Genomic DNA, 57,671 nt, shown 5'->3' with positions numbered 1-57,671 from the left:
GGACTTGATTAATTATAAAAATTATATAATATAAAATTATATATTGTAAAGGTGTTGAGCAATGCACGATTTTCTCCTTGCTTTTATCGGTGGGGCAATACTCGGTCTAGCTGTCGTGGGCTATCTGTATGTTCATGGCAGAATTGCCGGGATTAGTGGTTTGATTGCCCAGGTCATGAATCCTCAGACGCTTTTTAAAACACCAGCGTTATGGTTCCTGCTCGGGCTGTTTGTTGTGCCGTTCTTTTATGGTTTTGTAACTACACCTAATATTGAACTCAGTGCCAGTCCGTGGATGATGGTTGTAGCGGGTTTATTGGTAGGTTTCGGTACGCGCTTAGGCTCGGGTTGTACCAGTGGTCATGGTATTTGCGGGATCAGCCGTCTATCTAAACGTTCGATTGTTGCAACCTTAAGCTTTATGTTTGCCGGGTTTGTGACTGTCTATGTCATTCGCCATCTATTGGGAGGCTTGTCATGAAAAATTTATTGGCCTTTATCTTTGGTGGATTGTTTTCTGTCGGCTTGATCGTATCGGGGATGTCCAATCCGGAAAAAGTCCTAGATTTCCTGGATGTGTTTGGTGACTGGGATGCGAGTCTGGCTTTTGTGATGGGTGGTGCCATTATGGTGGCATTTATTCCTTTCCAAAAAGCTATGCGTAGTCCAAAACCGCAAACCGTATTTCATGAACCGATTGATTTACCGAATAACACACAAATTGATGCCAAATTGGTGATTGGTGGGTTATTGTTCGGTATAGGTTGGGGAATTGCAGGCATCTGTCCTGCACCAAGTTTGACTCTGATTGGTTTGGGTCATTATGAAGCCCTGTATTTTATCCTTGCGATGTTTGCCGGGGTCATGATTCACCGTCAATTGTTAGGAGGCCGTTCATGACGCAGTTAAAACCGATCGTACAAGATTTTTTTGATGATGCCACCAACACCTTTAGCTATGTGGTGAGTGATCCAACAAGCAAAAAATGTGCGATTATCGACAGTGTGCTGGACTATGATCCGGCCTCTGCCACCACCACCACTACGCATGCAGACCAGATTATTGAGTATGTGCAGCATGAATGCTTGAGCGTACAGTGGATTCTTGAAACGCATGTGCATGCTGATCACATGACAGCATCGCAGTATCTCAAGGAGCAACTAGGTGGCCAGATCGCGATGAGCAACAAAATTGCTGTCGTGCAGGAAACCTTTAGTGCGATTTATAATCTGGACATCAAATATTTTAATTCGCACCAATCCTTTGATTATCTGTTTGATGACTATGAGCATTTCCAGATTGGTGAGCTGCAAGCCTATAACATTCCGACACCGGGGCATACACCGGCCTGTCTGAGCTATGTGATCGGTGATGCGGTGTTTGTTGGTGATACCCTGTTTATGCCGGACTATGGAACAGCACGTTGTGACTTCCCGAAAGGCAGTGCATCGATCTTGTTTGATTCGGTACAACGTTTGTATGAATTGCCAGAGCACACGCGTGTTTTTCTGTGCCATGACTACAAGCCGGAAGGACGTGACCATTACGTTTGTGAAACTGATATCAAAACGCAAAAGACCAGCAATATCCATCTGAAGCAGGACACACCTAAACAGCAATTTGTGGAAATGCGTCAGCAGCGTGATGCCACATTGGCGATGCCGAAACTGATTTTACCGTCGATTCAGGTCAATATGGATGGGGGTAAATTCCCTGAGCCGGAAGCCAATGGTATACGTTATCTGAAGTTGCCTTTTAACTATTTTAACAAGGCATAAAAGGGTCATTCAAAAGCACAATAGGCTTCTGGATGGTCTTAGGTTATCACTCAAGTGCTTGGTGTAGGATTAATCTTGGAACGACTGAGTCAATCGATTGGCTCAGTCGTTTTATTTTAAGATCATGTATTGCTCAGACAGTGTTTGCAGCAGAGTATTCCCAACGTCATTTCAAGATTGAGTTAAAAAATACTGAATTCATTCAGTTCCACTATTCGTACCTGCAGGATGTGTGAGTTGAATTTCAGAGCAATTTTTTCTTTGCCTCTACACAAAGTGCTGCATTGCGGTATGATGAGTGCGCAGCAGGAGTAAGACAATGAAAAAATTCTTGGTTTTAGGTGTAATGGTGGCATTGGTCGGTTGTGCTGAGAAAAAGCCGCTTACCCCGGAAGAGCAATGGAAGGGCTACTGTAAAAGTATTGGCAATGCAGCACGCTCTATTATGCTGGATCGCCAAAATATTATTCCAAAAGATCAGGCAGTCACACATGCCAATCAGGTTCAGGATCCAATCATCAAAAAAATGGTGATGCAGTTGATTGATGAGGCCTATCAGTATTCTGATGCTGAAGTGAAACAGGATAAAGATACTTTCCGTGAGCAATTTAAGGAAAAAGCGTATCAGCGCTGTTTAAAAACCGCTCACGACAAGATGCCAAATTATAAGCCGTTCTAAGAACGGTTTATTTTTGCGAGCAATAAAATAGCCTAAGCAGATATTGCACATAAATTGTCACATTTAGCTCGATACTAAAAGGTGAAAGTGTCTGATAAATCATCAATAATGAACTAAATTTTAATGATCATAAGGAGCGAACAATGAAAGTGGTAGGTTATCTGCATAATTCAGATTTGCTCTTGGAAGATGAGAAAGGCGTTATGGTCATTGGAGGCAGCCATTACGTTTTAAGCTTGGGGGATCAGGTCGAAATTGATAGTGTGATTGATGAACAGGCCAAGTTGTATCAAGTTAAAATTTCTTTCGCCAGTGCAGACCATAGTATGTGGCATGAGGATGAGATTCAGGTGAGATTTTGTGGTGATCGAGAAGCCTTGAAAAGCTATCTTGACGCAACCACGGTTCACTAAAGTGGTATATGGTTTAAAACGAAAACAAGGCAACATGTGTTGCCTTTTTTATGTGTGAAATCCAGTACAAAGGGTAAATGTTGCAAGGTAAAGTGCAAGATTTGAGTATGACCGCTTATTCCATCATCAATATGAACATCATTTAGATATAAAATAACGGGCATAACAAAGAAACACGCTGCTTGCATTAACTTTTAACTGGAATTTTAGTAGAATTTTGCAGTCCATATTGCTTGTGAAGCTTATACAAAGCTGGAATTTACAAGTAATTTTTTAAAAAGAGGAATAAACCGTGCTAGAAGCTTACCGCCAACACGTTGCAGAACGTGCCGCACTCGGAGTCCCACCGAAGCCACTTGATGATGCTCAAACTGCTGAGTTGGTCCAATTATTAAAAAATCCACCAGCGGGTGAAGAAGCATTCTTAGTAGATTTGCTTGAAAACCGTGTTCCTGCAGGTGTTGACCAAGCTGCTTATGTAAAAGCTGCTTTCTTGGCTGCTGTTGCAAAAGGTGAAGCTGTTTCTCCACTTGTTTCTAAAGAACGTGCAGTTTACTTACTTGGCACTATGCTTGGTGGTTACAACGTAGCACCTCTTGTTGAATTGCTAGACAATGCAGAATTGGCTGGCCTAGCTGCTGAAGCATTGAAAAAAACGCTTCTAGTATTTGATGCATTCCATGACGTTGCTGATAAAGCAAAAGCTGGCAATGCAAATGCACAAGCTGTACTTCAGTCTTGGGCTGATGCTGAATGGTTTACAAACCGTGCAGACGTTCCAGAAGAAATCAAACTGACCGTTTTCAAAGTGACTGGCGAAACTAACACTGACGACTTGTCACCTGCACAAGACGCATGGAGCCGTCCAGACATTCCATTGCACGCAAATGCAATGTTGAAAAACGAACGTGATGGTATCAACCCTGAAAAACCAGGTGAAGTTGGTCCATTGAGCCAAATCAAAGAATTGATCGCGAAAGGCAACCAAGTTGCTTACGTGGGCGACGTTGTTGGTACAGGTTCTTCTCGTAAGTCTGCAACTAACTCAGTGCTTTGGTTCTTCGGTGACGAAATCGCGCACATTCCAAACAAAAAAGAAGGTGGTTACTGCCTAGGTGGTAAAATTGCGCCGATCTTCTTCAACACCATGGAAGATGCGGGTGCATTGCCAGTTGAGATCGATGTTTCTAACATGAACATGGGTGATGAAATTACCCTTAAAATCGATCGTGCTGCAGCTAAAGTTACTGCGTTCAAAAACGGCGAGCAAATTGCTGAAGCTGAATTGAAAACTCCAGTACTTCTAGACGAAGTACGTGCAGGTGGTCGTATTAACTTGATCATCGGCCGTGGCTTGACTGCTAAAGCGCGTGAAGCTTTGGGTCTAGCACCATCTACATTGTTCCGTACTCCAGTACAACCTGCTGACTCTGGTAAAGGCTTCACTCAAGCTCAGAAGATGGTAGGTCGCGCATGTGGACTTCCTGAAGGTCAAGGTGTTCGTCCAGGTACTTACTGCGAACCGAAAATGACAACTGTAGGTTCTCAAGATACGACTGGTCCAATGACTCGTGATGAGTTAAAAGACTTGGCTTGCTTGGGCTTCTCTGCTGACCTCGTAATGCAATCTTTCTGTCACACTGCTGCGTATCCAAAACCAGTTGACGTAACAATGCATCACACACTACCAGACTTCATCATGAACCGTGGTGGTGTTTCTCTTCGTCCAGGCGACGGTATTATCCACTCTTGGTTAAACCGTATGTTGCTTCCTGATACCGTAGGTACTGGTGGTGACTCACATACTCGTTTCCCAATCGGTATTTCATTCCCAGCAGGTTCTGGTCTAGTTGCATTCGCAGCTGCAACGGGTGTTATGCCTCTTGACATGCCTGAGTCTGTACTTGTGAAGTTCAAGGGTAAAATGCAGCCTGGTATCACACTACGTGACCTTGTACATGCAATTCCTTACTACGCAATCAAAGCGGGTGACTTGACTGTAGAGAAAAAAGGTAAGAAGAACATCTTCTCTGGTCGTATCCTTGAGATCGACTTGTCTGAAATGGAAACTGACCTAACTGTTGAGCAAGCATTCGAACTTTCTGATGCTTCTGCTGAACGTTCTGCTGCAGGCTGTTCAATCACACTTTCTGAAGAGAAAGTTGCTGAATACCTACGTTCTAACATCACCATGTTGAAGTGGATGATCGCAGAAGGTTATGGCGATGCGCGTACTATGGCACGCCGTGTTGAAAACATGGAAAAATGGTTGGCGAATCCAAGCCTGATCAAAGCAGATGCTGACGCTGAATACACCAAAGTGTATGAAATCGATCTTGCTGACATCAAAGAACCAATCCTTTGCTGCCCGAACGATCCAGACGATGCAAAACTTCTTTCTGAAGTTCAAGGCGACAAGATTGATGAAGTGTTCATCGGTTCTTGTATGACTAACATCGGTCACTTCCGTGCAGCGGGTAAACTTCTAGATAAAGTTCCAAGCGGTTCATTGTCTACTCGTTTATGGTTGGCTCCTCCGACACGTATGGACCAACACCAGTTGATGGAAGAAGGTTTCTACAACATCTACGGTAAAGCTGGCGCACGTACTGAAATGCCAGGCTGTTCATTGTGTATGGGTAACCAGGCGCGTGTAGCACCGAACACAACTGTTGTTTCGACTTCTACCCGTAACTTCCCGAACCGTTTAGGTCAAGGTTCTAACGTATACTTGGCGTCTGCTGAGCTTGCATCTGTTGCTGCGGTATTGGGTAAACTTCCTACTCCGGAAGAATATCAGCAATATGCTGCGCAAATCGACAGCATGGCTTCAGACATCTACAAGTATTTGAACTTCGACAAAATGGAAGAATATACTTCTGAAGCTGGCGAAGTAGATACTAAGAAAATTGCTGCGGCTCAATTGTCTTAATTTATTGAAAAGTAAATTAAATTGAGTGAAGATAAGGGCTGATTAATCAGCCCTTATTTTTTATGAAAGAAAGTAAATATTTAAATATAATGTTAAGAAAATATTTTTCTATTTTAAAAATAGAATTAATATTAAAAATAAAACAAAAAGATTTCTCAAAGCAAGAAATCAAAGAAAATATTTTAAAAGAAATTGATAATTATATAAGGGATAATGATGTTGACTTATTTTATAAAGCATTTCGTGAATATTTGAATTATTGGAATGTTAGGCATTTGTATTCAATTAGTGCTGCTGATGATTATAGAAAATACAAAGGTGAGATATTTGCTGCTGCTCTAAAAACTAAATTTTTAAAATATAAACTTTTGGCTCTGCTTTTCTGTGCTTCTAATATTTTTAATGATAATTTTGTTAATTTTAATACGCGTGGAAAAGATTTCAAGTTGGAAAAAAGAAGATTAAGATTTGAATATTTTTTAATAGATTTTTATTTGAAATTTGATAAATTTGATATAGATGAAGGGTATTTTGATAAAGATTTTGAACTTGTGGAAAAGGCTAGATTGCATATACCAATTATATCAATTTGCATCATATTAAAAATTTTGATCAAAGATAATCTTAAGATTAGATTTAATAATAAATATGAGCGTAAAGTCGCACATTATACAAATTTATATGTTTTTGATCAGTTAATAAATAAAAAATCTACTTTTAGACTTAATGCACCTGATTATATGAATGATCCTACTGAAGGAAAGATGCTCTTTAATTTTTTATTAATAGAAAACAATAACATCCAGGTTGATTTTGAAAGAATACCATATATATCATGTTTTACATTTAATCATAACTCCTTGAATCAATTTAGATTGTATGGTAGGACAAATGATGTAGAGTGTTCGGGTGTAAGTTTAACTGTGGATAAGGGATTTTTTTTAAATAGTCGTAAGAAAACAAAGAATTTATTCTCATTATATAGATGTATATATTTAGATGAGAAAACTGGGTATTTGGAATTGGCGGGTAGAAATAGATTGTCATTTATCCAAGAATACCATGAGTATGGGTTTGATTATATTAATCAAAGATGGTTTCTCTATAACAAATCCTTGGATTTTAAAAACAACTATGTAATGTATTTATTAAGAACAATGAGGGAGTTGTGTTATGAGTTTGATTCATATAGTAATCTGATACATGAGGTTTTAGCGGAAATTAATTATTTGTTTAAAAGCTTTTCATTTAGGGAGGAGCAAGAGTGTAGGATGGTTAAATATGAAAAAAAAGAGCATATGAAAATTTGGAATTTTAAGTTTAGATATATTAATTATGGTGGGAATATTTTTAAAAGCTTGTGTAATGTTTATATAGGGGTGGCAAGCAAGAATGCTTTTAATTATATTTCATATTCCATCTACAAAAATAATATGTTTAAAAAAATGCCTAAGATAAAAGTGTCAGAACATCCATATAATCCAATTCAATATATTGAACCTGAAAAAATATTCTCAAATGAGTAATATTGGCATCTTTTGGCACTTCCAAAAAAAATCATCGGCAGCGCCTATGATTTTTATCAATCAGATCAAGATTCGCTTTGTCTAATTGATAGCCCTTATACCCATGTGGAATATTGGGAGGTTTTGAAGTCTAATTCTCCTGAATTACAAAATTTACAGTATGAAGAAATTCCAAGAAGGCGCGTGATTTATAATGCTAGATTGAATAAGCCTTTTGTGTATATGGATGCCAAGCTGCTAAAAACCAATATTGCCAAATAGGTGGCTGAATTTTTTGAATTGGATTTTGATTAGGTAGTCTGGAAAAAGATCTACACTACAAAGCATACAGACATTAAAAAGCCCCATGGTTAGGGGCTAGTCGTATATAAGTCTGAGCTTATATACTGTAAGAGGCTCATCTCAAACTGAGGCCATTAGAACATAAAAATAGACAAATAGCGAATCTCTAAGCGATTTTTTATTGTGTTGAGGTAGGGAACGCGATTACTATTTTCTGCAAGCAATCATCCCTAATAATCAATGAAACTTTTTGCTTGGTCATCTTTTCGTCGTTGGGTCTATAACCATTTAGAAAATGAACAATACGATTCATTTTTCAGTCGTGTCTTAAACTATTTTTTGATTGGTCTGATTGTAACCAATGTGGCGGCTGTCATCTTTGAATCGGTTAATCAATTTTATCTAGCTTATCAATGGTATTTTGATCATTTTGAATTGATGTCGATCGGAATCTTTTCGATTGAATTTTTGTTGAGACTGTGGAGCATTTCAGAACAGGATGCTGAACAACCTGCTTGGAAGCAACGCCTGCAATGGTTGATGAGCTGGGGTGCAATAATTGATCTCATCGCCATTTTACCGGCATTTATTAATTATTTCGTCCCTTTTGATTTGCGTTTCTTGCGTGTATTGCGATTACTGCGTTTACTCAAACTGACGCGTTATTTTATTTCACTGCAGATTTTACTTGCGGTGATCAAACGAGAAAAAGGCTCCTTCCAGGCGGTGCTTTTTATCCTTTCTATCCTGATTATTATGGCGGCAGGGGTATTGTACTTTGTTGAGCATAAAGCTCAACCTGAACATTTTGGATCTATACCACAAGCCATGTGGTGGTCTGTGGTGACGCTTACAACGGTTGGTTATGGTGATGTAACTCCAGTCACCGATCTGGGTAAAATACTCGGTGCCATCATTACTATTTTGGGGGTGGGGATTGCTGCTTTGCCGGCAGGTATTTTGGCGACTGGTCTGGCGAATGAGCTAAATTTAAGAAATCAATTATTAGAACAACAATTCAGGGAAGCCTTGTTAAGCCAGAAGGTAGACTTGGTGCGCGATCAAGCTACGATTGAACAGATCCGTCGGCAAATTGGTTTACCTTATCATCAAACCCATGAAATCATTGTGTATTTGATGCGTGAGCATTTAATTGAATCGAATCAAAAATTGAAAAATTTTTCTTATCAGTACTGTCCCAACTGTGGTGAAAAGGTAACGAAAGACACGGATATAGATTCCTGTATGGGATAAACCTGAATGCTCAAGTGATGAACTCATTTGCATCTTCAATTCCTTATTATCAGATCGTGATTTTTTAATCTATTTAAAAACAGGGGGAGTTTTATTTTTGATCATTTCATGAATATTTATTCATTATTTAACTATTTAAGCGATTCAAAATTAAAGAATAATAGCTCATTCACTTTGTATCAGTTTTTCTCAATTATTTTTGAGATATCCCTCACGCTTTTTAAGATTCGTTTAAGATTGGCGGATTTAAATGGCTTCCTTGGTAATCGATAATAGGCTCGTTGTGAGCGAGTACGATCTATGAATTTCCCCTTGCTTAAAAAAACAATGCTTGCCCTGGGTATTACATGCTTTGCCTTCGGTGCCAATGCACAGACTACCCCACAAAAACCATCTAGCACTTCCGATCAGCTGATTGTCATCAGTTATCATGAAGTGGTGAGTCATGCAGATCGACCACTCATTCCGAGCTATGCCGTTTCGGTGGAGCAACTCACGCAGCACCTCAATACACTGAAACAACACGGCTATCATTTTATTAGTGTCGATCAGGTACTGGCAGCACATAAAGGAAAACAACCATTACCTGAACATGCGGTGATGCTTACCTTTGATGATGGTTACAAAACATTTTATAAAAATGCTTTTCCAGTGCTGAAAAGCATGAAAATTCCCGCCGTGATTGCTGTGGTGGGTAAATGGGTTGAACCAAAAGACCCCCAGCCTGTTGATTTCGCTGGAGAGCAACAAGCGCGTGACCAGTTCTTGTCCTGGCAGGAAATGAAGACCATGCAGGATTCCGGGCTGATTGAGGTCGCGAGCCATAGTTATGATCTGCATAAAGGCATTAACGCCAATCCACAACATGATTCGGAGGCTGCGGCCATCGTCCATGCCTATCATGCTCATACCCATAGTTATGAGAGTGATGCGCAATATAACCAGCGGATTTTCAAAGACCTGAAAACCAATAATCAGTTACTGCGTCAACATGGCTTAAAAAGCCCGCGCGTCATGGTGTGGCCGTATGGCCGTTATAACAGCTTTGTGGTGAAAACTGCAGCTCAATTAGGCATGCCTATTACCATGACGCTGGATGATGGGATCAATCATGTGCAGAGTTCACTCGGTGCCTTAACCCGTGTACTGGTTGACAGAGACATGGATGCCAAGGCGCTACAAACTGAAATTCAAAGCCGCCAGTTGAACCAGACGGATAACAACCGACCACAGAAAATCATGCATGTTGATCTGGATTATATCTACGACAAAGATCCGGCACAGCAAGAACGAAATTTGGGTGTGTTACTCGACCGCATTAATGCCATGAAGGTCAATACCGTCTATTTGCAGGCGTTTTCGGATCCGGATGGTAATGGCTCGGCAGATCTGGTGTATTTCCCAAATCGTCATATTCCGTTACGTGCTGACTTGTTCAATCATGTGGCCTGGTCTATTCAGACGCGTACAGCAGTCCGCCGCGTCTATGCCTGGATGCCGATTATGGCTTGGGAGTTTCCTCAGAATGAGCCTGCTGCACAGGATCGGGTCGAAACTGAGCAGGGACCACAGCAAGACCGTTTGAATATGGGTTATTTGCGTGTCAGCCCATTTTCACCACGAGTGCGCCGTGTGGTCACAGAGATTTATCAGGATCTCGCGAAATCTACCCCATTCAACGGCTTGCTGTTCCATGATGACATGACCTTGTCAGACTATGAGGACGTCAGCCCGATTGCGAAAACGGTGTATGCACAAAACGGCATGTCGACTGATTTTGCACAAGTGCGACAGGATGACCAGCAATTACAGAAATGGACGGCATTTAAAACCAGTTATCTGGATAATTTTGCGAAAAGTCTGGTGACTGAAGTACGCCGTTACCAGCCATTTTTAATGACAGCACGTAATCTCTATGCACAAGTAGCACTTAAGCCCTATGCGGAGAACTGGTACTCGCAATCCTTGGAAGAATCCCTCAAAAACTATGACTTTACTGCCATCATGGCCATGCCGTATATGGAAAATGTCACGCAGCCTGATCAGTTTTACGCAGAAATGCTAGACCGGGTGAAACAGTATCCTGAAGGTTTGAAAAAAACCGTATTTGAATTACAGACGGTGGACTGGCGCAACCAGCAAAAAATTCCATCGACTGAAATCGCCAACACGATCAACAGCCTGTATCAGCAGGGAGCAATTCATGTGGCCTATTATCCGGATGATCCCATTCAGGAACATCCAGATCCGGCGATCGTGAGTAAGGCTTTTGATCAGAAAAGTAACAGCATGGTGCCATAAAGGATATTCTCATGTTTTTAACCTCGCTGTGGAAAACCATTCTTGGTTTCAGTTTTTATTACCCCATGCTCATGGCCTATTTATGGATGATTGGCGCCTTGAGCTTTTACCGTACCGAACGCAAACAGCCGGATTATGATCAGCCGCCTGCACTTACAGAAACCCCGAAGGTTGCAGTGCTGATCCCGTGTTTTAATGAAGAAGATAATGCTGAGGAAACGCTATTATACGCGTTGGCACTGGATTATCCCGACTTTGAAGTGATCGCAATTAATGATGGTAGTTCGGACAATACCGCAGCGGTTTTGGATCGCCTCTGTCTGGAACATGAACGTTTAAGGGTGGTGCATCTGGCAGAAAACCAGGGTAAGGCGATGGCGCTACAGGCTGGTGCCTTGGTGACCGATGCAGAGTACTTAATCGGTATTGATGGTGATGCCTTGCTGGATCCGCACGTTGCGACCTGGATGGTTCGTCATTTTATCGCGGATAAACGGATTGCAGCCGTGACGGGTAATCCACGTATCCGAACCCGCTCAACGCTGATTGGCCGTATTCAAGTTGGTGAGTTCTCCTCGATTGTAGGCATGATCAAGCGTGCCCAGCGCAGTTTTGGTCGACTTTTCACTGTTTCCGGCGTAATTACTGCTTTCCGTAAAACCGCTTTGCACGAGGTGGACTATTGGTCAAGCGATATGCTGACAGAAGACATTGATATTAGCTGGAAATTGCAACGCGCCGGTTGGGACATTGAGTTTGAACCGAATGCTTTGGTGTGGATTTTGATGCCTGAAACTTTACAAGGCTTATGGAAGCAACGCTTGCGTTGGGCGATGGGGGGTGCACAGGTTCTGGTTAAAAATATTGATGCCTTGTTTCAACCCAAGCTGAATTTTTTATGGCCGTTACTTATTGAAATGTGCTGTACGCTGCTGTGGGCTTATTCACTTTGTTTGATTGTCCTGATATGGCTGTTACAGCTGATTTTACCGGCACATAGTTTGGATCTGGTGGCAAGTTCACCCGTGTTACCTGCCGGAAGTGGTCTGTTTTTAGGCTTGACCTGTCTGGTGCAGTTTGTGATCAGTAAATGGATGGACAGTCGTTATGAGCCATACTTGCTGCGCAATATTTACTGGATGATCTGGTATCCGTTTATTTTCTGGATCATTACATTGTTCGCTTCGATTGTGGCATTTCCGAAAGTTCTGCTGTTGGGTACTGGCCAGCGTGCACGCTGGGTCAGTCCAGACCGTGGTATCCGTGTCTCAACTCCGGATGAGAAGGTGGCAAGATGAGTGCAAAATTGATTATTAATCTACGTCATCAGTTGCCTTGGTATCGTAGATATCTTTCCAATACCACGACAGCCTTGTTGTGGATGGGCTGGATTGGGTTGTGGAAGCCACTGTTGGTGGTCGCGATGGGCTTTATCGCGATTCATCGGCCCCATTTATTTGAACAGGTATTGGGTGCGATTAGTATTCAGCATTATCTGGTGATTCTGTTTGCTTGTGCAATCAGCTTGTGGATGTGGGCAACTTACATACCGGCAAAGCGTGTGCAACATTTGAACCGCTATAACAGCCAGGACTATGCCAATTTTTATCAGCTTGATCATGGCGTGCTGACCCAGGCGCAGGATGCAAAAAATCTGACCGTTTTTCATAATCAGACAGGAAAAATTGTGGATCTACGTGCCAATGTCACCGTCAGTAAAGATGGTGAACCCCATTAAGCTAAGTAAGAGATGAAGTCAAAGCTCTGCCATAGGCAGGGCTTTTTTTATATCAATTTATTTCTTTAGTTTTGAAGCTGAGGGAATGTTCAGGGTGAGGAGTTGTTCTTACCAGTATAAGATGTCAATTGATGCGACTATTGAGTCTTTCATGTTGCTGTCGTTGCGGATTAGAGGAGCTTTACGATTTTTAGCAGAAAAAACAGTTTTAAATTTTTGAGCTGAATTTAATTCAAGAATTAAGTAATGATCATTTTCAAAAGACTATTTGATTATTTCCAGTGCATCGACGTCTGGGCAGCAGGCTGTACGACCACGTGTCAGATAGAATTTCGGATCTATGGATTTTAATTTCTCAGCATCTTTAAAACAGCAGAGATGGTGCTTACGCATACTGAATACATTAAGATGCTGTCATAACATACAGAATTTCTAAAAATTAATAAGTGTAGACCTGCATCAATCGGGTCTATTTAGTTCTATTATTCGGCCTGTTGTTCCTGTTGCAAGAATTGGGCTAGTCAGATTTCTCCTTATCAGTAGGTTTCAGTAGAACGTTTCAGTTCGCTTTTGGCTGCAATACTGGGATCACCTCTGATATTGGTATTAAAGCCATGACAAGAACCGATTCTGCTTATGCATTGTTGGGCATAGGATGCATGAGAAATTAAAGTGAAACTGACTAATTAAAGCTGTGGTATATTGAGTTAAATTCATTTTTATTATGCTGTTATGTTGGAACTTCGACATCTTAAAACACTTTTGGCTTTACGAGAGCATGGTTCGCTGGTGGCAGCGGCAAATGATTTATGCCTGACGCCCTCTGCCATTTCTCATCAGTTGAAAGAGCTTGATCATTGGTATGGGGTAGAAGTGGTAAACCGCAGAACCCGTCCGGTGACTTTTTCCAATGTGGGGCAGCGTTTGCTGAAACTGGCAGACGATGTCTTACCGCAAATCCAGATTGCACAAACTGATATTGCCCGTATTGTGCATGGGCAAACCGGTCGTATTATTTTTTCTTCCGAGTGTCACAGCTGTTTTGACTGGTTGATGCCTTTGCTGAACCAATATCGCCAACAATACCCGGATGTAGATCTGGATTTTGCTTCTGGTTTTGAATCGAATCCGCACGAACTGTTGCAAAATGGCGAATTTGATCTGCTGATTACGGCTGATCCAATTGCCCTGAAAGGCATCGAATATTTCCCGATTTTTGAATATGAATCGCGTTTGGTGCTTTCCAATACACATCCCTTGGTGCGTACTGAGCGGATTACCGTACAGGAGCTGGCAGAAGAAACGCTCATTACCTATCCGGTGGACAAGCATCGACTTGACATTATGGCTCGTTTATTTTTGCCAGCAAATATCCAACCTAAACAGATCCGCACCACAGATTTAACCCAAATGTTGATTCAACTGGTAGCGAGTGGCCGGGGGATTGCAGCCTTGCCGGATTGGGTCGTCAATGAGTATGAGCAAAAAGGATGGGTGACCAGTCGCCGTCTGGATTGTGTGTCACCTCAAGGTTTGCGACGTACCTTATATGCAGGTTATCGCAGCGAAGATCAGGACAAAAGTTACTTTGAAGGTTTTTTAAAGCAACTGGATAAGTTCTCGCAGAAACGTCATCAATACTATCCGGCTTAGTGATGCATTTGGTATTTTTGGGTTTACGTGATCATTACATTAAAATTGAGATTAGGTTATGAGCTCAAGATTTTGTTATTCATCGTAAAAAACAATTTAATGATCAGAATAATGACTAAAAAAATACTGGGTCTTTGTTAAGCTGAGAGGCATCACCAACAAGGAAAAGTGACGTGTCTCAGTCTAAATGGATGAGTAAGGATCTCTGGATTATTGTGGCGGGTTTCGTGGCCGCCATGCACATTGGTAAATTGCCTCCCGCAGTCCCGGTACTGCAGGCTGAGTTGGGGATTTCGCTGGTTCAGGCGGGATTCCTGTTATCGTTGGTTCAAGGGGCTGGAATGCTGTTTGCCCTGACACTTGGCAGTTATACGGAAAAAATCGGCCTGAAACGTTGTATTGTGCTGGGCTTGCTGTTGCTCAGCATAGGCAGTTATCTGGGCAGCCGCTCGCACAGTATCAATTTGATGCTAATGTTACGTGTTATAGAAGGTTTCGGTTTTTTAATCGTGACCCTGAGTGCACCTGCTTTGATCCGTAAACTGGTACCGATGGAAAAACTACATGTCCGTATGGGGCTATGGAGTGCCTATATGGGCGGCGGGATGGGGATTTCACTTTTTATCACTCCATTTTTATTGCCGTATTGGGGCTGGCAGGGTGTCTGGAGCGGGTTAGCAGTGTTAAGTGCCGTACTTGCGATCATTATTGTCAAAGTCATCCCACATTTGCCTACCCAGCAGCATGAACAGGTTCCGGTTGCTGAATTGATTAAAATGACCTTGCAGCATCCACCTGCTTGGATCTTGGCCGGGATTTTTGGGGTCTATGCGGGCCAGTGGTTAAGTCTGGTGGGTTTCTTGCCTACCATTTATCAGCAAAATCAGCTCAGTTTGCAGCTTGCGGGCGCACTCACTGCCTGTGTCACCATCGCCAATGCGGTTGGAACTTTTATCTGTGGCCTGTTACTGCAACAGGGTTTATTGCCTAAAACTTTAGTGCAAAGTGGTTTTGTCGTTATGATGCTGTGTACGCTGGGTTTTTATCTGTTTAAGGATCAGCTGCCGTTCCTGCTGCAATACGCTTTGGTATTTGGCTTTTCTTTATTCGGTGGTCTTGTGGCAGCGATTGTCTTTTCTCAGGCCTTACGCTTTGCCGCTCAACCGATTGCGATTAGTACCACCGTGGGTTTGGTGTTGCAGTTCTCTGCAACCTCTCAATTTGTTTTACCGCCGACCGTTGCAGTGATTGTTTCCACGACGCAGAGCTGGTTTTGGGTGGGTATCTTGATGGCGGTTTTTTCGATCATCGGCATACTGCTGAGCCAGCGGTTATTTAGCCGTTATGGATAAATAAACACAGCTAAATTTGGCTTAAGACTTGCCGATTAATAAAGATAAAATCCCGGCGGCGATTAGTGGACCGACCGGAACACCACGCAGTAGGGCAACACCGGCAACGGTGCCAATCAGTAATCCAGCGACCACATTAGGTTGATGGCTCATCAGGCTGACACCCCGTGCCCCTAACCAGGCGACACCCACACCCACGGCAATCGCGAGCAGAGATTTCCAGTTGAGAAAGGACTTGAGAATAGCTTCTCCTGGGATTGCGCCGCTGGCAATTGGGGTCAGGACTGCAACCGTCAGGATTAGAATTCCCAGATGCAGGCCATACTGCTGGATGTAGGGAAAAAAATCGTGGAGCGGCGTGATACGTACAATAATTAAAATTGCAGCGGCCATGGTAATGGTGGAATTGTGACTGAGAATACCGCAGGCTAGCAGAATAATCAGTACGATCAGATTCAGATCAAGATGGGAGAGCATAGCAAAGCACAAAGTCTGGTTTGAGCAACAAAGGCAGAATTGTACGCCTTTTTACCGGACTTGTACGGATGGGATGACTTCTGGCGGAAACGGTATACAATGCCTGCTGTTGATTTTGATGATGGGGCTGAGGATGTTGTTGGAAAAAATGTTGCAATCGCAAGGATTTGGTTCGCGTAAACATTGTCAGCAGTTAATCAAAAATGCAGCAGTCACTGTGGACGGTCAAGTCTGTACGGACATGAAACAGTCGATTCAGCCTTATCCCGAAATGCCCTTTACCGTGTATGGAGAGATCTATCATTACCGTGAAAAGGTCTATATTGCACTGAATAAACCGCAAGGTTATGAATGTTCACACCAGCCTTTGCATCATCACAGTGTTTTTGATCTGTTTCCTGAGGTTCTGCTCAATCGGGGATTGCAGTGTGTCGGACGCTTGGATCAGGATACCACCGGTTTATTGCTGTTGACCGATGATGGTGCCTTTTTACAAGCCTTAACTCATCCGCGTAAGCATGTGGCGAAAGTTTATCATGTGACCACGGTAGACCGAATTGGTGAGGTGCAGATCCAGCAATTACGGGAAGGTGTTGAATTGCGCAACGAAAAAGGGATGTATGCCGCAACTGATGTCATCCGATTATCCGATTATCAATTGAGCATGACCATTCATCAGGGTGTCTATCATCAGGTTAAACGCATGCTGGCTGCCGTAGGTAATAAGGTACAGGCCTTACACCGCCAGCAAATTGGTGCCTTAAGCCTCGATAGCCTAAATGAAGGGCAGTGGATTTATTTGACAGAAGAACAGGTCAATCTGGCTAAAACCCGCACTAGCGAATAAAGCAGTGATAGGTGTGGAATTCACCATCTTGGATAAAGCCCATTTTTTCATATAACTGTTGGGATTCAGTATTGGTTTTATGGGTTTCCAAGGTGATGCGTAAAGCCTCCTGCTGGCGTGCAAATAAAATCGCCGTATCGATCAGCTGTTTGGCTGAACCTTGACGCCGGTAAGCAGGGGTGACATAGACATCATCGAGAATGTAATAATTTGAACAGGCTACCGAAGAGAAACCAAGATACAGTACGACAAAGCCAGTAATGAGTTCATCTTTCACATGGATAAAAATGACACTCTGCTGATTGTGAAAACGTTGTTGTAGAAAATCGAGCGATTTTTCCAGATCAGATGAAGCACCATAAAATTGGCGGTATTCATCAAACAAGACAGCCAGTTGAGGTAAATCTTCAGATTCAGCTTTACGAACAATCATGGTGTGCTTCCTGCAAGACTATTTTTATTCTTTACAGAGCATAACCAAAAAATGAGCATTAAAACGTTATAACTTTGTTTACGCGAACAGTGATTTTAAAACGTCAAAATTAACGGTTGTCAGTTTCACTGAGTAACGCGTTTAATTCTTCAAACAAGGCTTCGTGTTCATCATCCAATCCAGACGTTGAAGCTTTAGCTTCAGATTTCGCCTTTCGCATTTTCAATAACTGTTCCATATTGATGTTCTGGTTTTCTATCGCGAAAGGAATGGACTTGGTTAATACGACTTGTTTGAAAAACAAACGTACCGCTTGTGCCGGTGTAATCCCCAACTGTTTAAAGACCGCGAAGGCTTGTTTTTTTTCTTGTGAATCAAGTCGGACTTGATAAACCTCTGTTTTTCGCATGAATTTTAAACCAAAAGAATAAGAATTTTTTCAGACTTTATTTTAAACAATCACGATGTAATTTCAATGATCTGAGCAAATTAAAGTCTATTGAATGTCATTACAGTATCATTTCAATGTGAGTTTAAAATTGGAGTAAAAGTGCATGATCTGACCAGTGACAGGATCTGGAAAGGAAATTTCTTTGGCGAGAAGTTGTAAAGGGCGGGAAAAATCATCCTCGGCTTTATGCTGCACCTCCGGGTAAAGCGGGTCATTCTGGATTGGAATGTTTAAATGATTCAGATGTACCCTTAACTGATGTTGTTTGCCCGTATGTGGTGAAAGCCGGTATTTGGCCCAGCCATTGTGCTGTTCTAATAATTCTATATGGGTTTCGCTGTTGGCTTCTCCTTCAACCACCTGCATGGTGTAAAAAGGCTGACCTTTTTGCATTCTGAGTTTTATGGTTTGCGGAAAAGGTAACTCTGCACGGTAGCCTGCAATCGCATGATAGATTTTTTTTACTTGTCGCTCTGCAAACAGCTGCTGATACAGCCCGCGACTTTGCGGCCGTTTGGAAAACAGGACGACACCAGCAGTTTCACGATCCAAACGATGGATTGGCGTTAAATCGGCATTGTTGGTTTGTTTTTTCAGCCGCACCAGTAGGGTCTGTTGTACATACTGTCCGGTGGGACTCATGGTCAGAAAGTGTGGTTTATCAACCACCAGCAGATCATCGGTTTCATGCAGAATCTGATGTTCATAAGGAACCTCGATTTCATGCGCCAGAAAGCGGTAGTAAAACACATGACTATTGCCCTGATAGGGACTGTTTAGCTGGAGCTGGTTTCCTGCAGCATCATAAATGAGGTGATCATGAAAACGCTGTTGCCACTCTGCCTGATCTATATGGGGAAATTCCTGGCACAGATACTCAAATATGGTGTGTACTGAAACCAGTGATTGCGGTGGTAGGTGCAGTTTGCTGGCGCAGACCCCATCAAGCATCGGAGGAGTGAAATCAGTGTTTAGCATAGCAGGAGAATCAAGTATTCATGGGAAATGGCTTCGCCTAAAAAAGCTGGACAGTTGCACTGGAAAAGATGAAAAAAGCCGCAATCTTAACCGGCAACATAGGCTTTAAAGTCTCGCAATGCTATCATGTTTGTAATTTTGAATCATGTTGTGAGTGATATGCAGTATTCATTGAAAGTCATCTTAAACAATGAACAGGATACCCAAAATCTGGCACAGGTTTTGGCACAGCATTTTATTTCTGGCGTGATTTATTTGATGGGGGATCTTGGGGCAGGCAAAACGACGCTGACCCGGCATTATCTGCACAGTTTGGGGCACCAAGGCTCGGTGAAAAGTCCGACCTACACCTTGGTGGAACCTTATCAGGTCAACGGGCGTGATATTTTTCATTTTGATTTGTACCGCTTGACGGATCCCTATGAGCTGGAATTGATGGGTATTCGCGATTATCTGGAAATTCCGAATGGTCTGTTTCTGTTTGAATGGCCATCCAAAGGTGGTGAAGAAATTCCAGCGGCTGATTTAGAAATCGATCTGCAGAAAACTGCACAAGAAACCGGACGTGAAGTCACGTTATCCATGGATTCAGAAGCCTTATACCAGCGTCTGCAGGGTGCTTTACATGCAGTTTGAGCAAAATACTGCTGAACGTCGTATTCATACGCTTGATCCTGCACTGGCCAACCAGATTGCTGCAGGTGAGGTGATTGAGCGCCCGGCATCCGTAGTCAAGGAGCTGCTGGAGAATTCGATAGATGCCGGTGCGACCGAGCTGATTATTCGGGTAGCGCAGGGTGGTAGCACGCTAATTGAAATTATTGACAATGGTCGCGGAATTCATACGGAAGATTTGCCGCTTGCCGTGATGCGCCATGCGACCAGTAAAATTCAGAGTGCCGAAGATTTGCAGGCGATTGTCAGTCTCGGCTTTCGCGGGGAAGCCTTGGCTTCGATTGCGGCTGTTTCGCGGTTAACGCTGACCAGTAGCCAAGATTACTCTGGCATTGGTTATCAAGTCGAGGTCAATGGAACGGCGTTTACTCATCAGCAGGTACAGGCGGTTGCCACGCAAAAAGGCACGCATATACGGGTGCAGGATCTGTTTTTTAATGTGCCTGCACGGCGTAAATTCTTGAAGAAACCCAGCACTGAATTTGGCCATATTGAAGAAATTGTCCGCCGTTTGGCATTAACCCATTTTGATATTCGTTTTGTGTTAGAACATAACGATACGATCCGTTTAAATCTGCCGGTTGCAGATAGTGGTGAGCTGCGGTTTCAGCGGGTTCAGCAACTGTTGGGACGTGCATTTACTGAAAATGCGTATTGGATTGATGCTGAAAGTATCAATATGCGCCTGTCTGGTTGGCTAGGGCATCCATCTGATGCACGTGCACAAGCAGATCTGCAATATGTCTATGTGAATGGCCGTATTGTCAAGGATAAAACTTTATCCCATGCGCTCCGTATGGCGTATGAAGGAATCTTGCACGGTCATCAGCATGCCGCCTATTTGCTGTTTTTGCAGGTAGATCCGGAAAATATCGATGTCAATGTGCATCCGACCAAGCATGAAATCCGCTTTTTGAATCAGCGTGAAGTGCATGAGTTTGTGCGTCATTATGCCAAAGAAACCTTGGCACAATTTCAAACCGCAACTGCTGATTTAGCACAAGCATTAAAAATTGAAACCGAACAGACAGTGCAAACAGCAATCCAACCACGGTTTCAGGAGCAATTTCAACTGCATCGTGCAGTGGATCTGCCTGCCGATGCACCGCTGGAGAAACAAGAGGCTTCAACGGAGTTGTTAACTGACTTTCAGGCCAGCCAAGTACGGTCAGTGGCCTATCAGCCACAACCCTATACAGGGGCTTCGGCTCAACTGAATAATGCTTTAAAAAGCTATCTTGCACCGCTGCGAACAGAGGAAACATCTGCAGCATCTACTATACAACAGGCGGAAGGGCCATCACATCAGGTTGATGAATTCCCGTTGGGCATTGCGATTGCCCAGTTACATGGCATTTATATTCTGGCACAAAACACTGAAGGCCTGATTATTGTGGATATGCATGCTGCGCATGAGCGGATTGTATTGCAGCAAATGAAACAAGCCTGGGATAAACCCGAGTTCTGGATCTCTCAACAATTGTTGATTCCAAAAGTAATACCGATTAGCCGGATGCAAGCGGCGCGGGTGGATGAGTTGAAACCTCAGTTACAACGGCTTGGATTGGATATTGATCAGTATGGTGATGAGCAGGTAGTTGTACGTGGAGTGCCAGCGATTTTACATAAGGCTGATTTTGCTGCATTGATTCCAGAGTTACTGGCTGATCTCGATCCGCGTGATGAGGCACAGGCCTTATTGCAGAAACGAGATCATATTCTGGCCGGCATGGCCTGTCATAGTGCTGTTCGTGCGCATCGTCAGTTGAGCTTGTCTGAAATGAATGCCTTGTTACGCCAGATGGAACAGACTGAATTTGCCAGTCAGTGTAATCACGGCCGGCCAACCTGGCGCGCTTTCCCATTGGCACAATTAGATAAATTATTTGCTCGAGGAGAGTAAGCTTCTATGTCAAATCAATTGCCTGTCATTAACTTGATGGGGCCAACCGCAAGTGGTAAAACCGCATTGGCATGTGAGCTTTATGAGCGTGGTCAGTTTGAGCTGATTTCCGTCGATTCGGCTTTAGTGTATCGCGATATGGATATCGGTACAGCGAAGCCAAGCAAGCAAGAGCAACTGCAATATCCGCATCACCTTATCGATATTATTAGTCCACTCGAAGTATACTCTGCAGCCCAGTTTGTAGAAGATGCTTGCCAACTGATTGATGCCATCCATCTGCAAGGCAAAATTCCAGTGCTTGTGGGTGGAACCATGTTGTATTTCAAAGCCTTATTAGAAGGCTTGTCCAGCAATTTGCCAAGTGCGGATTATGCGGTACGTGCTGAAATTGAGACAAAAGCGGCAGCGGAAGGCTGGGAGTCGGTATATGCAGAATTGGTGGCAGTCGATCCATTGGCAGGTAACAAATTTAAGGTGAGTGACAGACAGCGGATTATTCGTGCACTTGAAGTGTATAAACTGACCGGCCAACCGATTACAAAATTACAGGCAGAACAGCCTAAAAATCAGCCGTATCGTTATACATTTCATAACTATGCATTGATGCCCGATCGGTTAGAATTACATAAACGTATTGAACAAAGATTACACAAAATGTGGGAAATCGGTTTTTTAAATGAGGTAGAATCACTCATTGAAAAATACGATTTAAATGTGGATTTACCCTCAATGCGTGCGGTAGGCTACCGTCAGGTGCTTGAATTTTTATTAAAAAGCGATAAAAGTCAGAAAAAACAGCAAGAAATGGAAGATAAGGCACTATTTGCAACACGACAACTGGCCAAACGTCAATATACTTGGTTACGTTCTTTGCAAGAACTGCACGTTTTTCAAACTTATGAGACGATTGAGCTAGCGCGACAAGACTTGCGAAACTGTTACGGATAAAGCAAAATTTAACAACTATCTTTTTATAAATTTTAACTGACACATAAAGATAGTTTTTTTTGCGCTGATTTTTAATTTTTTTGGAGTTATAAAATGTCTAAAGGTCAAACTTTACAAGATCCGTTCTTGAATTCTCTCCGCAAAGAACGTATTCCTGTTTCTATTTTCCTTGTGAACGGTATTAAATTACAAGGTCATATCGAGTCTTTTGACCAATACGTTGTATTATTAAAAAATACCGTAAGCCAAATGGTTTACAAGCATGCTATTTCAACTGTTGTGCCAGCGCGTAATCCACGTCCAGCGGGTGCTCCAGCAGGTGCACAAGGTGGCTTTGGTGGTCAGGGCGGTGGCTTCGGTGGTGGTCAAGGCGGCGGCTTTGGTGGTCAGGGCGGTGGCTTTGGTGGTCAAGGCGGTGGCTTTGGTGGTCAAGGCGGTGGCTTTGGTGGTCAAGGTGGCTTTGGTGGTCAAGGCGGCTTCGGTGGTCAAGGTGGCTTCGGTGGTCAAGGCGGCTTCGGTAGTCAATCAGCACCAAGCTTCGACAACGATACTAAATTCGAAGACACTCAAGACGATGACAATAATCGTTGAGATGTAATATAAAAAAAGGCCTCCTCAGAGGCCTTTTTTTAATTTATATGCAGAATTTAAAAAGCCCTGTTATTTTAACAGGGCTTTTGTTGGACTCATTTATTTCTTGGCTAATTCTGGGTCTTTAATTTCAACATACGCGTTACCCCGTACTTCACGTAACCAGCTGTCTAGCTCAGTATCAAATTGACGTTCACCTAGAATCTGGCGTGCCATGCGTTCTTGGTACTCGTTCGTCATGTCCTGCTGACGCGTTTCGGTGACTTGTAGAATATGCCAGCCAAATTGTGTCTGAAAAGGCTCGCTGATTTGCCCAACAGGGGTATTTTTCATTTTCTCTTCGAACTCAGGAACCATGACACCTGGATTCACCCAACCCAAACTTCCTCCATCACGTGCAGAGCCTGGATCATTGGAAAAAGTTGCAGCAAGTACAGCGAAGTCTTCACCCGCTTTCAAACGATTATAAATATTTTCAATAATCTGCTTGGCATTGTCTCTGCTGACGACTTCAGAAGGTTGGATCAGGATGTGGCGGGTTTGATATTGAGGTACGATAGCACGCTGCTCGCTATTTTTCCGTTCAATGAGTTTAATCAGATGGATACCATCACGTAATGGAATCAATGCGCTCGTCTGGCCCGCCTGTAAGGCAGCTGCCTGAGCAGCCAGTTCTGCCGGGATTTCTGCAAGATTGCGGAATCCCATATCAGCACCTTCCACCTGAATGCCATTATTACTGTATTGCTTGTTAATCGTAGCAACATCATTACTGTTTTGTAGTGCTGTTCTGACTTGTTGAGCAGTGGCTTGTGCCGTCTGGTCTTGTCCGGTTGCTGAAATTCGCACGTGGATCAAGTGAACCTGATTACCCAATGCTGCTTGGCCTTGCGGTGATTTCAAAAAGTTTGCAACATCTTGGTCACTGATTTTGATACGTGACATCACCTGTTGCTGACGCAACTGGTTAATTGCCAGATCATCGGCAATACGACTACGTAACGCGGCATAACTACCAGGTTCTTGTGCATCTAATTTTTGTTGTAATTCTTCTAAGGAGCTAGCCTTGAATTGCTGAGCAACTTTTAAAACGGTTTCATTCAGTGCACGTTCATCGGCCTTGAGACCATAACGTTTAACTTGCTGTAGTTCAGCTTGGCGTAGAATTAGTTTTTCTAAGGCTTGCTGCTCAAGTATTGATTGAGGGGGAAGGGTTTGGTTTTGTTGTTTTGACTGGTAATTGGTTTCTGCAAGCAGCTGGTTTAAATCACTACGTAAAATGACACTGTTATCAACCACAGCAATTACTTCGTCATTGGCTGGTTGAGCGAATGATGGAGTAGAAACTGAAATGCAAAGTGCGAGCGTGGTTGCTTTAAAAAACTGTTGAATATACTTCGTTTTCATTAACGTTGTGTCCAAGATTGATTAATTTTATTAAATCCTAATACGCGACTTTCCAGCAAAGAGGCTAATTTGTTGTTGAAACCACCCAATCCTTTAAGCGTGAGTTCAGCCATGATGGCACGTTTCGCTTTAACGTTCGGATCGTTTACATTGTCGAGATCGTTATAATACGAGCGACCATATACAGAAATTGCCCAACAGCAGGATTCATAATTTACGCCGAGTAGATATTCACGTGCGACATTATTGTCGAGGTCATACTGAACATGGCCCATCATACGCCAGTTGTTGTGAACTGGTTGTATAAACGATGCAACCACTTGATCATAGTACTTCTGACGGTCAATAATCTCTCTGCGGTTAAAATAGCCTAAGTTATATAAATTGCCGCGTTCACCCGTATAATAAACTTGAAAATCCCGTTGAGCATTGTCTCCATTTTCCATCCAGGCAGAATTGCCACTGATAGTGAAGTTTTGTGATAACTGACTGGATAGACTGACGATTGGTCCGGTGCGGCGTTCAGATTGGATATTATCCTCTTGGTTCAAGAGTACACGACGGTCTTCAAAATAATAGCTTTGCCCGATACTGGCTTTTAAACGCTCCAAACCTGCAGGATCAAAAAGGCTATAGCTCAGACCGAGCGAGAGGAAGTTGTTGTCATCTAAACGGTCATGGCCATAAAAGCGGTAGGGATTGAACAACTGATCATAACTAATTGAGGCAGATGTGGTATCGAAGTTTGGATAACCATTTTGATTTTCATAAGGTGCATAGGCATAGAATGCACGAGGTGACAAAGTCTGCAAAAATTTGCCGTCACGTTCAAATGTTAGCCCAGTATCCAAAGTGAACTGTGGCACGATGGTCGATGTATCGGCATTATTGGTATCTGATTTGCGATCGGCAAAGGTATTAATGCTGCGCACCGAGACTTCCGGAATGATAAATGACCATGGCGTGCGATAGTTGTAGCGTACGGCAAACTGGTTGTAGATTCGGGTACCCTCATTTGCGGTAGTCGTATTATCAATGGACTTTTTGAAATAAGCGGTATCGTTATTAAATTCGTACTCTAAACCTTGAGGATTGCCAGTGACATAATTGAGTAAAAATTGTGGCAAGCGTGCATAAGGTCGGTCTTCGACAGGAATAGTTTTATCCAGTGTTTGGAAATCTTCAACTTTTAGCTGTGCTTTTAGCCCCGGAATACCATTTTTATAGTTTAACTCCCAAGCACGACGTAGATTTAGTTCGGTCTTTGAATTGGGGTTGTTATTGAGGTCGGCAAAATAATCTTTATCGGATGCGTAGTTGTATTCAAGATTGGTTGAAAGGGTATTGTTGATTTGCCAGTTATGTAAAAAGTGCAAGTCTTTACGGTCTTGATCATTGTATTCTGCATCTGATGGCAAATAGCCCCCCCAGAGCATTCCTTGACCAAAATTTTCTGTTAAATAACGAAATTCACCTTCGATCATCGCACCGCGCCCACCGAGATAACGTGGAGTGAGCGTGGCATCATAATGAGGTGCTAGATTCAGATAAATCGGTACCGCAATCTGAGCACCACCATCATTGGTATAACCAAAACTTGGATTAAGAATCCCGGTAGTGCGACGGTCATCAATCGGGAAATTAAAGTAAGGCACAGCCATTACCGGCGTATTTTTAATATAAAGTTTGGTGTTACGGGTTACACCACGCCCTGTATCCTGATCAAGCACAATGCGATCTGCCTGAATTTTCCAAGTGGGACTTTGATCGGGTGGACAGGTACTGTAAGTCGCATTTTCTAAGACCGCAACGGTCGGTGATATACGGGCAATCTTGTCGGCATGGCCATGCGCATGTTGCTGTTCAGCAATATAAAAGCTGTTGTTGAGATCCCCGATCTGAGTACGCAGGTTGTAGTTGATCTGATCACTTTGTGCGAGTAAGCCGCCTTGAGCCATTTGCACTCGTCCTTCGGCTTTGGCAAAGGTCTGGGTTTTATCCAAAGTGATCTTATCTGCACGGATCATGCGGCCCTGCTGGTCAATCACAACATTGCCTTCGAGTACAGAGTCTCCTAAAGGATTGTAGTGACCATAATCCGCGGTAATGGTTGAGGTGGTTTGCTCAGGATCCAATGTTTCGGATGACGGTTGAATCGGAGTGACCCATGCACCTTGACAATACTGTGAGCTGAAACCATTTTGTCGTTGTTGTGCTTCTGGTGCCGACTTGTCGACATAATACTGCTCAAAAAAAGCTTGCCCCGGGTAAGCTTCTTGCAATGTGTCTTGTAATTGTTCGTTATTGAGTGTTGACACTGTTTCTGTTGACGCAGCATAGCTTGATATCGAGCTACCACAGAGTAGGGTCAAAATAGCAGTCGCTAAAGGATTAAATTTAAACTGATGCTTCATTTGTCTCATTAACCAAGTATGCTTTTCGCAATTAATTATTGTCGCATCATAGAGAAAAACTTGATAAGTGGCTACACTTAAGACTTTAAAAAACTCAGCCTGTTTTAGATTTTATTGCAAATGAATACACAACGCGAACAATTGATACATACGTGGGTTAGCTCTGTTCTTGCTTCAGATCAGTTTGAGATCAATTTCTTGCCAGGCGATGCCAGCTTTCGTCGTTACGCCCGCATCCAGCTCAATAATAAAACCTTGATGTTGATGGACGCACCACCAGAAAAAGAAGATGTCAGACCTTTTGTTAAAATCGCCGAGTTTTTAGGACAACATGAAGTTCGTGTCCCGCAGATTTTGGCCAAAGATGAACAAAATGGTTTTTTATTGCTTGAAGATTTTGGCGACACACTGCTTTCAACCTTGTTGAATGAGATTAGTGTCGATCATTACTATTTGCAAAGTTTTAAACAGCTGATCGAACTCCAGCAAATTGATGCAGCTGCGAGTCAGTTACCCGCCTATAGCTACGAGAAGCTATTGACTGAAATGCATCTGCTTACTGAATGGATGTTGCCTTCTTTGCAGATTGAAATCACTCAAGATGAGCAAGTGATCATTGAACAGGCATTCGATTTCTTGGCCAAAGCTGCACTGGCACAGCCACAAGTGATTGTACACCGTGATTTTCATAGCCGTAACCTGATGAAAATTGCTGGTGAACAAGAGTTGGGTGTGATTGATTTTCAGGATGCTGTAATTGGTGCTTATACTTATGACTTGATTTCAATTACTCGGGATGCCTATGTACAGTGGAATGCGGATCGTGTGTATCGTTGGTTTAAGATGTTTTATGAATTGCTGCCAGAAACGGCAACCCAGAACCACAGTTTTGAACAATTCAAACGTGAAGCCGATTTGATGGCGATTCAGCGCCATATTAAAATCTTGGGTATTTTTGTCCGTCTGTTCGAACGTGATGGTAAGTCAGGTTATTTGAAAGATTTACCGCGCGTGATGTGGTACTTACTACAAGAAAGCCAAGGTTATGCTGAGTTAGAAGCTTTTATTCAGTTTATCCAGCAGCGTGTTATGCCTAAATTTGTAGAAAAATATGGTGTCTATGAGGTGGTTGCCTGATGAAAGCCATGATTCTCGCGGCAGGTCTAGGCAACCGGATGCGACCTTTAACGCTGCATACCCCAAAACCACTGCTACAGGTTGCAGACAAGCCACTGATTGTTTGGCATATCGAAAAGCTGCAAAAAATGGGTGTGAATCAGATTGTCATCAATACCGCATGGTTAGGAGATAAACTGGCAGCCGCTTTGGGCGATGGTTCTCAGTTCGGTGTGGAAATTCTCTGGTCACATGAAGGTGAGGGGCTGGAAACTGCCGGTGGGATTATCCGTGCTTTACCTTTGCTGGGAGATGATCCGTTTATTCTGGTGAATGGTGATGTCTGGAGCACCATGGACTTTGCACCCTTGCAGCAGATTGAATTGCATCGTGATCTTGCACATCTGGTGTTTGTACCTAATCCTGTACAGCATCCGCAAGGTGATTTTCATCTGTTAGACGGACGTGCTTATACCTTTGAACAGCAGAAAGCCGGTGAAGCATTAACTTATAGTGGTATTGCGGTTTTGTCCCCAGAAATGTTTTATGGTTTAGAGCAGGGTAAACGACCATTGGCACCGCTGTTAAGACAGGCTATGCATGATGAGCGAGTGGCTGCAGAAAAAATGCAAGGCAGCTGGGTTGATGTTGGCACCCCTGAGCGATTAAGTGCACTGGATCAACAAATTCGTCAGGGTCTATACGATTAAGTGCATATTCGCTAGACGTTCACTACTGTTCCACGCTGAATAAATCGGTATACTTCATTAAATTTTTTGAGATGTTGACTATCTATGCACCCTTTTTTTCAAGAGTTAAAGCAGGGAAGTCAAGCACTTGGCTTGAATTTGAGCGACGAAGCTTTAGGTTTATTATTAAAATATCAAGATGCCTTGGTGTTGTGGAACAAGGCTTATAACCTGACGGCGATTCGTGATCCGAAAGAAATGCTGGTGAAACATCTGCTGGACAGTCTCTCGATCTTGAAAGACTTGCCTGCAGGCCGCCTGCTCGATATCGGTACCGGCGGTGGGATGCCGGGTATGATTATTGCCTTGTGTCAGCCGGAACGACAGTGCGTGCTACTGGACTCCAATGGCAAGAAAATCCGTTTCTTGAAGCAGTTTATTGCTGATCTGAAACTAAAAAATGTGATTGCCGTGCAAACGCGTGTGGAAAACGAAGACAGTATTCGCGAGTTAGGGCAGTTTGATGTGATTACAAGCCGCGCTTTTGCTTCTTTGCTTGATTTTGTGGATGCCTCCAAACCGTATATGCACGAAAAAACCATTATTGCTGCAATGAAGGGCTTGGTTCCACAGGATGAGATTGAACAGTTGCAAGCAGAATTTTCCTGCAAGGTGATTGAGTTGGCTGTCCCGCGACTCGATGAACAGCGTCATTTATTGTTATTAGAACGTATTTAATTCATTTGAAGGATTGGGGTTACCATGGCTCAGATTATTGCAATTGCGAACCAGAAAGGTGGCGTAGGTAAAACCACAACCGCAGTGAATTTGGCTGCATCACTGGCCGTATTGAAAAAACGTGTGCTGTTGGTGGATATGGATTCCCAAGGCAATGCCACAATGGGCTCCGGCATCCAGAAAAATGATTTACTGTATTCGGTGACAGATGTCTTGCTCGGTGAAGTACCGATTGAAACGGCGATCAGTAAAGCTGAAGTTGGTTATAAAGTGTTGGGTGCCAACCGTGAATTGGCCGGTGTGGAGCTGGCAATTGCAGAGCAGGAAGGACGTGAATTTATTTTACGTGAAGCCTTGAACCAGATTCGTGATGATTTTGACTACATCATTGTCGATTGTGCACCTAGTTTAAGCCTGATCACTATTAATGCCTTGGCTGCAGTCGACGGTGTGATGATCCCGATGCAGTGCGAATATTATGCTTTGGAAGGTTTGGCTGATTTAACTCAGACGATTGACCGTATCCAGCAAGCCTTAAATCCGGAGCTGCAAATTATTGGTGTATTACGCACCATGTATGATGCGCGTAACGCACTAACTAGGGATGTGTCGGCAGAACTTGAGCAATATTTTGGCAAGAAACTCTATGATACCGTTATTCCGCGTAATGTCCGTTTGGCGGAAGCACCAGCGCATGGTTTGCCGATTATTTATTTTGAAAAAAGCTCGAAAGGAGCGGTCGCTTATCTGAATCTGGCGGCTGAGATGTTAAAGAAGACTAAAGCGAAAAAAGGGATGCAAGCATGACCATTAAAAAACGTGGACTGGCCAAAGGCCGTGGTTTAGATGCCTTGCTTGGTTCCATTCAAAAAGAAAAACTTCAACTCGAAGCGCAAAGTTTGGATCATGGTCAGTTGAAACAGATGAATGTGCATCTGTTAAAGCGCGGCGCTTATCAGCCACGCCGTTTTATCAATGAACAAGACTTGCAAGAGCTTGCGGCGTCGATTGAAAAACATGGCGTGATGCAGCCGATTGTGGTTCGTCCGGTCGATGATGAAAAACATCCTTATGAAATTATTGCGGGTGAACGCCGTTGGCGTGCAGCTCAACTGGCGGGTCTGAGTGAAATTCCGGCCATTGTGCGCGAGCTGAATGATCAGGTTGCGATTGCTCTGGCATTAATTGAGAATATTCAGCGTCAGGATTTAAACCCGATAGATCAGGCTTTGGCCTTGCAGCGTTTTCATGATGAGTTCGGTTTAAGTCATCAAGAAATTGCAGATACAGTCGGTAAAGCACGTACTACGGTGAGTAATTTTTTACGTTTATTGAGTCTGGCTGAACCGGTGAAAGATTTCATGCAGCAAGGTTTGCTGGATATGGGACATGCCCGTGCGATTTTGACACTTAAGGCCAAGGACCAGTTGGCGGTTGCAGAGATGGTGATAGAGAAAAGCCTATCCGTACGTCAGACGGAACAGTTGGTCCGTGACTGGAATATGCCAAAAGAAGATAAAGCCAAAACTACGGTCTCATCTGACTTGCAACAGTTAACGCAAAAACTGACCGAACGTTTTGGGGCTGAAGTCAAAATTGACCATAACAAGCAGGGTAAAGGTAAGTTGGTCATTCACTATCATTCATTGGATGAACTGGATGGTATTTTGAATATCTGTTTGGCTGAATAAAACATCATGTCCCTCTTTATGAGGGAATTTTAACTTTGGGGAAGCAAGATGTGGGAACTGGTTAAAGCGGGTGGCTGGCTGATGCTGCCATTAGTTTTGTGTTCGATTTTTACTGTGGCGATCGCAGTTGAACGGTTTATTCGGTTAAAGAAATCAGCCATTTTACCTCAAACTTTACTGCTTGAGTCAGCCCAATCTTTACCACAAGTCCTCAGTGTGTTGGAACAAAATCCGCAATTACAAAGCACAACGTTGGGGCGGATTTTGCATGCTGGACAGCAGGCGCAGGATCAGACTGAGCAGTTTGCGCGTGCGCAGATGGAAGCAGTGGCCTCCAAAGAAATTGGCTATCTGGAAAAAAACATTAACTTTCTAGGAACCCTGAGTGCTGTTGCACCCTTACTGGGGCTTTTGGGGACGGTGCTCGGGATTATTGAATCATTTTTGGTGATTGATCTGGGGTCAACCAGTAATCCCACCTTGATGATTCCCGGTATTTCTAAGGCATTAATTACAACGGCTGCGGGGATGCTGATCGCGATTCCAGCATTATTTGCTTACCGTTATTTTCAGCGTTTAGTGATGGAATATGTTGCCGAACTAGAACAACAATCGACGTTGTTTCATGCAGCCTTGTTCTATCAACGCCCCAAGGCTGCACAAAGCTTGATCAAGCAGGCCAGTTGATTGGGTGAACTCTGATGAAATTTAAACGTTCTCAACAGGTTGAAGATATTCCGATTAACCTGACTCCCATGATTGACTGTTTGTTGTTTATTCTGGTGTTTTTGTTGCTTTCCACCACGTTTAATCAGCCAAGCCGGTTGAACTTGACCTTGCCGGATGCGCAAGGTGTACCACCAAAACAATATGACCATAAAATTGAAGTCATGGTAGACTCGTCCGGGCATTATGCAGTCAATGGTCAGGCACTTTCGAGTCAGGAAGTGGCCGATTTGAGCACAGCCATTAAACAGGTTGCACAGGAGCGTCGTGATTTGATGTTTGTGATTGCAGCAGATGCTAAGGCGAGTCATCAGGATGTGATCCGGGTGATGGATGTTGCAGGTCAACTGGGCTTTGTGAATGTCAATATCAGTACCAAAGTACCATCTCGAGGTTATTAGTGAATCAGGATCTTAAGGTTTATTTTCGTCTCTTAGCGTATCTAAAACCCTATTGGGGCGCAGCCTTATTGGTACTCGTTGGATTTGGTTTGAATGCCGCCACAGAAGTTTCTGTGGCAAAATTATTAGAGTATATTATTAATGCAATTCAGCAGCAAAATCAGCAGAATCTGGATTGGTTTCCATTTCTAGTTGTTTTGCTGATTTTTTTTCGTGGTTTAGGCCTGTTTGTGGGTGGTTATTACACTGCCGTTATCTCTAGAAGTTTGATTTTTCAGATTCGTCAGGAAGTATTTGCCAAGCTGCTTGGGCTACCAGCACAATATTATCTGGAAAATTCTAGTGGCCAAATCACTGCCAAGATTATGTATAACGTCGAACAATTGACTGCAGCATCGACAGAATCTATCAGGACCTTGGTGCAGCAGGGCTTTATTACGATTGGCTTGCTGGGATATTTGTTGTATAGCAACTGGCGTTTGACTCTTTGTATTTTAGTATTTGCCCCATTAATCGGTTTGCTGATTAGAAAAGCAGCCAAACGCATGCGTAAACTTTCTCAGCAAGTACAAACCACGATGGGTGATATTAATCATGTGGTGCAAGAAAGTGTCAATGGTAATGCAGTGGTCAAGGGCTTTGGTGGGGAGGCCTTTGAACAACAACGTTTTTATCATTATTCGAATGAAAACCTGAAACGCGGCCTGAAAATGGTGGTCGTGCAACAGATGAACAGCCCGATTGTTCAGCTGATTATGGCGATTGCCCTCAGTATTATCATCTGGCTAGCTTTGCGTCCACAGATTCTAGGAGACACCTCTGCTGGTGAATTCGTGGCCTATATCACGGCCGCAGGTTTGTTGGCTAAGCCGATTAAGGCACTGACGGATATCAATGAAAAATTACAGCGTGGTATGGCGGCTGCCTATTCTGTTTTTGAGCTGCTGGATACACCTTCAGAAACAAATACAGGACAACTTACACCTGTTTTGAAGGGTGATATTGATTTCAAACAGGCAAGTTTGACTTATTCAGATGGCTCTAAAGCGATTGAAAATTTTAGTTTGCATGTGAAGGCGGGAGAAACAGTCGCATTGGTAGGGCGTTCTGGCGCTGGTAAAAGTTCGCTGGTAAATTTATTGGTCCGTTTTCAGGAACTCAGTGCGGGTCATATTCTGCTAGATCAGATTGATATACAAGAGATCGAGCTGACTAGCTTGCGTTCTCAGATCGCCATGGTCAATCAACAGGTGGTTTTGTTTGATCGCACAGTGCGTGAAAATATTGCTTATGGTCAGCTGCAAGATGCAACAGATGAGCAGATTATTGCCGCTGCAAAAGCAGCTTATGCACATGATTTTATTATGCAATTACCTAAAGGATACGATACTCCGCTAGGTGCACAGGGGTTGAGTTTATCCGGCGGTCAGCGTCAGCGTATTGCCATTGCACGTGCCATTTTGAAAAATGCACCGATCTTGATTCTGGATGAGGCAACCAGTGCTTTGGATAACGAGTCAGAACACTTTATTCAAAAAGCATTTGATGAAGCAATGCAGGATCGTACGACCATCGTGATTGCACACAGGCTGTCAACGATTGAAAATGCAGACCGTATTGTAGTAATGGACAAGGGACAAATTTTGGAGCAAGGAACGCATAGTGAATTGATGGCGAAGCAGGGTGCTTACTATCAATTGCATCAGCGTAACTTTGAGGAAAAATAACCATGTCTTTGGCACAATTAATTCAGGATGCTTGGAATCAGCAAGCCAGATGGCTTGTGCTCTTGCGTCCCCTGTCTTGGTTGTATCGTGCCGGTTTTGTGTTGAACCGTAAGCTGTATCAGTCTGGAATTAAATCGGTTTATCAATCTCCTGTCCCGGTCATGGTGATTGGGAACATTACGGTGGGTGGTAGTGGTAAAACACCGCTGTTAATTCAGTTGGTGAAATATCTGCAAACCCATGGCATCCGGGTGGGAGTGATTAGTCGGGGATATGGAGCGAAAGGTCCATTTCCTGCTTTGGTGAGCGCAGACTCGGATCCTGAAAATGTCGGTGATGAGCCTGCCTTGATTGTGCAGGCCACGCATGTACCGATGGCGGTGGGTCCAAACCGCCAACTCAGTATTGACCTCCTCCTGCAACAACAGTCACTAGATTTGATTATCAGTGATGATGGCCTGCAGCACTGGGCGCTGGCGCGTCAGCTTGAATGGATCGTGTTGGATAAAAATCGTGGTTTGGGTAATGAAAAACTGTTGCCAGAAGGCTACTTGCGTGAGCCGCCATGCCGTTTAAAAACCGGTACAGTGATTGAACACTCTGCTACACCGCAAACCAAACTGCATATGCACCTAGCAGCAGCTGAGCCATATTTGCTTAATCCGCGAGATCAGCATCAGTCAGTTTTTAATCCGCAAGAAAATTTTTACGCGGTGGTTGGGATCGGTTTTCCACAACGTTTCTATCAAACCCTTGAGTCGATGGGTGTGCAACAATTTCAGTGTCATGAGTTTCCGGATCATCATGATTACGAAATTGAGGATTTGCAATTTGGGGATGCCGGGCCGATTATCACCACAGAAAAAGATGCGGTGAAATTATTACCTCTATTAAAACAGTTTCCAGAAAACTATCGTGAGATTTGGGTGGTTCCCGTAGAGGCGGTGTTATCTCCAGACTGTTATCAAGTTTTACATCAGCAGCTCCAGTCACTCGGTCTGCATATTGCTTAAGGTTCAGCCATGAAACATATCGTTATTCCTGCGCGTTTTTCCAGTTCCCGCTTGCCGGGGAAACCACTGTTAGAGATTCATGGTCGTGCCATGATTTTGCGTGTTGTCGATCAGGCAAAAAAAGTGCAGGGATTTGACGATTTATGTGTTGCTACGGATGATGAGCGTATCGCTGATCTATGTCGAGCAGAAGGAATAGATGTTGTACTCACGCGTGCCGATCATCCATCTGGGACTGACCGTTTAAGCGAAGTTGCACAAATGAAAGGCTGGGATAGCGATGATATTATTGTGAACGTGCAGGGTGATGAGCCGTTATTGCCGGCACAATTGGTCCAGCAAGTTGCTCAACTGTTGGTGGACAAGCCAAATTGTTCAATGTCGACCTTATGTGAACCGATTCATCGACTGGATGAATTCCAGCGTGACAGTATTGTAAAGGTCGTCATGTCAAAACAGAATGAAGCCCTGTATTTTAGCCGTGCAGGCATTCCCTATGACCGTGATGGTGCCAAACATGCTGAACCCGCTTTGCATGCACATGCTTATCGCCATTTGGGTTTATACGCCTATCGTGTGAAGCTTTTGCAAGAATACGTCAGCTGGGAAATGGGTACGCTTGAGCAACTGGAAAGTCTGGAGCAATTACGTGTTCTTGAAAATGGCCATCGTATCGCGATTGCTGTTGCACAAGCGAACCTTCCGCCGGGTGTTGATACGCAGGCAGATCTTGACCGGCTGAATGCAATGGATATTGCATATTTTCAATGATGGCTTGATCTTATGTTTGACCCCGAAATTCCCTCACAAGTCTATCCTTGGCAGCAGCAGGTCTGGCAGACGTTGACCAGTCGTTTTCCCTTGCTGGGTCATGGTTTATTGTTTTATGGTAAGCCGGGATGTGGTAAGGAATCATTTGCACAGCACTTCTTGAGTTGGGTGCTGTGCCTGCATAAGCAGTCGAATGGACCGTGCGGCGAGTGTGCGAGTTGCCAGTGGATCAAGTCAGATACACATCCGAATTATGTGCATATCAGTACCGATGAAGAAAATAAAAAACAAAATGCCAAGATCAAGATTGAGAAAATTCGTGATCTTTTGCCATTTGTACAGCAAACGGGCGAAGGTTGGCGTGTCGTTGTGATTGAGCCGGCAGAGGCCCTGAATATGGCTTCTGCCAATGCGCTACTCAAAACACTCGAGGAACCGGGTGAGCGTGTGGTGATCATTTTACTGGCGGATCATTATCTGAAGTTGCCAGCCACGATTCGCAGCCGTTTACAACATTTTGCCTTGGATCGTTTGAGTTCAGGGCAATTACAAGAATATCTTCAACAACATTTGCAAGATGTCTCAGCCGAACGTTTACAGCTGTTGAGCCAGTTGGCCAATCAGATGCCGTTACGTGCGATTGAACTGGCACAAAGTGAATGGATCCAACAACGACAGGATTTTATCCAAGACTGGCAGAAGCTGGTACAACAAAAAAATCAACCGATGACTTTATCCAGTAAATGGACAAAATTGCTCAATTTCACGGATTTTATCCAGATGTTTGAATACTTGTTGTGTGATTTGATTTGTGTCAAGCTGCAGCAGAATATCAAAAATATTGATCTCGACTTTTCTGTACTGCAAAGTCAATATTCGTTGGAAATCTTGTTTGAGTTGTATGCTGAAATGCAGCAGGGTAAACGCTTTGTTGAGCAGAATGTACAAACCAATCTGATTCTTGATCAGTTATTTATAAAACTCATGAATGTTTAAAATAATAGGGGAAATTTCATGCAACCACGTATGGGCGGTATTATTCAGGCTAATATTCCTGATCGTGCAACTTTGCAAGCCAGTTATATGCCTTTTGTGCAGGGTGGTGGTTTATTTGTTCCTTCCAAACATCCCGTTAAGCTTGGGGAAGAAGTTTTTGTACTAGCCACTTTGCCTGAGCAAACCCAGAAAATTCCTTTAACCGGCAAGGTGGTGTGGATCTCTCAAAAGCAGATCGGTATTAAACCACAAGGTTTTGCAATTCAGCTCAGTGGTGAAAAAGGCATCTATTACAAATCGGAAGCCGAAAAATTATTGGCGGGTAGTATGTCTCTGGATCGTCCAAGCTATACCATGTAATGCTATTTTAAATTTTACCAAGGAAATTTTGTGTTTGTAGATACTCATTGTCATTTAACCATGCTTGATCTCAGGCCGTATGATGGTGATCTTGATCAGGCATTGGCGCAGGCGCGTGCAGCGGGCGTGTCGAAATTCATGGGTATCTCGGTGGATTTGGAAGATCATCTTGCCCTGGCAGAGATTGCTGCACGACATTCAGACGTAGGTTATACCATTGGCGTACACCCTTGCGAAGATGCCGCTGTTATGGCGCGCGCCAGCGTGGAGTATCTGGCTGAATTGGCACAAGCTGATCAGGTTTGGGCGTTGGGGGAAACCGGACTGGATTATTATCACAGCACAGATTTTGTCATGGAACAGAAAGCCTGTTTTGCCCGTCACATTCAGGCCGCTCAATTAGTCAAAAAGCCCGTCGTCGTTCATACTCGTGCAGCGAAGCACGATACTGTGGACATCATTCGTGCCGAACAGTCCAATCACGGCATTTTGCACTGCTTTACGGAAGATTGGGAAACCGCGAAAGCAGTACTGGACTGTGGCTATTACATTTCTTTTTCTGGCATTATTTCATTCAAAAATGCGCAAGATTTACGTGATGTTGCCAAGCAAGTGCCCCTGGATCGGCTACTTATTGAAACAGACAGTCCCTATCTGGCACCTGTGCCTTATCGGGGCAAGACCAATGAGCCAAAATATGTGCCTTATGTAGCCAAAGCGCTGGCTGATGTATATGATAAGTCTCTTGAGGAGATGGCATTTATTACCACTCAGAACTTTGAAAATCTCCTTAAATTACAGTAAATATCACATGAATCAAATAAGCAGCTAAGAGAGTAATCGCGTGAAGATGGATCGTCAGGCTCAGTTTCGGGCAAGGGAAGCACTGATTTTTCAGGTGGCTGAGCAACTATTATTGGAAAATGGCGAATCAGGTATGACGCTGGATGCTTTGGCTGCAGAGCTTGATCTGGCAAAAGGGACGCTTTACAAGCACTTTCAGAGTAAAGATGAGCTATACATGTTGCTGATTATCCGGAATGAACGCATGTTGCTGGATATGATGCGGGATAAGAATAAAAGTTTTCCGGAGTTGCTGGCCTATTTTATGCTGCATCATTTGCATCATCCGGAACGCACTGTGTTATTTCATCAGATTGAAGAGCGTCTTTCGATTACTGGTCAGGGGATTCACCAGTTATTTAGTGAGCTGTATCAGATCCGCAGACAGCGTATGCGTATGATTATTGAAATGACTGACGAATATTTGCAGTCCATTTCAAGTCAGATGTCAGTGCGTGATTATCTCGCGGCCATCTGGTCGATGACCCATGGTACAGCTGCGATTTTAAATTCCAGCTTTTATCAACGCTATCTGGGAGCGCGTGATACTTTGCGCGTGGCGTGCATTGAGCAAGTATTGGCTTTGCCAAAGCAAACAGCACTGTAAATTTTCTCAATTTAAAGTGACCTTTCTATTTTCAGGTAAGGCGATTGTGAATTGGTATTTTAAAGTGTATATAACGCCGATTTTCCAGAGATTGTTGCTGCTTAAGGTGCGCTGTGTTTTGAAATAACTGTGCTAACAAATTTCATCACAGTAGATGTATTTTGCCAATTAATGCAAACGTTAAAATAAATGCTAAGTTTTGCAGTTTTGCTTTATAATCCTAATTAATGACTATTAAGCATCTCTTTGGCGCATGTTAATTCGTAAGTTATTTAAGTTTGAAAATGCTCATATTGTGCGTAACTGCACTTCGGATCGTTGTAAGCGTTCGATTCATGGTCACAGTTACAAGGTAGAGTTGTTGCTTAAAGCTTCGAAGCTCGATCATGGCCAAATGGTTTATGATTTCGGCTTGCTGAAGGGTGTGATTAAAGATATTTTTGACAGTTTTGATCATGCGATCTGCTTTTGGCAGCAAGATGATCCAAATTATATTCAAGCCTGCAAACAATTTAGTGCACGTTGGGTGTCATTGCCGGTTTCACCCTCTGCAGAACAGTTTTCTCGTATCTTCTTCTTTTTAGCTCAGCAAGTGTTGCAATCTACCATTACTGAAAATGGTGAGGGAGATGTATCGGTTTATTCTGTCATTGTGCATGAAACAGATACAGGCTATGCCCAGAGTTTCTTAGAAGATATTGAGAATCAGCAGATGGGAATTTTGCATTTGGACCAGATTGAGTTCTCAGAACAGGTGCAAGCTGAGTGGGCTGATCCTCATATGTATGAAAAGCTTAAACAAGGAATCAAATTCCAGAACCCAGCAGTCGAGTTACAAGTTAAGGTTTAACTTTGTCTCGATAGAATGAATTTAGGGATGAATCAGGATGCAATTAACTGCAGAACAGCAGGCCAAACTCGATAAAGTACATTTAGATGATAGCTGGAAATATCATCTAGCAGATTTTCTGCTTGGCCCGACCATGGAGCAGTTACGCAACTTTTTATTGGCGGAGAAAAAAGCCGATAAAGTGATTTATCCACCCAGTTCACTGATCTTTAATGCCTTAAATACCACCCCTTTACACGCAGTGAAGGTGGTGACTTTAGGACAAGATCCTTATCATGGTCCTAATCAGGCACATGGTTTGAGTTTTTCAGTGCAGCGAGGAGTGGCATTACCTCCCTCTTTGCGTAATATTTTTCATGAATTGCATACCGATCTCGGTATGCCGGTTCCATCGCATGGGGATCTAACGCGATGGGCTCAACAAGGGGTGTTGCTGCTTAATAGTGTTCTGACTGTTGAGGCAGGGCAGCCGACTTCACATCAAAAACGGGGTTGGGAAGATTTTACTGACCAGGTGATTGATGTATTAAATGAGCAAAGAGAGCATCTGGTTTTCATCTTGTGGGGAGCCTATGCTCAGCGGAAGGGACAACGCATCGATCGCAGTAAACATCTGGTACTGACAGCGGCACATCCATCGCCTTTGGCAGCCAACCGTGGTGGTTTCTTCGGTTGTCGTGTATTCTCGAAAGCAAATAATTATCTGAAACAAAATGGCATTGAGCCTATAGATTGGCAGCTGGACGCATGACACATTCTCCCGACTTAAACCGTTATCATCCGGACTTAATTGTTGAAGAAGCAAAAAATGGCTGGCGCGTGGTTCGCCTGAATCGGCCTAAATCTTTACACGCTCTGGATGAGTCGATTGTAACCGCGCTTTTGCGGGTCTTTGAAGATTTTCACCATGATGATCAGGTGAAAGCCATCTGGCTAGATTCCACCACTCCAAAAGCCTTTTGTGCGGGTGGTGATGTACGTAAATTGCGTCAACTGGTGATTAATCAGGAAGTCGAGGCGGCCAACAAGTTTTTTGAGCAGGAATATGCGCTCGATTTATTGTTGCATAACTATGCCAAACCTGTGCTGGTTTGGGGCGAAGGTTATGTAATGGGTGGCGGTCTGGGGTTGTTTATGGCTGCGCCTTTCCGCTTGGTGACGCCACATTCTCGCTTGGCGATGCCTGAAATCAACATTGGTTTATATCCAGATGTAGGGGCCACTCGTTTCTTGGCAGATCGTGGTTCGATTGGCTTGTTTACCGGGTTAACCGGATCCATTATGACCTCGGCAGGGGCGTATGGTATTGGATGGGCAACCCATATCTGTGATACACACCGAGATGTTGTATTGCAGAAAGTGATTGATATTGATTGGAATCATTACCCAGCAGGTGATTTTCGTGCCATTGATGACACCCTGAACAGTTTACATCGTCCGGTAGCGCCAGGACCTTTGCAAAATTCGCTGGATGTCATCTATAGCGTGTGCCGTGGTGTAGATTTTAAATATGATTATGAAGCCATTATTGGCTTAAATGATGCACGCAGTGATTGGTTACGTCAAGCGAGTGAAAACTTGCAGAAAGGTTCACCTGCAACAGCGGCACTTACGTGGTTGTTATGGCAATGGGGCAAGCAGGTCCATTCCTGGAATGAAGTGTTTGAGTTGGAATTGCAGATTTCGGATTGGAAGATTCGCCATACCGACTTTGTTGAAGGCGTTCGCGCACGCTTGGTAGATAAAGATCTTTCACCTGAATGGAAAACCTATTCGGAATTGAGCCTGAAAGGGATCTTGGGAGATTGTCCACCTGTCACAAGCATTGCGAGCTGGAATACTTTGTTGAAGCAGTATGGTGTGATTGACTGATTTCGTGATGGCTGAACCACAAATTAAATCTGATGAAGAATGGATGCAGCAAGCTTACGAGCTGGCTGCATTGGCTGCCTCAAAAGGAGAAATTCCTGTCGGGGCGGTGATTGTGAGTAACAACCAAATCATCGGGCAAGGCTTTAACACTCCGATCTCGAGTCACGATCCTACAGCACATGCTGAAATTCAGGCGATTCGTCAGGCCTGTTTATCGATCCAAAACTACCGCTTACCTGAAGATGCCACGCTGTATGTAACCTTAGAACCTTGCACAATGTGTGTCGGCGCACTCGTGCATGCGCGGGTTCAGCGGGTGGTGTTTGCAACTACTGAGCCTAAAGCTGGCTCGTTGGTCAGTGCGCGTCGTTTGCTGGAAAATGGTTATTACAATCATAAATTTGCAGTAGATACTGGCTGTTTACATCAACAATGTTCACAGCAGTTGAGTGATTTTTTTAAAAAACGTCGTGAAGAGAAACGTCAACAACGTAATCAATTGAAAAATATAATCCTTTAAGTGCGTTGTTCCTTTTGTGCTGAAGTAGAGAGTGTCGTTTAGTATTTTTAGGTGTTTATTCGCCTGTTCTCGCTCCGAATCATCATAAAATGCAGAAAGTCAAATAAGAATCGCTTGCACAGTTGAATCGCATGATTAAACTAGTCTAAGCAAAACTGGCAGCACAATTTGTTTAAATGGTAAATCAATGACAATTCATATTATTACAATCGATGGTCCAAGTGGTTCGGGTAAAGGAACGTTGGCAGCCAAATTGGCCCAGCATTACCACTTTCATTTGTTGGATTCAGGGGCATTGTATCGACTCTTGGGTTTGTCATTGCATAAACGTGGATTGCTCGATGAGCTGGAACAACAGTTGGCTCAATGTGTCGAGATTGCATTAAATCTCAATATTAAGTTCGAAATGACACAAAATGGCACCATCGTATTACTCGATGGTGAAGATGTTAGCCAAACCATCCGTACCGAGCGGGTGGGTGAATATGCTTCCAAGGTCGCTGCGATTCCGCAATTAAGAACCGCACTATTTGAGCGACAGCGTGCTTTTGCACAGGCACCCGGCTTGGTGGCGGATGGTCGTGATATGGCGACGACTATTTTTCCTGAGGCGCAGGCAAAAATTTATCTGACCGCTTCTGCTGAGTCGCGTGCTGAGCGCCGTGTAAAACAGTTGCAGGGCATGGGGGTCGATGTTAAAATGGGCGACATTTTAGCTAACATACAAGCTCGCGATAAACGGGATATGGAACGTGCAGTTGCACCTCTTAAACCTGCACCTGATGCTTTCCAGATTGATAGTTCGGATTTGAATATCGATCAGGTCTTTTCATTGATGGTGAGCTATATCGATGCGCAATTGGCTAAATAACTAAATTTATCAGCAGACGCATAGCTTGATCAGTTTTTATATGGACTATGCGAATGCTTAACTAAACCGGCCTTGTCTGATCCAAGACCGCTGAATTTATCAGGTATATCATGACCGAATCTTTTGCAGCCCTCTTTGAAGAAAGTGAATTAAACCTCAATGTTGAAAAGGGTGCAGTCATCCAAGGTACTGTTGTAAGTATCGATTCTGACTGGGTTACTGTTGACACTGGCCTTAAATCTGAAGGCATCGTTGACCGCGCTGAATTCCTTAACGAACAACGTGAACTAGAAGTTGCTGTAGGCGACACAGTTGATGTTGTTGTTGAAGCGCTTGACAACGGTATGGGTCAAACAGTTTTATCACGTGAGAAAGCGAAACGTGCTGAAACTTGGACTAAACTTGAAAAAATCTTTGAAGACGGCGAAATCGTTACTGGTGTTATCTCTGGTAAAGTTAAAGGCGGTTTCACTGTTGACATCGGTCCAGTTCGTGCGTTCTTGCCAGGTTCTTTGGTAGACACTCGTCCAATCCGTGACACAACTCACCTTGAAGGTAAAGAGTTGGAATTCAAAGTGATCAAACTTGATGCTAAACGTAACAACGTTGTGGTATCTCGTCGTGCAGTAATGGAAGCTGAATCTTCAGCTGACCGTGAAGCGCTTCTTGCTCAACTTGAAGAAGGTCAAACTGTTACTGGTACAATCAAGAACCTTACTGACTACGGCGCATTCGTTGACCTTGGCGGTATTGACGGTCTTCTTCACATCACTGACATGGCTTGGAAACGTATCAAGCATCCATCAGAAGTTGTTGAAGTGGGTCAAGAAGTTACTGTTAAAGTACTTAAATTTGACCGTGAACGTAACCGTGTATCTCTAGGCCTTAAACAATTAGGCGAAGATCCATGGATGGCGATCATGAACCGTTATCCTAAAGGTTCTATCGTTAAAGCACGTGTAACTAACTTGACTGACTACGGTTGTTTCGCTGAAATCGCTGAAGGTGTTGAAGGTCTTGTTCACGTTTCAGAAATGGACCACACCAACAAAAACATCCACCCATCTAAAGTTGTTCAGATCGGTGATGAAGTTGATGTAATGGTTCTTGAAGTAGACGAAGAACGTCGTCGTATTTCTCTTGGTATCAAACAAACTCGTGCTAACCCATGGGAAGAGTTTGCTAAAAACCATGACAAAGGCGAGAAAGTTTCTGGCACAATCAAGTCAATCACTGACTTCGGTATTTTCATCGGCTTGCCTGGTGGTATCGACGGTCTAGTTCACTTGTCAGACATCTCTTGGAACGAACAAGGCGAAGATGCTATCCGTCGTTACAAGAAAGGTGACACTGTTGAAGCGGTTATCTTGTCTGTAGACGCTGAAGGCAACCGTATCAGCCTTGGCATCAAACAATTGAACAGCGATCCATTCAACGATTTCTTGGCTGCAAATGAACGCGGTGCTTTGGTTAAAGGTACTGTAACCGCAGTTGATGCGCGTGGTGCAACTGTTAAATTGGCTGACGAAGTAGAAGCAACTTTGAAAGCTTCTGAAATCAACCGCGATCGCGTTGAAGATGCAACTAAATTCCTAGAAGTAGGTCAAGAAGTTGAAGCGAAAATCATCAATGTAGATCGTAAATCTCGCTCTATCAACTTGTCTATCAAAGCGAAAGACGAAGCTGAAGAGAAAGAAGCGGTTGCAAACCTTCGCACAGCTTCTGCTGCTCAAGAAAACGGTCCTAAGACGATCGGTGACTTGATCAAAGCGCAAATGAAGTAATTTGTTAAAAAGTACTTGTTAGTGTAACTAATGAGTACTTTTTATATGAATACTGTAAACGGTAGCGTAGTATTATCATACTGCGCTACCGTTTTGTATTTAAACAGGTTATTATCAATACGAGTTAAAGTAGCATGATAATTAATGAGGTCGACGATGACTACAGAAGCACTTAATAAGTCTGACTTAATAGAGCGTATTGCCCTTAAGAACCCGCATCTTGCTGAACCTTTGGTAGAAGAAGCGGTTAAAATTATGATCGATCAGATGATCGAGGCGCTCTCTGCAGATAACCGTATTGAAATTCGTGGTTTTGGTAGTTTTGCTTTGCATCATCGCGAACCGCGCGTTGGTCGTAATCCTAAAACTGGTAAATCAGTAGAAGTGGCAGCAAAAGCTGTGCCTCACTTTAAACCAGGTAAAGCTTTGCGTGATGCAGTAAACGAGTCGATCCAGAAATAAAATAACTGGAGAGCGGTATGCGTTATTTTCTTGTCGCAGTGTTGATTGTGATTTTTGCCTATGCTCTTGCTTTGGTTTTACAAAATGGAGCGGAACTTTCAGTCGATTTACTATTCTTGCAAGTGCCCGCGATGCGTTTAGGGTTATTGCTGCTATTAACTTTGGGACTCGGAATTATTGTGGGATTGCTGCTTGGTGTGCAAGTATTCCGTGTTTTCCAAACGAATTGGGAAATCAAACGCCTGCGTAAAGATATTGATCATCTGCGCAAAGAGCAAATTCATGCCGCTCAACTGGCTGCAGCGGATGCTGCGGCACATGCTAGACATGAAAAAACTGTGTTAGACATTCCCTCAGAAAATAAAAGCCCATTATAATGGGCTTTTATTTTGCTTAATGGAAGTAGAGCCTTGAGTATCATTGTTGCACTAGATGCGAAAAGTCAAAGTGATGCCTTAGCGATTGCGGATCAGCTCGATCCTCGCTTATGTCGTGTAAAAGTCGGGAAAGAGCTATTTACACATGAAGGTCCAGCGATCGTCAGACTTTTACAGCAGCGTGGTTTTGAAGTATTTCTTGACTTGAAGTTTCATGATATTCCAAATACAACGGCTCAGGCAGTTTGTGCAGCAGCAGATTTGGGCGTTTGGATGGTCAATGTGCATGCTTCAGGTGGTCGTAAAATGATGGAAACCTGTGTTGAGCGTCTAAAAGCAGGCAATTATCAAACCCAGTTAATTGCGGTGACGGTTTTGACTTCCATGGGGCGTGAAGACTTAAAAGACATTGGCTTGGATATCGAACCTTTTGAACAAGTTAAGCGTCTTGCGGCATTAACCAAAGATTCAGGATTGGATGGTGTGGTGTGTTCAGCACAAGAAGCAAAAATTTTACGTACTGAGTTGGGGCAAGACTTTGCTTTGGTTACACCTGGTATTCGTCCAGAAGGTTCAAATGCTGATGACCAAAAGCGTATTGTTACACCGAAACAAGCTATGTTAGATGGTTCTACGCATTTGGTAATTGGGCGTCCAATTACCCAGTCAGCGAATCCGAATCAAACTTTAAATAAAATTTTGGCTTCTATTCGCTAAGCATTGAAAAACAGGGATAAGATAAAAGCCTCTTATCTCTGTGATCAGATTCAGTAACTTTAAACTTGCTTGATCTGATCAACTCAAAATCTCTCACGGTTATTTAAGTATTTGTGAATTTGCTAAACAATTCTATTTTTCTGCTTGATTTCAAAATTATTCTATAAATTTGATCATTTAGGTACTTTTCACCGGACACTTTTTTATAGTAAAAACTTAATCCCTTTATATTGTTCTGTAGATAGGGCGTGAAAGAGATTCATCTCATCTGGAGCTAAGAGATACAGGTTGATTGATCATCTATCTTTTGGCTTTAGTAAATCCGTCTATCTGCGTAGAAAATTGAAAGGAATCAACAAGGTGATTGTTGAGTTTTGATGTGGTGTGTGCTGTATTTTCATTGCCCTCCACAGCCTTAGATTAGGTGGTATGGAGTGAACCTAATCTATGGGATTATGAGGTGTTTGGGTGTACATCATCTTACGTGTTTGAATCGCCTAAGAGATTTGCGCTAAAGTTTTATTGGTTTCATCTCAATCTCCATTATACTTCCACCTGCCTTAGATAGCCGAAATTGATATGTCAGATCCGAACAATAGCTCTTTAACTTCTTTATCCCCGGCAGAACGCTATGCGCAAGCATTGGCTTCGGGGCAATTCATGTCTGATGATGCTCAGGCCCAGGCGGTACATGAGTTAGAACGTGTTTGGCAAGAACTCTTGCAGCGCTATAAAGCTTCGAAAAAAGCCTTTCGTCGTTTCCGTCGTCAAACGGCACCACAAGGTGTTTATATGTGGGGTGGGGTTGGTCGTGGTAAAACTTGGTTAATGGATCAGTTTTTTGATTCAATTCCATTTCGACGTAAAACCCGGATGCATTTCCACCATTTTATGCAACACGTGCATAAACAGCTAAATAAGCTTTCAGGACAACGTAATCCCTTGGATTTGGTCGCAGATCAAATTTATAAAGATGCAGTCATTATTTGTTTCGATGAGTTCTTTGTATCGAATGTGACCGACGCCATGATTCTGAGCGATTTGTTCCAGAAGCTGTTTAATCGTGGCATTACCTTAGTGGCGACCTCAAATATTGCCCCTGATGGTTTATATAAAAATGGCATTCACCGTGATCGCTTTTTGCCAACGATTGAAATGGTTAAAAAGAATTGTACTGTGCTGAATGTCGATGCTGGCGTTGATTATCGTCTGCGTGTGTTAAAACAGGCACAGCTGTTTAAATCACCTCTGACACATGATCATCAAGTGTGGATGGCAAAACGCTTTACTGCACTCACGCAAACACAGACAGTTTCACAAGAGCCGATCATCATTAATGAGCGTCTAGTAGAAACTTTAGGTCATACCGAAGACGTATTGTGGTGTGAATTCAGTGAATTGTGTTTAAAGCCACGTAGTCCTGCAGATTTTATTGAAATCGCCAATATCTACAACACCGTATTGGTGAGCAATGTTCCGCATCTAACTGATCAGCTGAGTGACGCGACACGTCGATTCATCTATCTGGTTGATGAATTTTACGATCGTGGTGTAAAGTTATTACTCACTTCGCAAGATAGTATTATTGAAATTTATCAGGGTGAAAAACTAGCTTTTGAGATTGAGCGGACACGTTCTCGTTTGCTAGAGATGCAATCTGATGAATATCTCAATGCTGAACATCGGCAGATTCAGGCACCTCAGATTATTGAGCAATAAGATCAAGCGCCTTCGGGCGCTTTTTTTATCTCTAAGCTTTAATAAAATGGCGGTCAATTTATCGACATTTTTCTTGATTCATGGCTTAATCGGGAAGGTTGATGCAGAAATTTAGGCTTAATCGATAATTTATTAAATAAAGCTGAACTTAAGTCTAATTTCGGCATTTCTAAAACTTTATAAACTGTAATCGAGTATTCATCACGATGATGTAGTATCGCTAAACTGATTATTTAATTTAATGATGTTGGTATTTATTAGATTAAAAATGCTTGCTATTTAGCTGTGTGATATTACTATTCAGTGAAGTATAAATCGGTATACTAGAATCTCTTGTGATAAAAAATAGCAATATCAGGAAAGACAATGACTGCACGTATTCAAAAAGGCAAATTAGCGATTGCTAAAGAGCTCTACGATTTCATCGAGAATGAGGCACTACCTGGTTCTGGTTTGGACAGCGAAACTTACTGGAAAAACTTTGAACAAGTCGTTGTCGATCTTAGCCCAAAAAACAAAGCACTATTAGCAAAGCGTGATGAATTGCAGGCTAAAATTGATGAATGGCATCGCAATAATCCATTTGAATTAGAAGCTTACAAAGCTTTCCTTACTGAAATTGGCTACTTATTACCAGAAGTAGAAGATTTCCAGATTAGTACTGAAAATGTGGACGCAGAAATCGCGACTTTAGCGGGTCCACAGCTTGTAGTACCAGTACGTAATGCACGTTACTGCTTGAATGCGGCAAATGCGCGTTGGGGCTCATTATATGATGCGCTATACGGCTTTGACGTGATTTCAGAAGAAGGTGGCGCTGAAAAAGGTAAGGGTTACAACCCTGCACGTGGCGCAAAAGTTATTGAATTCGCTAAAAACTTTTTAAATGAAACATTCCCGCTTGCGCAAGGCTCACATGCTGATGCTACAAAATATGCGGTAGAAAACAATGCCTTGGTTGTGACTTTAAAAGATGGTTCAACCACTGGTTTAGCTCAGCCAGAAAAGTTTGCAGGTTTTAACGGTGAAGCTGCAAATCCAGTTGAGATTGTTCTAAAAAATAATGGCTTGCATGCGATCGTACAAATCGATGCTAGCACAGTTGTTGGTCAATCTGATGCAGCTGGTGTCAAAGACATCGTGCTTGAAGCTGCTGTAACCACGATTCAGGATCTTGAAGATTCAATCGCAGCAGTTGATGCTGAAGAAAAAGTTGAAGGTTACCGCAACTGGTTAGGCCTTATGAAAGGCACCTTGACTGAATCGTTCCAGAAAGGTGACAAGACTGTTACACGTGCGATGAATCAAGATCGTACTTACATGGATGCTCAGGGCCAAGTACAAACTCTACATGGTCGTTCGTTGATGTTACTGCGTAATGTCGGTCATTTGATGACTAACCCAGCAATTTTGGTGGATGGTGCCGAAATTTACGAAGGGATCATGGATGCCTTGATCACTCCGCTATTAACTTTCGCGGATATCCGTGGTGAGAACCAGTTACGCAACTCTCGTACTGGCTCAATGTATATCGTAAAACCAAAAATGCACGGTCCAGAAGAAGTGGCATTCGCGGTAGAGCTATTCGAGCGTGCAGAACAGGCGCTTGGCTTACCGGCGAAAACGCTGAAAATGGGTATCATGGACGAAGAACGTCGTACCTCTGTTAACTTGAAAAACTGTATTGCTCAAGCGAAAGACCGTACCATTTTCATTAACACAGGTTTCATGGATCGTACCGGTGATGAAATCCATACCTTTATGGAAGCGGGTCCATTCGTTCGTAAAACTGAAGTGAAGAACCAAATTTGGTTCCCAGCATACGAAAACCGTAACGTACTTATCGGTCTGCATGCGGGTTTAAGTGGTAAAGCGCAAATCGGTAAAGGTATGTGGGCAAAGCCAGATATGCTGCTTGACATGTACAAAACCAAAATGGAGCACCCACTTGCTGGTGCGACCTGTGCTTGGGTTCCATCTCCAACAGGTGCGGTAATTCACGCCATCCATTACCATCAAGTCAATGTGGCTGAACGTCAAAAAGAATTGGCAACTACACAAGCATTGCCACTGAATGATTTGTTGACTCCACCACTGGCGACAGATACAAATTGGTCAGATGAAGTGAAGAACAATGAACTTGAAAATAACTGTCAAGGTATCTTGGGTTATGTAGTGCGTTGGGTAGACTTGGGTGTAGGTTGTTCTAAAGTGCCAGATATCAATGATATTGGCTTGATGGAAGACCGTGCAACCTTACGTATCTCTTCACAGCACGTAGCGAACTGGTTGCGTCATGGCATCGTAACCCGTGCACAAGTTGAAGAAGTCTTGAAACGTATGGCAAAAATTGTTGACCAGCAAAATGCGGATGATCCACTTTATACGCCAATGTCTGCTGACTTCGAAAACAGTATTGCTTTCCAAGCTGCTTCTGATTTGATCTTTAAAGGTCATGAGCAACCATCAGGTTATACTGAGCCACTATTGCATGCTGCACGCTTAAAACTCAAAGGTTATACTGGTGACTAATTCAGCGTGTTGAATAAAAAAAAGCCTCTTCGGAGGCTTTTTTTTATTGATCTGATGAAAATGATATTGTGATTGTGGACAGCCGTAACGTGGAAAATGTTATCACTGGATTGAAAAAGCTTACGAGTGGCTTTATATAAAAGTTTCTGAGTTAGTCCGGTTAGGCAATGTGTGCGAACTTTAAACCCTTGACATTTGAGCAGACAAAACCACTCAATTTACCCGTAATCCCTTTTGCTTATCCAGATGAGGTTTATCCGGGTTATGAGTTGCCTTTGTTATTTAAATCTGCTCAAGGTCTAGAATGGCGTTCTGTGAGGTTCGGTCTTGTGCCCAAGTGGGCTACAGATCTGCAAATTGCAAAACGGACCTACAATGCACGCAGTGAAACACTGCTAGAAAAGCCAAGTTTTCAAGCTGCTGCGATGAAGTGTAAGTTTGCTGTTATTCCGGTGACAGAATTTTATGAGAGTAAATATATTGATCAGCAGCCACAACGCTGGGCGGTGCGTCGCAAGGATGGTCAGGCTTTTTATATCGCAGCCTTGTACGAGATTATGAAATTAAATGATCAAGTAATTCGTTCAGCTACAATGTTGACGATAGATGCCATAGACCATCTGATGATGAAAGATTTCCATGAACCGGGGAACGTGAAACGTTCAGTCGTGGTGATTCCTCACCACCAGCTCGATGAATGGTTGAGTCTCACTACTCCACAGGAAATGTACCGTTTTATGCAGGGTTTTCCTGTTGAAGAGTTCGAATGTCAGCATGTTCCGAAGACAAAAATTGTCAAGGAAACCCCACAGCTGACTTTCTTTGATTAATGGGATAGATTGTGAAAAATATGCTTCAATCCATCAATCATTCGTTCAATCTGTAATGCTGTCAAACCTTCAAGGGACTGTTCTAAAACAGCTGCTGTCAAGTCATTGATTTTATGAGTCATTTCTAGGCCAGATTCGGTTAAAACTACGCGAGTAATTCGACCATCATGAGGACAAGAATAGGTGTCGACATAACCTTCCTCTTTGAGTCGATACACGATTTTTGTGGTAGTCGACATTTTGGATACCACCATTTCTGATAAATCGGAAACACTGGCGTTGGGCTTTGAGGCGAGGGCAATCAGAATACGTCGTCTGGAATTATCTACCCCGTATTTTTTCAGTACGTGATCTACTTTGAGTACATACTGAGAATGAACCTGAGTGATCCAATAAAACGGAAAATGTTCTAAATTAAACTCTTCATGTGAAGGTAGAAATTTCGAGTATTTTTTACTCATAATGGCTGTCCTTAAATGTGATGTTTTTAATTATTGTATGAGTTATGTCACATTTACATATTATTTTAAAATAGATTGTTTAATCAATATATAAATTTGTTAAAGTCTACCTAATTAATAAGAAATTCATATAAGAAAATGATTTTTAATCACAATTTATATTATTGTTATCACTTTTTATGCTTTTATTTGATAACAGTTTAAATTAACTTTTTGAAAATTCGATTGATTCTATCGCTTTTAAAAATACCTAAATTTGAAAAAAATCTGCATAATAAAGCTTCATTATTTGTAAAGGAAAATGTTATGGATCCGTCGCCGAGTAGGTTATTTGCATCGATAGCTCAAAATTTCCCTGATAAACAGGAGATCTAAAAATGGAATTTTTATTAGATCCGGGAATTTGGGTTGGCCTACTGACACTGATTGTCTTAGAAATTGTTTTGGGGATTGATAACCTCGTCTTTATTGCCATTCTGGCAGATAAGCTTCCACCCGAACAGCGTGATAAAGCCCGTATTATTGGCCTGTCTCTTGCGTTGGTCATGCGTTTAGGTCTGTTATCGGTGATTTCCTGGTTAGTCACTTTGACGAAGCCACTGATTGAAATTGCACATTTAAGTTTTTCTGGCCGCGATCTGATTTTGTTATTTGGTGGATTGTTCCTGGTTTATAAAGCCGTAACGGAACTTCACGAAAAACTCGAAGGTAAACCTGAGATTCAGACCAATTCATCCGTCACGTATGCCGGTTTTTGGGCTGTAGTGGCACAGATCATCGTGCTTGATGCGGTATTTTCACTCGATTCAGTCATTACTGCCATTGGGATGGTTGATAACATCTATGTGATGATGGCTGCTGTCACGATTGCCGTATTTGTGATGTTGGTTGCATCAAAGCCGTTGACCGCTTTTGTGAATCGTCATCCCACTGTGGTTATTCTTTGTTTAAGTTTTTTGCTGTTAATCGGGATCAGCTTGATTGCAGAAGGCTTTGGCTTCCATATTCCGAAAGGATATATCTATTCCGGTATTGGTGTAGCCATCTTGATTGAGGCGTTTAACCAGTTTTCTTCTCGTAATCAAGCGAAACATCAATCAAAGATTCCATTACGACATCGTACTGCCGATTCCATTCTTAAACTGATGGGTGGGCGTGTAGAAACGATTCAGACCGCAGAGCAGGCAGAAGCACAAGCGGCTTTTGTGAATGAAGAGCGTTATATGATTGGTGGGGTATTAACCTTAGCCGAACGCTCAGTCGCATCAATTATGACTCCGCGTAATCAGATTTCTTGGGTGAATTTAGAGGATTCGCCGGAACAGATCCGTGAGCAAGTTTTGGCTGTGCCGCATAGTCTATTCCCTGTGTGCCGTGGCAATCTGGATAAAGTCGTGACAGTGGTACGTGCCAAGGAGTTAATTGACAATCTGGATGACCCTGCTGCCTTACAGCAATTGCTTAAACGCCAGCGCCCCATCTTTATTTTTGAAAAGATGAAGGTAATTGATGCCATTCATACTTTGCGAAGCTCGAAGGGTTCACTGGTGATGGTGACCAATGAATTTGGCAATGTGCAAGGTGTTATTACACCCTTAGATGTCTTTGAGGCGATTGCAGGTGAGTTCCCGGATGCCGATGAACAGCCAGATTTAGTCAAGTTAGATGAATCCACATGGAAAGCAACCGGTATGCTTGATTTGTATCAGCTTGAACTGGAATTGGAAATGCTGGATCTGGTGGAAGAAGATGCCGACTATATTACGGTAGCAGGCTTGATTCTGGATAAAGCTCAACAACCTATCAAGATTGGTATGGTCATCTCGTATCGTGGTATTGATTTTGAAGTGCTTGAATTGGATGAAAATCGTATCCAAACGGTCAAGATCAGCCAGATGCGTTAATTAAAAAGCCCCATTTTGTATGGGGCTTTTTAAATGAATAACGGCATAGTAAGTTGATGATATTCAAGATGAATCTTAATGTGATGTGTGATTTAGTCTGCAAACAACACAAGATTTTTTGTGTGTTAAAACTGAGGGAGAATAAAGAATACAAAAATAAACAGGGCGAAGAATAAAATAATCCCAAATGTCAAAGGTGGATGCTGAATCTTGACAAAATCTCGCTCATGACAATTACTGCATTCATGAGGATTGCTCGCTAATGGTGCCCAGCAGTTTGAACAACGTTGTTGTGAGAAAATTTGGCTGATCGGTTTCATAGCAAGGCCGCCCATCATGTTTTTATCATCATGAGTTAGCATAAGCGCTATACAAATGAATTAATAATGAAAAAAGGTAAAAAGCTTATCAAAAATAAATAAAAGGAATTTAATGATTTGATTTTAAAAAATTATTTTTTGATGTTGGGTATAAAAAATGAGTTTTAATAACTAAAAAAGAGGTTTGGCTGGTTTGTTTATATATAGCATCATCAAAACATAAACCTATATAGAAGATAGGCTTATGTTTTATGATTATACGATTTATTGTTTAACAATCATCACCGGGATCAGCGTGGAGCCCAGGACATCTTGAGCAAAACTGCCGAGTAACATTTTCTGGAAGCCCTTACGACCATGAGAGCCCATCACGATGAGGTCAGTCTTTGACTCTTCAGCAATTTGGATGAGCGTTCCTACGGATACTTCGCCTTTAACGGTTTTGATTTCAGCGCCCACACCATATTCTGCGCAAATATTTTGGGCGGTTGCCAAAGCTTTTTGTGCATTGGCAAAAGCTTCAATAAAGTACTCTTTCATAATAGCCGAGCCAGCCGAGTAATAGAAATCACTGTCACGGAAAGGATCTTCTACCACAATGCTGATGATAGTGAGTTTACTCTCAAAAGCCTTGGCAAAAATAGCGGCCTGTTTTACCGCAGCGAGGGAGATTTCGGAACCATCGACTGGAACAAGAATGTGTTGAAATGACATATGGGACTCCTAGTCCATTATGATTTTTAAGTATTTTCTATTCTTAGCATATCCTTCTAAGCGTCGCAATTTATTTGCTTGATAAATTCTTTAAGGCTGAGAAGATTTATTTTCTTGTTATTTAGTATTTATATACGATTGAACCAGTCCAAGCCGTTAAAAACTCTGTTACAAGCAATCGTCTTAAGAGTTGGGATTTATGTTTATTTTTATAAAAAGGATATTGAAGCAGTGTCTAAAATCTGTCTTGTGATACGATTCATTTGATCGTTATAAAGTCTTTAAATCTATAAAATAAATATTAAAAATATAGGGTTGTAGTTATTTTATTTATAGTTAATTTATATTTAATTTATATTTAATTTGTTATACTATTCATACCCTCACAAGCTCCTTGAACTTTATAACTTTCTGATTTTTAAAGTTCAGTACACCCCATTTTTTGATAAAAATGGGGTTTTTTCTGTGCAGAATCCTATAAAGATCCATGACATCGATTTCATCGAATAGGGTTTTCTTGCGATATAGGCTCATCTAGTAATTTGACTATCTGGAAAAATATAAAATTATAAGTGGTAGGCTTGGGTGATCCTTGATAAGTGATCTTAAGCATTGCATGATCTCCTGTTATTGGCTAAAAGGATTTCTAAGCGAAAATAGAACTCATTCACGTAAACAGGCTATAATCTGGGCTGATCAATCGAGGGCAATCATCATGCGGGCTGCAACCATTCAACTAAAAACTGCACAGGATCTGGAAAAACTTAGAGTTTCTGGACGTCTTGCTGCTGAAGTTTTAGCAATGATTGGCGAGCACGTAAAACCAGGAGTTTCTACTGAATATCTGGATGATCTGTGTCATGACTATATTGTCAACACACTAAAGGTGATCCCAGCGAATGTAGGATATTACGGTTATACCAAAACGACGTGCATTTCACCGAATGAAGTAGTGTGTCATGGTATTCCTTCTGCTGAAGTAATTCTAAAAGAAGGAGATATCATTAACATTGACGTGGCGATTATCAAAGATGGGTATTATGGAGATACCAGCCGGATGTATTACGTCGGTTCAGTCAATCCTGTAGCACAAAAACTAGTGGAAACCACCTATCATGCGATGCTTGCAGGTATACAAATGGTTAAGCCGGGTGCAACGCTCGGTGATGTGGGACATGCGATTCAGAATGTGGCGCAAAAAGAAGGTTACAGTATTGTTCGCGAATACTGCGGGCATGGAATTGGGCAAACCTACCATGAACAACCGAGTGTTTTGCACTACGGTATACCGGGGCAGGGCGTGCAGTTAAAAACCGGGATGGTCTTTACCATTGAGCCAATGGTAAATGAGGGTAAGGCACGTGTTAGAGAATTGAATGATGGCTGGACGGTGGTAACTGTAGATAAATCTCTATCTGCACAATGGGAGCATATGGTTGCCGTGACTGAGGAAGGTTTTGAATTGCTGTCGCCTTGGCCAGAAGGAACAGGGCAATATCCAGAAATCATTAGATCTGAATGTGGATCTTAAAAAATATTAGAAATGGTGAATTTCTAAAACGAGTGATATTGAAAGTATACTGCTGAGAAAATAAGGCATTTTATAGGGATAAAATGCCTTATTAAATTATAGGGTTAGTGTTTAGTGAGATGTTCTACTAGATAGTCAATAAAGACGCGTACCGCGGGCAGTAAGCCACGTCGTGATGGGTATACGGCATGAAAAATACCGTGAGGTGCTTTCCAGTCTGGCAAAACGCGGATTAATTCCCTAGACTCAATGTAGTCTTTCGCGATCGTATCCGGCAATAAGGCAATCCCGCAATTTTGTCTTGCCAGTTGTGCCAACATCATGAGATCGGAACCCATCACTACAGGATTCACTTTTACCTTTTTCTGGTGATTCTGTGCATCATGTAAAATTAAAAATTGATCTAGATGCTCATCCACCATGCTTAAAATCCGGTGTTCAGTTAATTCATCGGGATGTTTCAGTTCACCATATTGGTTGAGGTAGGCTTGGCTGGCAAATAAGTGCTGTTCAATTTTCTCAAATTTACGAATGATCAAATTGGGATCTTCATCCAGATTTGAGCGCACACGCAGTGCGACATCAATGCCTTCATTAATCACATCGACCCGTCGATTACTCACGATTAATTGCACTTTGATTTCAGGGTACATTTTAAGGAAATCCGGCAGAATCTTGGTCATTTCGTTTTGAGCAATAGAAACGGGTAGGCTGAGTTTAATCACACCTCGCGGTTGAATACTCAGATGATCCACTAAATCATGTGCTGCCTGAGCAGCATTCATCATGACTTGTGCATGACGATAGATGTTCATACCAATTTCAGTCACGGCAAAATGACGAGAGCTTCGTTGAATTAAACGGACACCGAGTTTTTCTTCTAGATTGTAGACACGACGACTGAGTTTGGATTTTGGGATATCTGTTGCACGTTCGGCTGAACTAAAGCCACCATGTTCAACGACTAAAGCAAAATAATAAAAATCGTCGAGATCATTGAGCATCTTATTATCCTATTTATGAAACATTGGTGCTATTAAAATGCTTTTTGTTGCGTTCAGTCAAATTGGATATCGCTATAAATGTAATGATGGGAAATAGCTAAACTAAAATTTATTAAATAGGTTTCATGGTATTTATTTTAAATTACAGTGAGTTATCATGAGTTTTCTGGCTTTTAAAATATAAATTTAGATTAAAAAATATACTCTTGAAATTAAATTGAAGAATTGTGCTTGCAAACGACAGTAAATCCCCTAGAATACGCACATCCCGACGCGATTGATACGAAGCTTCACCAAGGGTGAGGTTGTTAAGTATCTTTTTCGTTATTTTCTACTGACGAGGTAGGAAAGAGATCATTAAGAGATTATGAAGAACAACTTGTGTGGATTTTTACTGGTTGATTGATCGATAAATTATCATTGATTGAATTGGTAGAAATTACTCGAAGTTTATTTGAGCGAATTTTTAGTCAGTAAGATTAATGAGCCA

Annotated in this window: 56 protein-coding genes; 47 read left to right on the top strand and 9 right to left on the bottom strand. The window is 42.6% G+C overall.

Translation table 11 applies throughout. From position 1 onward, the window contains the following. Positions 1 to 61: 61 nt before the first annotated feature. The 14 genes from PAE54_RS02205 (at position 62) to PAE54_RS02140 (ending at position 15,908) form a co-directional block, all read left to right on the top strand. Complete coding sequence (locus PAE54_RS02205; RefSeq protein WP_273776790.1) at positions 62 to 481, top strand: YeeE/YedE family protein; 420 nt, start codon at positions 62 to 64, stop codon at positions 479 to 481. Continuing rightward, the gene (locus PAE54_RS02200) at positions 478 to 900 is read left to right on the top strand and encodes a DUF6691 family protein (RefSeq protein WP_273776789.1); all 423 of its coding nucleotides are present in this window, start codon (positions 478 to 480) and stop codon (positions 898 to 900) included. Before PAE54_RS02205 ends, PAE54_RS02200 begins: the two co-directional genes overlap by 4 nt. Further along, positions 897 to 1,778: an MBL fold metallo-hydrolase gene (locus tag PAE54_RS02195; protein WP_326518258.1), complete on the top strand. Its 882-nt coding sequence runs from the start codon at positions 897 to 899 to the stop codon at positions 1,776 to 1,778. The genes PAE54_RS02200 and PAE54_RS02195 overlap by 4 nt, the downstream gene beginning before the upstream one ends. A gap of 319 nt (positions 1,779 to 2,097) precedes the next feature. Continuing rightward, a complete protein-coding gene (locus tag PAE54_RS02190; RefSeq protein WP_326518257.1) occupies positions 2,098 to 2,457 on the top strand; it encodes a hypothetical protein in 360 nt (119 codons plus the stop codon). Between the two features lie 143 nt (positions 2,458 to 2,600). Beyond that, positions 2,601 to 2,870, top strand: a complete 270-nt coding sequence (locus PAE54_RS02185) for a hypothetical protein (protein ID WP_273776786.1) — start codon at positions 2,601 to 2,603, stop codon at positions 2,868 to 2,870. A gap of 292 nt (positions 2,871 to 3,162) precedes the next feature. Further along, the gene (locus PAE54_RS02180) at positions 3,163 to 5,802 is read left to right on the top strand and encodes a bifunctional aconitate hydratase 2/2-methylisocitrate dehydratase (RefSeq protein WP_273776785.1); all 2,640 of its coding nucleotides are present in this window, start codon (positions 3,163 to 3,165) and stop codon (positions 5,800 to 5,802) included. Positions 5,803 to 5,864: 62 nt separating this feature from the next. Then, positions 5,865 to 7,328 carry a hypothetical protein gene (locus tag PAE54_RS02175; RefSeq protein WP_326518256.1) on the top strand — a complete coding sequence of 488 codons (1,464 nt, stop codon included), beginning with the start codon at positions 5,865 to 5,867 and terminating at the stop codon, positions 7,326 to 7,328. A gap of 12 nt (positions 7,329 to 7,340) precedes the next feature. Then, the gene (locus PAE54_RS02170) at positions 7,341 to 7,589 is read left to right on the top strand and encodes a hypothetical protein (protein ID WP_326518255.1); all 249 of its coding nucleotides are present in this window, start codon (positions 7,341 to 7,343) and stop codon (positions 7,587 to 7,589) included. Between the two features lie 261 nt (positions 7,590 to 7,850). Then, the gene (locus PAE54_RS02165) at positions 7,851 to 8,864 is read left to right on the top strand and encodes an ion transporter (protein WP_326518254.1); all 1,014 of its coding nucleotides are present in this window, start codon (positions 7,851 to 7,853) and stop codon (positions 8,862 to 8,864) included. A gap of 300 nt (positions 8,865 to 9,164) precedes the next feature. After that, positions 9,165 to 11,165 (top strand): poly-beta-1,6-N-acetyl-D-glucosamine N-deacetylase PgaB, encoded by a 2,001-nt coding sequence (gene pgaB, locus PAE54_RS02160; RefSeq protein WP_442784370.1) that lies wholly within the window; start codon positions 9,165 to 9,167, stop codon positions 11,163 to 11,165. Between the two features lie 11 nt (positions 11,166 to 11,176). Beyond that, the gene (gene pgaC, locus PAE54_RS02155) at positions 11,177 to 12,463 is read left to right on the top strand and encodes a poly-beta-1,6-N-acetyl-D-glucosamine synthase (protein ID WP_326518253.1); all 1,287 of its coding nucleotides are present in this window, start codon (positions 11,177 to 11,179) and stop codon (positions 12,461 to 12,463) included. Further along, positions 12,460 to 12,903 carry a poly-beta-1,6-N-acetyl-D-glucosamine biosynthesis protein PgaD gene (gene pgaD, locus PAE54_RS02150; RefSeq protein ID WP_326518252.1) on the top strand — a complete coding sequence of 148 codons (444 nt, stop codon included), beginning with the start codon at positions 12,460 to 12,462 and terminating at the stop codon, positions 12,901 to 12,903. The genes pgaC and pgaD overlap by 4 nt, the downstream gene beginning before the upstream one ends. A gap of 732 nt (positions 12,904 to 13,635) precedes the next feature. Next, positions 13,636 to 14,556, top strand: coding sequence for a LysR family transcriptional regulator (locus PAE54_RS02145; RefSeq protein ID WP_273776780.1), 921 nt, complete (start codon positions 13,636 to 13,638; stop codon positions 14,554 to 14,556). Between the two features lie 173 nt (positions 14,557 to 14,729). Continuing rightward, entirely contained in the window at positions 14,730 to 15,908 is a 1,179-nt protein-coding gene (locus PAE54_RS02140) for an MFS transporter (protein ID WP_326518251.1), read from the top strand. A gap of 21 nt (positions 15,909 to 15,929) precedes the next feature. Here PAE54_RS02140 and PAE54_RS02135 read toward each other — a convergent pair whose 3' ends face one another. Further along, positions 15,930 to 16,385: a DUF441 domain-containing protein gene (locus PAE54_RS02135; protein WP_326518250.1), complete on the bottom strand. Its 456-nt coding sequence runs from the start codon at positions 16,383 to 16,385 to the stop codon at positions 15,930 to 15,932. A gap of 133 nt (positions 16,386 to 16,518) precedes the next feature. On the opposite strand from PAE54_RS02135, the gene PAE54_RS02130 reads away from it, so the two are divergent. Beyond that, positions 16,519 to 17,232 (top strand): pseudouridine synthase, encoded by a 714-nt coding sequence (locus tag PAE54_RS02130; protein ID WP_326518249.1) that lies wholly within the window; start codon positions 16,519 to 16,521, stop codon positions 17,230 to 17,232. Here PAE54_RS02130 and PAE54_RS02125 read toward each other — a convergent pair. The 3 genes from PAE54_RS02125 to PAE54_RS02115 all read right to left on the bottom strand — a co-directional run bounded on the left by PAE54_RS02125 (position 17,222) and on the right by PAE54_RS02115 (position 19,094). Continuing rightward, positions 17,222 to 17,665: a GNAT family N-acetyltransferase gene (locus PAE54_RS02125; RefSeq protein ID WP_326518248.1), complete on the bottom strand. Its 444-nt coding sequence runs from the start codon at positions 17,663 to 17,665 to the stop codon at positions 17,222 to 17,224. The genes PAE54_RS02130 and PAE54_RS02125 overlap by 11 nt on opposite strands. 109 nt (positions 17,666 to 17,774) lie before the next feature. Continuing rightward, on the bottom strand, positions 17,775 to 18,074 hold the full coding sequence (locus PAE54_RS02120; protein WP_326518247.1) for a type II toxin-antitoxin system RelB/DinJ family antitoxin: 300 nt from the start codon (positions 18,072 to 18,074) through the stop codon (positions 17,775 to 17,777). Positions 18,075 to 18,182: 108 nt separating this feature from the next. Then, entirely contained in the window at positions 18,183 to 19,094 is a 912-nt protein-coding gene (locus tag PAE54_RS02115) for an RluA family pseudouridine synthase (RefSeq protein WP_326518246.1), read from the bottom strand. 159 nt (positions 19,095 to 19,253) lie between these two features. Here PAE54_RS02115 and tsaE point away from each other — a divergent pair, with 159 nt between their 5' ends. From tsaE to hfq, 4 genes are all read left to right on the top strand, one after another. Then, positions 19,254 to 19,730 carry a tRNA (adenosine(37)-N6)-threonylcarbamoyltransferase complex ATPase subunit type 1 TsaE gene (gene tsaE, locus PAE54_RS02110; RefSeq protein ID WP_326518331.1) on the top strand — a complete coding sequence of 159 codons (477 nt, stop codon included), beginning with the start codon at positions 19,254 to 19,256 and terminating at the stop codon, positions 19,728 to 19,730. Next, complete coding sequence (mutL, locus tag PAE54_RS02105; protein ID WP_326518245.1) at positions 19,720 to 21,672, top strand: DNA mismatch repair endonuclease MutL; 1,953 nt, start codon at positions 19,720 to 19,722, stop codon at positions 21,670 to 21,672. Before tsaE ends, mutL begins: the two co-directional genes overlap by 11 nt. A gap of 6 nt (positions 21,673 to 21,678) precedes the next feature. After that, the gene (gene miaA, locus PAE54_RS02100; RefSeq protein ID WP_326518244.1) at positions 21,679 to 22,623 is read left to right on the top strand and encodes a tRNA (adenosine(37)-N6)-dimethylallyltransferase MiaA; all 945 of its coding nucleotides are present in this window, start codon (positions 21,679 to 21,681) and stop codon (positions 22,621 to 22,623) included. A gap of 93 nt (positions 22,624 to 22,716) precedes the next feature. Further along, a complete protein-coding gene (gene hfq, locus PAE54_RS02095; protein WP_326518243.1) occupies positions 22,717 to 23,214 on the top strand; it encodes an RNA chaperone Hfq in 498 nt (165 codons plus the stop codon). Between the two features lie 99 nt (positions 23,215 to 23,313). Here the strand turns inward: hfq and PAE54_RS02090 are convergent, their stop codons facing one another. Both PAE54_RS02090 and PAE54_RS02085 read right to left on the bottom strand, forming a co-directional pair. Beyond that, complete coding sequence (locus PAE54_RS02090; protein WP_326518242.1) at positions 23,314 to 24,621, bottom strand: peptidylprolyl isomerase; 1,308 nt, start codon at positions 24,619 to 24,621, stop codon at positions 23,314 to 23,316. After that, positions 24,621 to 27,035 (bottom strand): LPS-assembly protein LptD, encoded by a 2,415-nt coding sequence (locus tag PAE54_RS02085; RefSeq protein ID WP_326518241.1) that lies wholly within the window; start codon positions 27,033 to 27,035, stop codon positions 24,621 to 24,623. The genes PAE54_RS02090 and PAE54_RS02085 overlap by 1 nt, the downstream gene beginning before the upstream one ends. Before the next feature lie 120 nt (positions 27,036 to 27,155). Here PAE54_RS02085 and PAE54_RS02080 point away from each other — a divergent pair, with 120 nt between their 5' ends. The 26 genes from PAE54_RS02080 to PAE54_RS01955 all read left to right on the top strand — a co-directional run bounded on the left by PAE54_RS02080 (position 27,156) and on the right by PAE54_RS01955 (position 51,247). Then, positions 27,156 to 28,172 (top strand): aminoglycoside phosphotransferase family protein, encoded by a 1,017-nt coding sequence (locus PAE54_RS02080; protein ID WP_326518240.1) that lies wholly within the window; start codon positions 27,156 to 27,158, stop codon positions 28,170 to 28,172. Continuing rightward, positions 28,172 to 28,861, top strand: coding sequence for an N-acetylmuramate alpha-1-phosphate uridylyltransferase MurU (gene murU, locus PAE54_RS02075; RefSeq protein WP_326518239.1), 690 nt, complete (start codon positions 28,172 to 28,174; stop codon positions 28,859 to 28,861). Before PAE54_RS02080 ends, murU begins: the two co-directional genes overlap by 1 nt. 84 nt (positions 28,862 to 28,945) lie before the next feature. Beyond that, on the top strand, positions 28,946 to 29,578 hold the full coding sequence (gene rsmG / locus PAE54_RS02070; RefSeq protein ID WP_326518238.1) for a 16S rRNA (guanine(527)-N(7))-methyltransferase RsmG: 633 nt from the start codon (positions 28,946 to 28,948) through the stop codon (positions 29,576 to 29,578). A 24-nt stretch (positions 29,579 to 29,602) separates the two neighbouring features. Beyond that, complete coding sequence (locus tag PAE54_RS02065; protein ID WP_273776765.1) at positions 29,603 to 30,385, top strand: ParA family protein; 783 nt, start codon at positions 29,603 to 29,605, stop codon at positions 30,383 to 30,385. Beyond that, a complete protein-coding gene (locus tag PAE54_RS02060) occupies positions 30,382 to 31,269 on the top strand; it encodes a ParB/RepB/Spo0J family partition protein (RefSeq protein ID WP_326518237.1) in 888 nt (295 codons plus the stop codon). The genes PAE54_RS02065 and PAE54_RS02060 overlap by 4 nt, the downstream gene beginning before the upstream one ends. Before the next feature lie 48 nt (positions 31,270 to 31,317). After that, positions 31,318 to 31,956: a MotA/TolQ/ExbB proton channel family protein gene (locus tag PAE54_RS02055; protein ID WP_326518236.1), complete on the top strand. Its 639-nt coding sequence runs from the start codon at positions 31,318 to 31,320 to the stop codon at positions 31,954 to 31,956. Positions 31,957 to 31,970: 14 nt separating this feature from the next. After that, positions 31,971 to 32,396, top strand: a complete 426-nt coding sequence (locus tag PAE54_RS02050; protein WP_273776762.1) for an ExbD/TolR family protein — start codon at positions 31,971 to 31,973, stop codon at positions 32,394 to 32,396. Beyond that, the gene (gene msbA / locus PAE54_RS02045; RefSeq protein WP_326518235.1) at positions 32,396 to 34,123 is read left to right on the top strand and encodes a lipid A export permease/ATP-binding protein MsbA; all 1,728 of its coding nucleotides are present in this window, start codon (positions 32,396 to 32,398) and stop codon (positions 34,121 to 34,123) included. The genes PAE54_RS02050 and msbA overlap by 1 nt, the downstream gene beginning before the upstream one ends. Positions 34,124 to 34,125: 2 nt before the next feature. Then, positions 34,126 to 35,136 (top strand): tetraacyldisaccharide 4'-kinase, encoded by a 1,011-nt coding sequence (gene lpxK, locus PAE54_RS02040; RefSeq protein ID WP_326518234.1) that lies wholly within the window; start codon positions 34,126 to 34,128, stop codon positions 35,134 to 35,136. Between the two features lie 9 nt (positions 35,137 to 35,145). After that, entirely contained in the window at positions 35,146 to 35,907 is a 762-nt protein-coding gene (gene kdsB, locus PAE54_RS02035; RefSeq protein WP_326518233.1) for a 3-deoxy-manno-octulosonate cytidylyltransferase, read from the top strand. A gap of 12 nt (positions 35,908 to 35,919) precedes the next feature. Continuing rightward, positions 35,920 to 36,903: a DNA polymerase III delta subunit-related protein gene (locus PAE54_RS02030; protein ID WP_326518232.1), complete on the top strand. Its 984-nt coding sequence runs from the start codon at positions 35,920 to 35,922 to the stop codon at positions 36,901 to 36,903. Between the two features lie 18 nt (positions 36,904 to 36,921). Beyond that, positions 36,922 to 37,263 (top strand): PilZ domain-containing protein, encoded by a 342-nt coding sequence (locus tag PAE54_RS02025; RefSeq protein WP_273776757.1) that lies wholly within the window; start codon positions 36,922 to 36,924, stop codon positions 37,261 to 37,263. A gap of 30 nt (positions 37,264 to 37,293) precedes the next feature. Beyond that, positions 37,294 to 38,067: a TatD family hydrolase gene (locus PAE54_RS02020; RefSeq protein ID WP_326518231.1), complete on the top strand. Its 774-nt coding sequence runs from the start codon at positions 37,294 to 37,296 to the stop codon at positions 38,065 to 38,067. Between the two features lie 46 nt (positions 38,068 to 38,113). Next, complete coding sequence (locus PAE54_RS02015; RefSeq protein ID WP_326518330.1) at positions 38,114 to 38,713, top strand: TetR/AcrR family transcriptional regulator; 600 nt, start codon at positions 38,114 to 38,116, stop codon at positions 38,711 to 38,713. Positions 38,714 to 38,966: 253 nt separating this feature from the next. Continuing rightward, positions 38,967 to 39,563 carry a 6-pyruvoyl trahydropterin synthase family protein gene (locus tag PAE54_RS02010; RefSeq protein WP_326518230.1) on the top strand — a complete coding sequence of 199 codons (597 nt, stop codon included), beginning with the start codon at positions 38,967 to 38,969 and terminating at the stop codon, positions 39,561 to 39,563. Between the two features lie 37 nt (positions 39,564 to 39,600). Further along, a complete protein-coding gene (gene ung, locus PAE54_RS02005) occupies positions 39,601 to 40,314 on the top strand; it encodes a uracil-DNA glycosylase (protein WP_326518229.1) in 714 nt (237 codons plus the stop codon). Continuing rightward, positions 40,311 to 41,435 (top strand): enoyl-CoA hydratase/isomerase family protein, encoded by a 1,125-nt coding sequence (locus PAE54_RS02000; protein ID WP_326518228.1) that lies wholly within the window; start codon positions 40,311 to 40,313, stop codon positions 41,433 to 41,435. The genes ung and PAE54_RS02000 overlap by 4 nt, the downstream gene beginning before the upstream one ends. A 7-nt stretch (positions 41,436 to 41,442) precedes the next feature. Further along, complete coding sequence (gene tadA, locus PAE54_RS01995; protein ID WP_326518227.1) at positions 41,443 to 41,955, top strand: tRNA adenosine(34) deaminase TadA; 513 nt, start codon at positions 41,443 to 41,445, stop codon at positions 41,953 to 41,955. Between the two features lie 187 nt (positions 41,956 to 42,142). After that, complete coding sequence (cmk, locus tag PAE54_RS01990; RefSeq protein WP_326518226.1) at positions 42,143 to 42,826, top strand: (d)CMP kinase; 684 nt, start codon at positions 42,143 to 42,145, stop codon at positions 42,824 to 42,826. Positions 42,827 to 42,936: 110 nt separating this feature from the next. Next, entirely contained in the window at positions 42,937 to 44,610 is a 1,674-nt protein-coding gene (rpsA, locus tag PAE54_RS01985; protein WP_273776750.1) for a 30S ribosomal protein S1, read from the top strand. 156 nt (positions 44,611 to 44,766) lie between these two features. Next, the gene (locus PAE54_RS01980) at positions 44,767 to 45,072 is read left to right on the top strand and encodes an integration host factor subunit beta (RefSeq protein ID WP_273776749.1); all 306 of its coding nucleotides are present in this window, start codon (positions 44,767 to 44,769) and stop codon (positions 45,070 to 45,072) included. Between the two features lie 17 nt (positions 45,073 to 45,089). Further along, complete coding sequence (locus tag PAE54_RS01975) at positions 45,090 to 45,449, top strand: lipopolysaccharide assembly protein LapA domain-containing protein (RefSeq protein WP_326518225.1); 360 nt, start codon at positions 45,090 to 45,092, stop codon at positions 45,447 to 45,449. A 33-nt stretch (positions 45,450 to 45,482) separates the two neighbouring features. Next, positions 45,483 to 46,166 carry an orotidine-5'-phosphate decarboxylase gene (gene pyrF, locus PAE54_RS01970; protein ID WP_273776747.1) on the top strand — a complete coding sequence of 228 codons (684 nt, stop codon included), beginning with the start codon at positions 45,483 to 45,485 and terminating at the stop codon, positions 46,164 to 46,166. 579 nt (positions 46,167 to 46,745) lie between these two features. Further along, entirely contained in the window at positions 46,746 to 47,885 is a 1,140-nt protein-coding gene (gene zapE / locus PAE54_RS01965; protein ID WP_273776746.1) for a cell division protein ZapE, read from the top strand. Between the two features lie 366 nt (positions 47,886 to 48,251). Further along, complete coding sequence (locus PAE54_RS01960) at positions 48,252 to 50,417, top strand: malate synthase G (RefSeq protein WP_326518224.1); 2,166 nt, start codon at positions 48,252 to 48,254, stop codon at positions 50,415 to 50,417. 167 nt (positions 50,418 to 50,584) lie between these two features. Next, a complete protein-coding gene (locus PAE54_RS01955) occupies positions 50,585 to 51,247 on the top strand; it encodes an SOS response-associated peptidase (RefSeq protein WP_326518223.1) in 663 nt (220 codons plus the stop codon). On the opposite strand, the gene PAE54_RS01950 is transcribed toward PAE54_RS01955, so the two are convergent. Next, a complete protein-coding gene (locus tag PAE54_RS01950) occupies positions 51,244 to 51,708 on the bottom strand; it encodes a MarR family winged helix-turn-helix transcriptional regulator (RefSeq protein ID WP_273776743.1) in 465 nt (154 codons plus the stop codon). The genes PAE54_RS01955 and PAE54_RS01950 overlap by 4 nt on opposite strands. Before the next feature lie 377 nt (positions 51,709 to 52,085). On the opposite strand from PAE54_RS01950, the gene PAE54_RS01945 reads away from it, so the two are divergent. Continuing rightward, the gene (locus tag PAE54_RS01945) at positions 52,086 to 53,612 is read left to right on the top strand and encodes a TerC family protein (protein ID WP_326518222.1); all 1,527 of its coding nucleotides are present in this window, start codon (positions 52,086 to 52,088) and stop codon (positions 53,610 to 53,612) included. Positions 53,613 to 54,196: 584 nt separating this feature from the next. On the opposite strand, the gene PAE54_RS01940 is transcribed toward PAE54_RS01945, so the two are convergent. Continuing rightward, the gene (locus PAE54_RS01940; protein ID WP_326518221.1) at positions 54,197 to 54,646 is read right to left on the bottom strand and encodes a universal stress protein; all 450 of its coding nucleotides are present in this window, start codon (positions 54,644 to 54,646) and stop codon (positions 54,197 to 54,199) included. A 715-nt stretch (positions 54,647 to 55,361) separates the two neighbouring features. Between PAE54_RS01940 and map the strand changes: the two genes are divergently transcribed. Continuing rightward, positions 55,362 to 56,177: a type I methionyl aminopeptidase gene (map, locus tag PAE54_RS01935; protein WP_326518220.1), complete on the top strand. Its 816-nt coding sequence runs from the start codon at positions 55,362 to 55,364 to the stop codon at positions 56,175 to 56,177. Between the two features lie 104 nt (positions 56,178 to 56,281). Here map and PAE54_RS01930 read toward each other — a convergent pair whose 3' ends face one another. After that, entirely contained in the window at positions 56,282 to 57,181 is a 900-nt protein-coding gene (locus PAE54_RS01930) for a LysR family transcriptional regulator (protein WP_326518219.1), read from the bottom strand. Positions 57,182 to 57,671 lie beyond the last annotated feature (490 nt).

It is taken from the genome of Acinetobacter minutum, from assembly GCF_035916735.1.
In the GTDB taxonomy this organism is placed as follows: Bacteria; Pseudomonadota; Gammaproteobacteria; order Pseudomonadales; family Moraxellaceae; genus Acinetobacter.
Note: the sequence above shows the minus strand (reverse complement) of the source record. Positions and strands in the feature narration are given on the sequence as shown.

Coding starts and splice junctions, on each gene's coding strand:
- PAE54_RS02065 (WP_273776765.1), top strand. CDS start 29,603: ATGGCTCAGATTATTGCAATTGCGAACCAGAAAGGTGGCGTAGGTAAA.
- PAE54_RS02145 (WP_273776780.1), top strand. CDS start 13,636: ATGTTGGAACTTCGACATCTTAAAACACTTTTGGCTTTACGAGAGCAT.
- PAE54_RS01930 (WP_326518219.1), bottom strand. CDS start 57,181: ATGCTCAATGATCTCGACGATTTTTATTATTTTGCTTTAGTCGTTGAA.
- PAE54_RS01955 (WP_326518223.1), top strand. CDS start 50,585: ATGTGTGCGAACTTTAAACCCTTGACATTTGAGCAGACAAAACCACTC.
- PAE54_RS02185 (WP_273776786.1), top strand. CDS start 2,601: ATGAAAGTGGTAGGTTATCTGCATAATTCAGATTTGCTCTTGGAAGAT.
- kdsB (WP_326518233.1), top strand. CDS start 35,146: ATGAAACATATCGTTATTCCTGCGCGTTTTTCCAGTTCCCGCTTGCCG.
- pgaD (WP_326518252.1), top strand. CDS start 12,460: ATGAGTGCAAAATTGATTATTAATCTACGTCATCAGTTGCCTTGGTAT.
- lpxK (WP_326518234.1), top strand. CDS start 34,126: ATGTCTTTGGCACAATTAATTCAGGATGCTTGGAATCAGCAAGCCAGA.
- PAE54_RS02055 (WP_326518236.1), top strand. CDS start 31,318: ATGTGGGAACTGGTTAAAGCGGGTGGCTGGCTGATGCTGCCATTAGTT.
- PAE54_RS02195 (WP_326518258.1), top strand. CDS start 897: ATGACGCAGTTAAAACCGATCGTACAAGATTTTTTTGATGATGCCACC.
- murU (WP_326518239.1), top strand. CDS start 28,172: ATGAAAGCCATGATTCTCGCGGCAGGTCTAGGCAACCGGATGCGACCT.
- rpsA (WP_273776750.1), top strand. CDS start 42,937: ATGACCGAATCTTTTGCAGCCCTCTTTGAAGAAAGTGAATTAAACCTC.
- PAE54_RS02080 (WP_326518240.1), top strand. CDS start 27,156: ATGAATACACAACGCGAACAATTGATACATACGTGGGTTAGCTCTGTT.
- PAE54_RS02010 (WP_326518230.1), top strand. CDS start 38,967: ATGTTAATTCGTAAGTTATTTAAGTTTGAAAATGCTCATATTGTGCGT.
- PAE54_RS01960 (WP_326518224.1), top strand. CDS start 48,252: ATGACTGCACGTATTCAAAAAGGCAAATTAGCGATTGCTAAAGAGCTC.
- pgaB (WP_442784370.1), top strand. CDS start 9,165: ATGAATTTCCCCTTGCTTAAAAAAACAATGCTTGCCCTGGGTATTACA.
- PAE54_RS02060 (WP_326518237.1), top strand. CDS start 30,382: ATGACCATTAAAAAACGTGGACTGGCCAAAGGCCGTGGTTTAGATGCC.
- PAE54_RS02120 (WP_326518247.1), bottom strand. CDS start 18,074: ATGCGAAAAACAGAGGTTTATCAAGTCCGACTTGATTCACAAGAAAAA.
- pgaC (WP_326518253.1), top strand. CDS start 11,177: ATGTTTTTAACCTCGCTGTGGAAAACCATTCTTGGTTTCAGTTTTTAT.
- PAE54_RS02025 (WP_273776757.1), top strand. CDS start 36,922: ATGCAACCACGTATGGGCGGTATTATTCAGGCTAATATTCCTGATCGT.
- PAE54_RS01980 (WP_273776749.1), top strand. CDS start 44,767: ATGACTACAGAAGCACTTAATAAGTCTGACTTAATAGAGCGTATTGCC.
- zapE (WP_273776746.1), top strand. CDS start 46,746: ATGTCAGATCCGAACAATAGCTCTTTAACTTCTTTATCCCCGGCAGAA.
- PAE54_RS01950 (WP_273776743.1), bottom strand. CDS start 51,708: ATGAGTAAAAAATACTCGAAATTTCTACCTTCACATGAAGAGTTTAAT.
- tadA (WP_326518227.1), top strand. CDS start 41,443: ATGGCTGAACCACAAATTAAATCTGATGAAGAATGGATGCAGCAAGCT.
- cmk (WP_326518226.1), top strand. CDS start 42,143: ATGACAATTCATATTATTACAATCGATGGTCCAAGTGGTTCGGGTAAA.
- rsmG (WP_326518238.1), top strand. CDS start 28,946: ATGCACCCTTTTTTTCAAGAGTTAAAGCAGGGAAGTCAAGCACTTGGC.
- PAE54_RS02205 (WP_273776790.1), top strand. CDS start 62: ATGCACGATTTTCTCCTTGCTTTTATCGGTGGGGCAATACTCGGTCTA.
- PAE54_RS02200 (WP_273776789.1), top strand. CDS start 478: ATGAAAAATTTATTGGCCTTTATCTTTGGTGGATTGTTTTCTGTCGGC.
- PAE54_RS02000 (WP_326518228.1), top strand. CDS start 40,311: ATGACACATTCTCCCGACTTAAACCGTTATCATCCGGACTTAATTGTT.
- PAE54_RS02135 (WP_326518250.1), bottom strand. CDS start 16,385: ATGCTCTCCCATCTTGATCTGAATCTGATCGTACTGATTATTCTGCTA.
- hfq (WP_326518243.1), top strand. CDS start 22,717: ATGTCTAAAGGTCAAACTTTACAAGATCCGTTCTTGAATTCTCTCCGC.
- PAE54_RS02090 (WP_326518242.1), bottom strand. CDS start 24,621: ATGAAAACGAAGTATATTCAACAGTTTTTTAAAGCAACCACGCTCGCA.
- PAE54_RS02115 (WP_326518246.1), bottom strand. CDS start 19,094: ATGCTAAACACTGATTTCACTCCTCCGATGCTTGATGGGGTCTGCGCC.
- PAE54_RS02030 (WP_326518232.1), top strand. CDS start 35,920: ATGTTTGACCCCGAAATTCCCTCACAAGTCTATCCTTGGCAGCAGCAG.
- PAE54_RS01940 (WP_326518221.1), bottom strand. CDS start 54,646: ATGTCATTTCAACACATTCTTGTTCCAGTCGATGGTTCCGAAATCTCC.
- PAE54_RS01945 (WP_326518222.1), top strand. CDS start 52,086: ATGGAATTTTTATTAGATCCGGGAATTTGGGTTGGCCTACTGACACTG.
- miaA (WP_326518244.1), top strand. CDS start 21,679: ATGTCAAATCAATTGCCTGTCATTAACTTGATGGGGCCAACCGCAAGT.
- PAE54_RS02130 (WP_326518249.1), top strand. CDS start 16,519: ATGTTGTTGGAAAAAATGTTGCAATCGCAAGGATTTGGTTCGCGTAAA.
- PAE54_RS01975 (WP_326518225.1), top strand. CDS start 45,090: ATGCGTTATTTTCTTGTCGCAGTGTTGATTGTGATTTTTGCCTATGCT.
- PAE54_RS02015 (WP_326518330.1), top strand. CDS start 38,114: ATGGATCGTCAGGCTCAGTTTCGGGCAAGGGAAGCACTGATTTTTCAG.
- PAE54_RS02165 (WP_326518254.1), top strand. CDS start 7,851: ATGAAACTTTTTGCTTGGTCATCTTTTCGTCGTTGGGTCTATAACCAT.
- PAE54_RS02175 (WP_326518256.1), top strand. CDS start 5,865: ATGAAAGAAAGTAAATATTTAAATATAATGTTAAGAAAATATTTTTCT.
- mutL (WP_326518245.1), top strand. CDS start 19,720: ATGCAGTTTGAGCAAAATACTGCTGAACGTCGTATTCATACGCTTGAT.
- PAE54_RS02190 (WP_326518257.1), top strand. CDS start 2,098: ATGAAAAAATTCTTGGTTTTAGGTGTAATGGTGGCATTGGTCGGTTGT.
- PAE54_RS02125 (WP_326518248.1), bottom strand. CDS start 17,665: ATGATTGTTCGTAAAGCTGAATCTGAAGATTTACCTCAACTGGCTGTC.
- PAE54_RS02085 (WP_326518241.1), bottom strand. CDS start 27,035: ATGAAGCATCAGTTTAAATTTAATCCTTTAGCGACTGCTATTTTGACC.
- tsaE (WP_326518331.1), top strand. CDS start 19,254: ATGCAGTATTCATTGAAAGTCATCTTAAACAATGAACAGGATACCCAA.
- ung (WP_326518229.1), top strand. CDS start 39,601: ATGCAATTAACTGCAGAACAGCAGGCCAAACTCGATAAAGTACATTTA.
- map (WP_326518220.1), top strand. CDS start 55,362: ATGCGGGCTGCAACCATTCAACTAAAAACTGCACAGGATCTGGAAAAA.
- PAE54_RS02050 (WP_273776762.1), top strand. CDS start 31,971: ATGAAATTTAAACGTTCTCAACAGGTTGAAGATATTCCGATTAACCTG.